Source organism: Streptomyces sp. PTY087I2 (genome assembly GCF_001687325.1).
Taxonomy (GTDB): Bacteria; Actinomycetota; Actinomycetes; order Streptomycetales; family Streptomycetaceae; genus Streptomyces.
Window position 1 is genome coordinate 279,295 of sequence record NZ_LZRD01000005.1, and the last position, 43,442, is coordinate 322,736.

At 72.1% G+C, this 43,442-nt stretch carries 34 protein-coding genes and 1 pseudogene (1 of these 35 running past the window's edge); 19 read left to right on the top strand and 16 right to left on the bottom strand.

Annotated elements, in window-relative coordinates; all coding sequences use genetic code 11:
- Positions 1-894, top strand: partial view of a helix-turn-helix domain-containing protein gene (locus A3Q37_RS07415; RefSeq protein WP_065479401.1) — the 3' portion only. The gene continues 312 nt to the left of window position 1, outside the view; only the last 894 of its 1,206 coding nucleotides appear in the window; its start codon lies beyond the left edge, outside the window; the stop codon is at positions 892-894.
- A gap of 63 nt (positions 895-957) precedes the next feature.
- Here A3Q37_RS07415 and A3Q37_RS07420 read toward each other — a convergent pair whose 3' ends face one another.
- The 3 genes from A3Q37_RS07420 to A3Q37_RS07430 are packed head-to-tail and all read right to left on the bottom strand — an operon-like array spanning position 958 to position 4,526.
- Positions 958-1,743, bottom strand: a complete 786-nt coding sequence (locus A3Q37_RS07420) for a 3-oxoacyl-ACP reductase (RefSeq protein ID WP_065479404.1) — start codon at positions 1,741-1,743, stop codon at positions 958-960.
- Positions 1,744-1,748: 5 nt separating this feature from the next.
- Positions 1,749-3,131 carry an aldehyde dehydrogenase gene (locus tag A3Q37_RS07425; RefSeq protein WP_065479409.1) on the bottom strand — a complete coding sequence of 461 codons (1,383 nt, stop codon included), beginning with the start codon at positions 3,129-3,131 and terminating at the stop codon, positions 1,749-1,751.
- Positions 3,132-3,161: 30 nt separating this feature from the next.
- Entirely contained in the window at positions 3,162-4,526 is a 1,365-nt protein-coding gene (locus A3Q37_RS07430) for a glutamine synthetase family protein (RefSeq protein WP_065479412.1), read from the bottom strand.
- Positions 4,527-4,698: 172 nt separating this feature from the next.
- Between A3Q37_RS07430 and A3Q37_RS07435 the strand changes: the two genes are divergently transcribed.
- The 3 genes from A3Q37_RS07435 (at position 4,699) to A3Q37_RS07445 (ending at position 7,865) form a co-directional block, all read left to right on the top strand.
- Entirely contained in the window at positions 4,699-5,397 is a 699-nt protein-coding gene (locus tag A3Q37_RS07435; protein ID WP_255311767.1) for a FadR/GntR family transcriptional regulator, read from the top strand.
- A 186-nt stretch (positions 5,398-5,583) separates the two neighbouring features.
- Positions 5,584-7,053, top strand: a complete 1,470-nt coding sequence (gene eat / locus A3Q37_RS07440; RefSeq protein ID WP_065479414.1) for an ethanolamine permease — start codon at positions 5,584-5,586, stop codon at positions 7,051-7,053.
- 62 nt (positions 7,054-7,115) lie between these two features.
- Positions 7,116-7,865 (top strand): gamma-glutamyl-gamma-aminobutyrate hydrolase family protein, encoded by a 750-nt coding sequence (locus A3Q37_RS07445; RefSeq protein WP_065479417.1) that lies wholly within the window; start codon positions 7,116-7,118, stop codon positions 7,863-7,865.
- Here the strand turns inward: A3Q37_RS07445 and A3Q37_RS07450 are convergent.
- The 3 genes from A3Q37_RS07450 to A3Q37_RS07460 all read right to left on the bottom strand — a co-directional run bounded on the left by A3Q37_RS07450 (position 7,783) and on the right by A3Q37_RS07460 (position 9,862).
- On the bottom strand, positions 7,783-8,532 hold the full coding sequence (locus tag A3Q37_RS07450) for a hypothetical protein (protein ID WP_065479422.1): 750 nt from the start codon (positions 8,530-8,532) through the stop codon (positions 7,783-7,785). The two genes, A3Q37_RS07445 and A3Q37_RS07450, sit on opposite strands and share 83 nt — an antisense overlap.
- Positions 8,533-8,672: 140 nt before the next feature.
- Entirely contained in the window at positions 8,673-9,254 is a 582-nt protein-coding gene (locus A3Q37_RS07455) for a TerD family protein (protein ID WP_065479425.1), read from the bottom strand.
- Positions 9,255-9,286: 32 nt separating this feature from the next.
- Positions 9,287-9,862, bottom strand: a complete 576-nt coding sequence (locus A3Q37_RS07460; RefSeq protein ID WP_065479426.1) for a TerD family protein — start codon at positions 9,860-9,862, stop codon at positions 9,287-9,289.
- 258 nt (positions 9,863-10,120) lie between these two features.
- On the opposite strand from A3Q37_RS07460, the gene A3Q37_RS07465 reads away from it, so the two are divergent.
- The 4 genes from A3Q37_RS07465 to A3Q37_RS07480 all read left to right on the top strand — a co-directional run bounded on the left by A3Q37_RS07465 (position 10,121) and on the right by A3Q37_RS07480 (position 14,194).
- On the top strand, positions 10,121-10,552 hold the full coding sequence (locus A3Q37_RS07465; RefSeq protein WP_065479431.1) for a BlaI/MecI/CopY family transcriptional regulator: 432 nt from the start codon (positions 10,121-10,123) through the stop codon (positions 10,550-10,552).
- 2 nt (positions 10,553-10,554) lie between these two features.
- On the top strand, positions 10,555-11,484 hold the full coding sequence (locus A3Q37_RS07470; protein WP_065479433.1) for a M56 family metallopeptidase: 930 nt from the start codon (positions 10,555-10,557) through the stop codon (positions 11,482-11,484).
- A gap of 332 nt (positions 11,485-11,816) precedes the next feature.
- On the top strand, positions 11,817-13,175 hold the full coding sequence (locus A3Q37_RS07475) for a hemolysin family protein (RefSeq protein WP_065479435.1): 1,359 nt from the start codon (positions 11,817-11,819) through the stop codon (positions 13,173-13,175).
- Complete coding sequence (locus tag A3Q37_RS07480; protein ID WP_065479438.1) at positions 13,172-14,194, top strand: hemolysin family protein; 1,023 nt, start codon at positions 13,172-13,174, stop codon at positions 14,192-14,194. The genes A3Q37_RS07475 and A3Q37_RS07480 overlap by 4 nt, the downstream gene beginning before the upstream one ends.
- 6 nt (positions 14,195-14,200) lie before the next feature.
- On the opposite strand, the gene A3Q37_RS07485 is transcribed toward A3Q37_RS07480, so the two are convergent.
- Positions 14,201-14,452 carry a twin-arginine translocase TatA/TatE family subunit gene (locus tag A3Q37_RS07485; protein ID WP_065479441.1) on the bottom strand — a complete coding sequence of 84 codons (252 nt, stop codon included), beginning with the start codon at positions 14,450-14,452 and terminating at the stop codon, positions 14,201-14,203.
- 91 nt (positions 14,453-14,543) lie between these two features.
- Positions 14,544-15,686, bottom strand: a complete 1,143-nt coding sequence (locus A3Q37_RS07490; RefSeq protein WP_065479444.1) for a winged helix DNA-binding domain-containing protein — start codon at positions 15,684-15,686, stop codon at positions 14,544-14,546.
- A 174-nt stretch (positions 15,687-15,860) separates the two neighbouring features.
- Between A3Q37_RS07490 and A3Q37_RS07495 the strand changes: the two genes are divergently transcribed.
- Entirely contained in the window at positions 15,861-17,870 is a 2,010-nt protein-coding gene (locus A3Q37_RS07495; RefSeq protein ID WP_065479449.1) for a hypothetical protein, read from the top strand.
- A 10-nt stretch (positions 17,871-17,880) separates the two neighbouring features.
- Here A3Q37_RS07495 and A3Q37_RS07500 read toward each other — a convergent pair whose 3' ends face one another.
- The gene (locus A3Q37_RS07500) at positions 17,881-19,608 is read right to left on the bottom strand and encodes a CDP-glycerol glycerophosphotransferase family protein (protein ID WP_255311761.1); all 1,728 of its coding nucleotides are present in this window, start codon (positions 19,606-19,608) and stop codon (positions 17,881-17,883) included.
- A gap of 108 nt (positions 19,609-19,716) precedes the next feature.
- Between A3Q37_RS07500 and A3Q37_RS07505 the strand changes: the two genes are divergently transcribed.
- Positions 19,717-20,214, top strand: coding sequence for a hypothetical protein (locus A3Q37_RS07505; protein ID WP_065479457.1), 498 nt, complete (start codon positions 19,717-19,719; stop codon positions 20,212-20,214).
- 50 nt (positions 20,215-20,264) lie between these two features.
- Here the strand turns inward: A3Q37_RS07505 and A3Q37_RS07510 are convergent, their stop codons facing one another.
- Positions 20,265-21,617, bottom strand: a complete 1,353-nt coding sequence (locus A3Q37_RS07510) for a geranylgeranyl reductase family protein (protein WP_176711370.1) — start codon at positions 21,615-21,617, stop codon at positions 20,265-20,267.
- 157 nt (positions 21,618-21,774) lie between these two features.
- On the opposite strand from A3Q37_RS07510, the gene A3Q37_RS36390 reads away from it, so the two are divergent.
- Both A3Q37_RS36390 and A3Q37_RS07520 read left to right on the top strand, forming a co-directional pair.
- The gene (locus tag A3Q37_RS36390; protein WP_065479466.1) at positions 21,775-23,463 is read left to right on the top strand and encodes a hypothetical protein; all 1,689 of its coding nucleotides are present in this window, start codon (positions 21,775-21,777) and stop codon (positions 23,461-23,463) included.
- Positions 23,464-24,040: 577 nt separating this feature from the next.
- Positions 24,041-26,767 (top strand): HEAT repeat domain-containing protein, encoded by a 2,727-nt coding sequence (locus A3Q37_RS07520; RefSeq protein WP_255311768.1) that lies wholly within the window; start codon positions 24,041-24,043, stop codon positions 26,765-26,767.
- 56 nt (positions 26,768-26,823) lie between these two features.
- On the opposite strand, the gene A3Q37_RS07525 is transcribed toward A3Q37_RS07520, so the two are convergent.
- The gene (locus tag A3Q37_RS07525; protein WP_065479469.1) at positions 26,824-27,393 is read right to left on the bottom strand and encodes a DNA polymerase ligase N-terminal domain-containing protein; all 570 of its coding nucleotides are present in this window, start codon (positions 27,391-27,393) and stop codon (positions 26,824-26,826) included.
- A gap of 276 nt (positions 27,394-27,669) precedes the next feature.
- On the opposite strand from A3Q37_RS07525, the gene A3Q37_RS07530 reads away from it, so the two are divergent.
- Both A3Q37_RS07530 and A3Q37_RS07535 read left to right on the top strand, forming a co-directional pair.
- A complete protein-coding gene (locus A3Q37_RS07530) occupies positions 27,670-28,578 on the top strand; it encodes a family 16 glycosylhydrolase (RefSeq protein ID WP_065479472.1) in 909 nt (302 codons plus the stop codon).
- A 119-nt stretch (positions 28,579-28,697) separates the two neighbouring features.
- Complete coding sequence (locus A3Q37_RS07535; protein WP_079137692.1) at positions 28,698-29,690, top strand: aldo/keto reductase; 993 nt, start codon at positions 28,698-28,700, stop codon at positions 29,688-29,690.
- Positions 29,691-29,749: 59 nt separating this feature from the next.
- Here A3Q37_RS07535 and A3Q37_RS07540 read toward each other — a convergent pair whose 3' ends face one another.
- The 3 genes from A3Q37_RS07540 to A3Q37_RS07550 all read right to left on the bottom strand — a co-directional run bounded on the left by A3Q37_RS07540 (position 29,750) and on the right by A3Q37_RS07550 (position 32,183).
- A complete protein-coding gene (locus A3Q37_RS07540; RefSeq protein WP_065479475.1) occupies positions 29,750-30,931 on the bottom strand; it encodes a serine/threonine-protein kinase in 1,182 nt (393 codons plus the stop codon).
- Between the two features lie 329 nt (positions 30,932-31,260).
- Positions 31,261-31,770, bottom strand: coding sequence for an Lrp/AsnC family transcriptional regulator (locus A3Q37_RS07545; protein WP_065479481.1), 510 nt, complete (start codon positions 31,768-31,770; stop codon positions 31,261-31,263).
- A 161-nt stretch (positions 31,771-31,931) separates the two neighbouring features.
- Positions 31,932-32,183 carry a hypothetical protein gene (locus A3Q37_RS07550; RefSeq protein ID WP_255311762.1) on the bottom strand — a complete coding sequence of 84 codons (252 nt, stop codon included), beginning with the start codon at positions 32,181-32,183 and terminating at the stop codon, positions 31,932-31,934.
- Between the two features lie 214 nt (positions 32,184-32,397).
- On the opposite strand from A3Q37_RS07550, the gene A3Q37_RS07555 reads away from it, so the two are divergent.
- Entirely contained in the window at positions 32,398-33,897 is a 1,500-nt protein-coding gene (locus A3Q37_RS07555; protein ID WP_065479487.1) for an FUSC family protein, read from the top strand.
- A gap of 244 nt (positions 33,898-34,141) precedes the next feature.
- Here A3Q37_RS07555 and A3Q37_RS07560 read toward each other — a convergent pair whose 3' ends face one another.
- Positions 34,142-35,131, bottom strand: a complete 990-nt coding sequence (locus A3Q37_RS07560) for a helix-turn-helix domain-containing protein (RefSeq protein ID WP_065479490.1) — start codon at positions 35,129-35,131, stop codon at positions 34,142-34,144.
- Between the two features lie 178 nt (positions 35,132-35,309).
- On the opposite strand from A3Q37_RS07560, the gene lanKC reads away from it, so the two are divergent.
- The 4 genes from lanKC (at position 35,310) to A3Q37_RS07580 (ending at position 43,154) form a co-directional block, all read left to right on the top strand.
- Complete coding sequence (lanKC, locus tag A3Q37_RS07565) at positions 35,310-38,003, top strand: class III lanthionine synthetase LanKC (RefSeq protein WP_079137694.1); 2,694 nt, start codon at positions 35,310-35,312, stop codon at positions 38,001-38,003.
- A gap of 315 nt (positions 38,004-38,318) precedes the next feature.
- Positions 38,319-40,085: an ABC transporter ATP-binding protein gene (locus tag A3Q37_RS07570; RefSeq protein WP_065479497.1), complete on the top strand. Its 1,767-nt coding sequence runs from the start codon at positions 38,319-38,321 to the stop codon at positions 40,083-40,085.
- Between the two features lie 11 nt (positions 40,086-40,096).
- Positions 40,097-42,088, top strand: coding sequence for an FAD/NAD(P)-binding domain-containing protein (locus tag A3Q37_RS07575; RefSeq protein WP_065479503.1), 1,992 nt, complete (start codon positions 40,097-40,099; stop codon positions 42,086-42,088).
- A 4-nt stretch (positions 42,089-42,092) separates the two neighbouring features.
- Positions 42,093-43,154 carry a lactonase family protein gene (locus A3Q37_RS07580; protein ID WP_065479506.1) on the top strand — a complete coding sequence of 354 codons (1,062 nt, stop codon included), beginning with the start codon at positions 42,093-42,095 and terminating at the stop codon, positions 43,152-43,154.
- A gap of 39 nt (positions 43,155-43,193) precedes the next feature.
- On the opposite strand, the pseudogene A3Q37_RS37695 reads toward A3Q37_RS07580, so the two are convergent.
- A pseudogene (locus A3Q37_RS37695) lies at positions 43,194-43,442 on the bottom strand (hypothetical protein); the annotation flags it as partial.

Sequence of the window (43,442 nt, forward strand, 5' to 3'; positions counted from 1 at the left end):
CGCTTCGGCGTCCGGCTCACCTGGCGCAGGCTCGCCGAGATCGGCCAGCAGGTCGACATCCCGGCGCCCGCCATGTACGAGCTGGCCGAATCGGGATTCGAGTATCTGGACGGACTCGTGGAACAGTCGGTACGGGGCTACGCCGAGGCGGCGGCCCGGCGCGCCAGCGAACGCCTCCGCCTCCAGCGCCAGCTGATCGAGATGCTCCTCATGGAGCACCGCGCCGAATCGACCCGGACGCTGGCCGAGCGGGCCGCCCGCATCGGCTGGGAGCTTCCCGGGACGATCGCGGTGGGCGTCCTCATCCGCCCCGCCCGGGAAGCGGTGGCCCCGGCGGTCGGCCAGGGCATCCTGCTGGAGATGGAGAGCGAGCAGCCGCGCATCGTCATCCCGGACCCGGACACGGCGGGCCGCGCGGAGACCCTGCGACGGGCCACGGCGGGCTGGTCCGGGGCGATCGGCCCGGCGGTCCCGCTGGCCGCCGCCGCGACCTCGCTGCGCTGGGCGGAGACCGCGGTCCAGCTGATCAAGAAGGATCTGCTCCCGCAGGGCGAGGTGCTGCACTGCACCGAGCGCGTGGAGGAGCTGGTCCTGCTGCCGGCCCAGGAGCTGATCGACGCCTCCGCCCGCCGCTGTCTCGCCCCGCTGGACGGACTCAGTCCGACCCAGTCGCGGCGGCTGGCCGAGACCCTGCTCGCCTGGATCGAGACCCCCGGCGGCGCCCCCGAGGTGGCCGCCCGCCTCGGCGTCCACCCCCAGACGGCCCGCTACCGGCTGCGGCAGATCCGCGAGCTGTGGGGCGACGCCATCGACGAACCGGACCAGCGCTTCGAGATGCTGCTCGTGCTCCGCGCCCAGCGGCTGCGGGGCGAGCTGGCCCCGGCCCAGGGCTGAGGCCGAAAGCCGACGCGGCCCGCACGTCCGAGGACGTGTGGGCCGCGTCGGCTTTCGGCCGTTCTAGACCGGGGTGACGTACGCCCCGGCGATCCCGCCGTCGACCAGGAAGTCCGTGGCGTTCACGAACGAGGAGTCGTCGCTCGCCAGGAACGCCACGGCCGCGGCGATCTCCGTCGGCTCGGCGAACCGCCCGAGCGGGATGTGGATCAGCCGCCGGGCGGCCCGCTCCGGGTCCTTGGCGAACAGCTCCTGGAGCAGCGGGGTGTTGACCGGCCCCGGGCAGAGCGCGTTGACGCGGATGCCGTCGCGCGCGAACTGCACCCCCAGCTCGCGCGACATCGCCAGCACCCCGCCCTTGGACGCGGTGTACGAGATCTGCGAGGTGGCCGCGCCCATCCGGGCCACGAACGAGGCCGTGTTGATGATGGAGCCCCTGCCCTGCGCGCGCATGTAGGGGATGGCCGCCTTGCAGCAGAGGTAGACCGAGGTCAGATTGACCTCCTGCACCCGCTTCCACGCCTCCAGACCGGTGTCCAGGATGGAGTCGTCGTCGGGCGGGGAGATCCCGGCGTTGTTGAACGCGATGTCGACCGAACCGTAGGTGTCGTGGGCGGCCTTGAAGAGGGCGTCCACCTCTTCGGCGTCGGTCACGTCGGTACGGACGAAGAGCCCGGCGGCCTCCTCGGCGGCGGCCTTGCCACGCTCCTCGTCCACATCGGCGCAGACGACATGGGCGCCCTCGGCGGCCAGCCGCCGCACGGTGGCCAGACCGATGCCGCTGCCGGCTCCGGTGACGACGGCGGTGCGGCCGACCAGGCGGCGGCAGACAGGGGAAGTGTCGGTCATGGTGCTCAGGCCTCCGTGCTGATGAAGACGTTCTTGGTTTCGGTGAAGGCGGCCAGGGCGTCCGGGCCGAGCTCGCGGCCCAGACCCGACTGCTTGAAGCCGCCGAAGGGGGTCGAATAGCGCACGCTGGAGTGCGAGTTGACGGAGAGGTTGCCCGCCCGCAGCCCCTGGCTCACACGCAGCGCACGGCCCACGTCCCGGGTCCAGACCGAGCCGGCGAGCCCGTAGTCCGTGGCGTTGGCCAGCCGCAGCGCGTCCGCCTCGTCCTCGAACGGCAGCACCACCGCCACCGGCCCGAAGACCTCCTCCACGGCCACCGGGGCGTCGGGCGCGACCCCGGCGAGGACGGTCGGCGGATACCAGAACCCGGGCCCCTCGGGCGCCTTGCCGAGCATCGCCCGTACGCCGTCGGCCTCCCGGCCGCCGTCCACGAGCCCCCGGACCCGGTCCCGCTGGACGGCCGAGATCAGCGGCCCCATCTGCGTCTTCTCGTCGGCCGGGTCGCCCACCACCACGGCGGACACGGCCGGTACGAGGGCTTCGAGGAACCGGTCGTACACGGACCGCTCGACCAGGATCCGGGTCCGGGCACAGCAGTCCTGACCGGCGTTGTCCAGGAAGGACATCGGGGCGGATGCCGCCGCGGCCTCCACATCGGCGTCGGCGAAGACGACGTTGGGGCTCTTGCCGCCCAGCTCCAGGGTGAGCCGCTTCACGCGCTCGGCGCAGCGGGTCATGATGGACTTGCCGGTCCGGGTGGAGCCGGTGAAGACGATCTTCGCGACGCCCGGGTGCTCGACCAGCGCGCTCCCGGCCACCGGGCCCTCGCCGGGCAGCACCTGGAAGAGCCCCTCGGGAAGGCCTGCCTCCAGGGCGAGTTCGGCCAGTCGCAGAGCGGTCAGCGGGGTCGTCTCGGCGGGCTTGAGGAGAACGGCGTTGCCCGCCGCGAGGGCCGGGGCGAGACCCCAGGCGGCGATCGGCATGGGGAAGTTCCACGGGGCGATGACCCCGACGACGCCCAGCGGCTCCAGCACCGTGAAGTCGATGCCGCCCGCCACGGGGATCTGCCGCCCCAGCAGCCGTTCGGCCCCGCCCGCGCTGTAGTCGAGCAGATCGCGGACGTTGCCCGCCTCCCACCGGGCGTTCCCGATGGTGTGACCGGCCTCCCGGACCTCCAACTGCGCGAGTTCCTCGATGTGTTCGTCGACGACGACGGCGAAGCGGCGCAGCAGCCGGGCCCGGTCGGCGGGCGCGGCGGCGGCCCAGGAGCGCTGGGCGGCGGTGGCGCGGACGACGGCGGCGTCCACATCGGCGGCGGAGGCGGCGGGGACGGTGGCGATGACCTCGGCGGTCGCCGGGTTGAGGACGTCCAGGGTGGGGTGTGACACGTACGGACCTCGATCGGGAAGCAGGGGTGGTCAGAGACGTTCGAAGGAGCGGCGCAGCTCCCAGTCGGTCACCGCGGAGTCGTACGCGGCCAGTTCGACCCGGGCCATGTTCAGGTAGTGCGCGACGACCTCCTCGCCGAACGCCTCCTTGGCGATCGGGCTGGCCTCCCACAGTTCGGCGGCCTCCCGCAGCGTCGTCGGCACCTGGTCGTAATCGGCGGTGTAGGCGTTGCCCGTACAGACCTCGGGCAGCGGCAGCCGGTGCTCGACCCCGTACAGTCCGGCGGCGACCAGTCCGGCGACGGCCAGATGCGGATTGACGTCGCCGCCGGGCAGCCGGTTCTCGAACCGCATCGAGCGCCCGTGGCCGACGACCCGCAGGGCGCAGGTGCGGTTGTCGACACCCCAGGCGACGGCGGTGGGGGCGAAGGAGCCGGGCTGGAAGCGTTTGTAGGAGTTGATGTTGGGGGCGTAGAGGAGGGAGAAGTCCCGCAGGGCGGCGAGCTGTCCGGCCAGGAAGTGGCGCATCACCTCGGACATGCCGTCCGGGCCTTCGCCCGCCATCACGTTCTCGCCGTCCGCGTCGGTCAGCGAGAGGTGGATGTGGCAGGAGTTGCCCTCGCGCTCGTCGTACTTGGCCATGAACGTCAGCGCGACGCCCTCCTGGGCCGCGATCTCCTTGGCGCCCGTCTTGTAGACGGCGTGCTGGTCGCAGGTGGTGAGCGCGTCGTCGTAACGGAAGACGATCTCGTGCTGGCCGGGATTGCACTCGCCCTTGGCGGACTCGACGGTCAGCCCCGCCCCCTGCATCTCGTTGCGGATGCGGCGCAGCAGCGGCTCGATGCGGCCGGTGCCGAGGATCGAGTAGTCGATGTTGTACTGGTTGGCCGGGGTCAGCCCGCGGTAGTCGCGGTCCCAGGCCTCCTCGTAACTGTCCCGGAAGACGATGAACTCCAGCTCCGTGCCCACCTGGGCCGTCCAGCCGCGCTCCGCCAGCCGGTCGAGCTGGCGGCGCAGGATCTGACGCGGCGCGGCGACCACCGGACTGCCGTCGTGCCAGGCGAGATCCGCGATGAGAAGCGCGGTCCCCTCGTGCCAGGGGACGGGGCGCAGGGTCGCGGGGTCGGGGACCATGCCGAAGTCGCCGTAGCCGTTCTCCCACGAGGACATCGCGTAACCGTCGACCGTCCGCATCTCGGTGTCCACGGCCAGGAGATAGTTGCAGCCCTCGGTGCCGTGCTCCAGCACCTCGTCGAGGAAGAACCCGGCCGCGAACCGCTTGCCCTGAAGCCGGCCCTGCATGTCGGGGAAGGCCAGCACCACGGTGTCTATCGACCCGTCCGCGACCCGGGAGCGGAGCTCGTCGACGCCGAGCGGGGGTGTGCGGTCTGCCACGGGATGCCTCCTTGGGGGAACCGGGAGGCATAAGGTATGACAGGAAACCATTGCTTGGGAAGGGGATCCGCCAGTGGCCACCAGCGGAAGAGCGGACGACACCCGTCCGGCGGCACGGGCAGGGGAGACGGAAGGGGCCGCGGGCGGCGCGGGCGAGCCCGCGCCCGGCCCGCTGGACTCCGTGCTGCGCCCGGTCCGCGCGGGCAACGGCTTCGAGGAGGCGCTCGAACAGGTCCTCCAGCTCCTGCGCCTCGGCCTCGTACCCCCGGGCGAACGCCTGCCCTCCGAGCGCGAGTTGTCCCAGCACCTGCGGATCAGCAGGGTGACGCTGCGCGAGGTCCTCAAGGTCCTCCAGGACCAGAACATGGTCGAGAGCCGCCGCGGCCGCTACGGAGGCACGTTCGTCCTGCCGCGCACCGCCGCCCCCGACGACAGCGACGAACTGCGCCGCCGCATCGCCGCCGTCGACGTCGAGGACACCCTGCGCTTCCGCGAGGTGCTGGAGGCCGGAGCCGCGGGCCTGTGCGCCGAAGGGCTCACGGCCGACGGCGAGGACCGGCTACGGGGAGCGCTCGACGCCACCCAGGGCGCCCGGCTGGAGGACTACCGCCGCCAGGACACCCTGCTCCACCTCACCCTCGCCGAACTCTCCGGCTCCCGCACGCTCGCCGCCCAGTACGCCGCCGTCCGGGCCACCCTCAACGAACTGCTCGACGGCATCCCGCTCCTGGTGCGCAACCTGGAGCACTCCCAGCAGCAGCACGCGGCCGTCGTCGAGGCGGTCCTCGACCGGGACCCGGAGGCGGCGCGCGACATGATGCGCGAACACTGCGGCGGCACGGCGGCCCTGCTGCGCGGCTTCCTCTCCTGAGCCCGGGGCCGACGGAGCCCGGGATCGACGGGGACCCCGGGCCGGCGGCGGCCGGCGAGGCGAATCCGTAACCACTCTTTAACGCACGCCCCTTGCCAGGCGCCGCCACGTTCCACAAAGGTGTGCCGACGAACCTTTGATCGAAGCAGTTCCAACGATGACGTCGAGACACATCAGGAGCGCCTCATGGCTCAGGGAACCGAAACATCCGCCGGACCATCCGGTGACGCGGGCCCGGCGAAGTCCGGCACGGACGCGTACCTCCACCGCCGGACCCTGCGCCGCGGCAGCGCCGGCTGGCTCCTGCTGACCGGGCTCGGCGTCGCCTACGTCGTCTCCGGCGACTTCTCCGGCTGGAACATCGGCCTGTCCAAGGGCGGCTTCGGCGGACTCGCCGTGGCCATGGTCCTGATGGGCGTCATGTACGCCTGTCTGGTCTTCGCCCTGGCCGAACTCTCCGCCATCCTCCCCACGGCGGGCGGCGGTTACGGCTTCGCCCGGCGGGCGCTCGGCACCTGGGGCGGCTTCCTGACGGGGACGGCCATCCTCATCGAGTACATCCTCGCCCCCGCCGCCATCTCCCTCTTCATCGGCGACTACGTCGAATCGCTCGGCCTGTTCGGCCTCACCTCCGGCTGGCCCGTCTACCTCGCCTGCTTCGCGATCTTCATCGGCATCCATCTCTGGGGCGTCGGCGAGGCGCTCCGCTTCAGCCTGGTCGTGACCGCCATCGCGGTGGCCGCCCTGCTGATCTTCGCCGTCGGCGCGTTCACCGAGTTCGACGCGGGCCGCCTCAACGACATCCCGGCCGACGCCTCCGCCTTCGGCTCCAACTCCTGGCTGCCGTACGGACTCCTCGGCATCTGGGCCGCCTTCCCCTTCGGTATGTGGTTCTTCCTCGGCGTGGAGGGCGTGCCGCTCGCCGCCGAGGAGGCCAAGGACCCGGTCCGCTCGATGCCCAAGGCCCTGGCCATCTCCCTCGCCGTACTGGTCTTCCTGGCCCTCATCACCTTCGTCTCCGCCACCGGCGCCCAAGGCGCGAACGCCATCAAGGAGGCCGGGAACCCGCTGGTGGTGGCCCTCCAGGGCGACGGCGAGCCGACCGTCCTGAGCCGCTTCGTGAACTACGCGGGCCTCGCCGGACTCGTCGCCTCCTTCTTCTCCCTGATCTTCGCCGGCTCCCGCCAGCTGTTCGCCCTCTCCCGGGCGGGCTATCTGCCCCGCTTCCTCTCCCTCACCAACCGCCGCAAGTCCCCCTATCTCGGCCTGCTGATCCCCGGCGTCATCGGCTTCACGCTCGCCGCCTGGAGCGGCAACGGCGGCCGGATGCTGAACGTCGCCGTCTTCGGCGCCACCATCAGCTACGCCCTCATGGCCCTCTCCCACCTGGTGCTGCGCCGCCGCGAACCGGAGCTGCCGCGCCCCTACCGCACCCCCGGCGGCGCGCTCACCTCGTCCGTCGCCCTCGCTCTGGCATGCTCGGCCCTGGTGGCGACCTTCCTGGTGGACCGCGACGCGGCGTTCATCGCGCTCGCCGTGTACGCGGTGGCGCTGGCCTACTTCGCCTTCTACAGCCGTCACCGGCTGGTCGCGGGAGCCCCGGAGGAGGAGTTCGCCGCACTGGCAGCGGCCGAGGCGGAACTCGCCCGCGACTGAGCACACCGGGCACCCCCCCGGCCGCCGACGCCATCCCCGACCGACCCGAAGGAGTACGTTCCATGCCCCGGCCCGTCATCGGCATCAGCACCTACCAGGACCCGGCCCGGTGGGGGGTGTGGGAGATGCCCGCGGTGCTGCTGCCCGCCGCCTATCCGCGCCTCGTCCGGGCGGCGGGCGGGCTCGCGGTGCTGCTGCCGCCCGATGACGCCGAGGACGCGGCCCGGGACACCGTCGCCGCCCTGGACGGGCTGGTCATCGCCGGGGGAGCGGACGTCGAGCCGGCCCGGTACGGTGCGGTCGCCGACCCCCGTACCGGCCCCCCGGCCCGCGAACGGGACGCCTGGGAGCTGGCGTTGATCCGGGCGGCGATCGACCAGCGGGTCCCGCTGCTCGGCATCTGCCGGGGCATGCAGCTGCTCAACGTCGCCCTCGGCGGCACGCTGATCCAGCATCTGGAGGACCACACCGGCGGCCTCGGCGTCTTCGGCAGCCACCCGGTGACCCCTGTGACCGGCACCGTGTACGCGGACGCCGTGCCGGAGACCGCCATGGTGCCCGCCTACCACCACCAGGCCGTCGACCGCCTCGGCACCGGCCTGGTGGCCTCCGCCCACGCCCCGGACGGGACGGTGGAGGCCCTGGAACTCCCGGACCACGCAAGCCTGGTGCTCGGGGTGCAGTGGCACCCGGAGATGGGCCAGGACACCCGGGTCATGTCCGTCCTGGTCAGGGCTGCCGGGGAGCGGGCCGCGCCGACCCCTCGAACCCCGGACCGGAGTAGTCGGGCCCCGCGAACGCCGGTGAGCTGAAGCGGGAGCCCTCGCCCGCGGCCGGGGCGGACGCCCCCGCCTCGGCGAGCTCCTGGAGCAGGAACGGCCGGATCCCCCGGTCCCGCAGCGCCACGAGCCACGCCTCACGGGCCTGGGCGAGCGCGGGAGAAGCGGTGGCGGCGGCGGACGGATCGGGTACGGCCACCGCGTCCGCCGCCGACTGCTTCGCCGCCGTACGGTAAAGGGCGACCACGCTGACCAGGGCCGTCACCCCCGCGACCACCAGACTGAACCAGCCGACGCCGACGAGGGTGTCCGCCAGGGCCGGCAGGGCGTCGGCGAGCCGCAGACCGTACCCGAGCAGCAGGAACGTCACCGCGGCCACGGCGGCGAGCACCGGCGTCAGCACCCCGAGCACCGCCAGCACCCCGGCCCCCGGCCGCTCCTGATCACCGGGACCGGAGAGCGGCGCCGGCCCGGCGCCCCGCCGCCCGCCCTGCGCCCGCAGGGCCGCGTACCTCCGGTACTCCGCGTCGGCGGCACCCGCCGTGCGCGCCACGGCGGCCAGCCCCCGAACGCGCAGCCGGTCGCCGGGGACTCCCGAACGCTCCAGCAGGCGCCGGATCTCCGGGGAGGCGATCACCTCGTCGAGCGCGCTCGCGTAGTCGGACCGGTCCTCGTCCCCGAGCCGGGAAGGTCTGCCCATGCTGTCCCTCGGTCGATACGTGCGTCGATGCATGCGTAGATACGTGCGTGGATACGTGTGGCGTGAGCGGTCGTGAAGGCGGCGCGGCGCGGGGGTGCGCACGTGCCGCGTGCGCACCCCCGCGCCGCTGCCGGGCGGGATCAGAGGTGCTGGGCTACCGCGGGCATGAGGTCCTGGAAGGTCCGCCCGTCCGCCGCCGCGCCGATCGCGGTCATCTGCCAGCCCGAGCCGGTCCGCTGGACCTTGGCCATGATCTGGGCGGTGTGCCGCCCGCCGCCGGTCAGCGTGTAGCGGGCCAGCTCCTGGCCGTTGCTCTCATCGACCAGCCGGCAGAACGCCGCCTCGACCTCCTCGAAGGTCTGGCCGGTGAACGAGTTCACCGTGAAGACGATCTGGTCCACATGGGCCGGTACGCGCCGCAGGTCGACGACGATCGACTCGTCGTCGCCGCCCTCGCCCGCCCCGCCGACCCGGTTGTCCCCGGTGTGCTGGACCGAGCCGTCGTCGCTGGTCAGATGCTGGAAGAAGACCACATCCTGCGGGTCCCGGCCCGCGAAGAGCACCGCCGACGCGTCCAGGTCGATCTCACGGGCGGTCAGCCGCGCCAGAAAACCCTTACGGGGAGCGGACTTCCAGCCGAGTCCCATCCGTACGACGTCGAGCTCGCCGCCGCCGGACTTGGTGAGGCTGACCTGCTGGCCCTTGGTGAGGTTGATCGTCATCGTTACGCCTTCCGTGGTCGTGTCCGAGCGGCTCAGAGAGTGACGCCGAAGTCGGCGACGATGCCGCTCAGGCCGGATGCGTAACCCTGCCCGACCGCACGGAACTTCCACTCGGCGCCGTGCCGGTACAGCTCGCCGAAGACCATCGCCGTCTCGGTGGAGGCGTCCTCGCTGAGGTCGTAGCGGGCGATCTCCGCGCCGCCCGCCTGGTTCACCACGCGGATGTACGCGTTGCGGACCTGGCCGAAGCTCTGGCCGCGGCTCTGGGCGTCGTGGATCGAGACGGGGAACACGATCTTCGCGACGGTCGCGGGTACCGAGGCGAGGTCGACCTTGACGATCTCGTCGTCGCCCTCGCCCTCACCGGTGAGGTTGTCGCCGGTGTGCTCGACCGAACCGTCGGGGCTCTTCAGGTTGTTGTAGAAGACGAAGTGCCCGTTGGACAGCACCTTGCCCGCCTCGTCGCACAGGAGCGCGCTCGCGTCCAGGTCGTAGTCGGTGCCCGTGGTGGTACGGACGTCCCAGCCGAGCCCGACGAGGACGGCGGTCAGCCCCGGGGCCTCCTTGCTCAGCGAGACGTTTCCACCCTTGGCGAGGCTCACACCCATGATCTTCTCCCTTGTGCGGCGGCAGTGAAGAAAATCTACAGCACTGTAGATTTACGGGACCAGGAGGCGGGCGCGAGCGGGCGGGGCGCGAGTGGTGCGCGCCGACCGGGCGCGAGCCGTCACGCGCCGGTCGGTGGCCGGTCCTTTCGCCCGCTGGATACGATTCCCCGATGCCCGGCGGGTCCAGTGCCAAGGCCGGGCGGCCGAACGGAGAGAGCCGGGCGGCGAGACGGAGACGACGGAGAGAGGGGCCGTGCCGTGGACGCCGAGAGAGCAGGTGGCGGACGGGAGACGCCCGCCCGCAGGCGCGGCCAGGGCGAGTTGGAGGCCCAGGTGCTGTCGGTGCTGGGCGAGGCGAGCGAGCCGGTGACCGCGGCCTGGGTGCTGGAGCGGCTCGGCGCGGGCCTCTCGTACAGCACCGTCATCACCATCCTGACCCGGCTGCACGCCAAGCAGGCCGTCACACGCACCGGGCGGGGGCGCCCCGTCCTGTGGGAGCCCGTGGCGAACGAGGCGGGGCTCGCCGCCCTGCGGATGCGCAGCCTCCTGGACAAGCAGAGCGACCGCGACGCGGTGCTCTCCAGCTTCGTCTCCGTCCTCTCCTCCCATGACGAGGACCTGCTGCGGTCGCTGCTGGCCGAGAGCGGACCCGACGACACCGGCGCGCCCTCGGACCGGCCGGAGCGCTGACGATGGGGGTCTTCGTCTATCTGCCCCTCGTGCTGCCCCTGACCGCGCTGCCGATCGCGCGCCTGGCCGAACAGCACCTGCACCCCCGCAGGGCCGCCAGGCTGCTGACCACGGTCGCCGTCATCCTGGCCTCGTGCAGCTTCCTCTGCCTCGGGCTGCTGGTGGTCGTCGGCACCGCCCAGCTGCCCGGCAACCCGCTGCCCGACGGCTGGTCCGACGACGAGGTCCGCGACGCCGTGCCGCACGACGCGTTCGCCGGCAAGGCGTCCATCCTGGCGCTCGTCGTCGTGACCGGGGCCTGCGGATTCACCGTCCACCGCCACTTCCGTTTCCGGGCCCGGGCCCACCGGGCGCTCGGGGGAGTGGGAGGGGACGACGACGTCGCCGTACTGCCCGACGACATCCCGTACGCCTACGCGCTTCCCGGCTCCCCGGGGCGGGTGATGGTCTCCACGGCCATGCTCGCCTCCCTCGAACCGGCCGAGCACCGGGCGCTGTTCGCCCACGAGCGGGCCCATCTGACGGGACGCCACCACCGGCTGCTGCTTGCGACCCGGCTGGCCGGCTGCGTCAACCCCCTGCTGTGGCCGCTGCTCGGGGCCCTGGTCTACAGCACGGAGCGCTGGGCGGACGAGGAGGCGGCCCGGGTCACCGGCGACCGCCGGCTGACCGCCCGCGCGGTCGGCAAGGCGGCGCTCGTCGCCCGCCCGGTGCCCGGCGGCGCGGCCTTCGCCACCGCGGGCCCGGTGCCGCGCCGGGTGGCGGCGCTCCTGTGCCCGGTGCCGCCGGACCGGAGCTGGCCCCCGGCCCTCACCCCGGCCGGGGCGGCCGCGCTCGTCGCCGCGGCCGGGACGACCGTCTCCGCGCTGTCCGCACTGAACGCGGCCGTGGCCCTGTTCCTCGTCCTGGAGGCGGCGACGACCCCGCTGTAGGAGTTGTCCGTTCAGTTCCTATACGTCCCCTTTGGCGTACGGTTCTCGTCACGGAAGTCACCCCCGAACCGCCCATCTACGCCGCTGTAGAGTTCATGGACCGCAGGCCCGACCGTGGGCAGAACCGGAAACGTGCCGGTGCGGCGGGGCGGGGCCCGCCCCCCCCCACAAAGGGTGGGACCACCCCACCACAGGAGCCACGCGTTGTACGCCAGTACGGGCCCTTCGGGGCCTGACCTTCGCCCTCCGGGGCCTGACTTCCCCCGCATCCGGTCCGCCGACGCGGCCACGGGCCGACTCGGCCGCCGCCGCTCCTCCGGGGCGGGAACCCGGTGATCGCCGCGCTCTTCGGCCTCCTGGCCGTCTTCGTCCTGACCGCGGGAACCGGCTACTTCGTGGCCCAGGAGTTCGCCTACGTCTCCGCCGACCGCCTCACCCTCTCGCGGGAGGCCGCGGCTGGTGACAAGCGGGCAGCCCGCGCCGTGAAGGTGCTGGAGCGCCTCTCGTTCATGCTCTCCGGTGCCCAGCTCGGCATCACCGTCACCGGGCTGATCGTCGGCTTCCTCGCCGAACCGTCCGTCTCCGCGCTCCTGCGGCCCGTCCTCAGCGGCACCGGCGTGCCCGACGGCGTGGTCTCCGGCATCTCCGTCGTGCTGTCCTTCGTGGTGGCGACCGTCATCCAGATGGTCCTGGGTGAACTCGCCCCCAAGAACCTGGCCCTCGCCGTCCCCGAGCGGATGGCGAAGTCCCTGGCCGCCTCCACCCTGATCTACCTCCGGGCCGTCGGCCCGGTCATCCACATCTTCGACAGCGCGGCCAACCGGCTGCTGCGCCGGATCGGCATCGAACCCGTCGAGGAGCTGCACCACGGCGCCACCCTGGAGGAGCTGGGCCACCTCATCGGAGAGTCCCACGAACAGGGCGAGCTGCCCGCCGCCACCGCCGAACTCATCGACCACGCCCTGGAGTTCTCCGAGCGGACCCTGGGCGAGGTGATGATCCCGCGCGCCGACGTCGCCTTCGTCCGCCGCGACGCCCCCGCCTCCGAGGCCGTCGAGCTGATCGCCCGGCACGGGCACTCCAACTACCCGGTGCTCGGGGACCACCCCGACGACCCCGCAGGGGTCCTGGGCGTACGGGAGCTGATGCGGCTGCCCGCCGCGGAGATCGGCCGCACCACCGTCGGCTCCCTGGCCCGCCGCCCCCTCCTGCTGCCGGAACTGCTCAAGCTCCCGGCGGCGGTCGCGCAGATGCGGGAGCGGGACGACGAGTTCGCCGTGGTCCTGGACGAGCACGGCGGTCTCGCCGGGATCGTCACGTACGAGGACATCGCCGAGGAGCTCGTCGGGGACATCGCCGACGAGTCCGACACCGTCGTCGAACTCGCGGTCGCCGACGGCCCCGGCTGGATCGTGGACGCGGGCCGTCGCCTCGACGAGATCGAGGAGGCCACCGGGGTCGAACTGCCCCAGGAGAGCGACGACTACGACACCCTGGCCGGACTGATCATCGACCGGCTCGGCCGCTTCCCGACGGTGGGGGACCGGCTGACCGTCCCCGGCGTCCGGATCACCGTCCGCTCACTGGACCGGCACGTCGCCGAGTACGTCCGCATCGAGCGCGAGGACCGCACCGCTGACGCCGATCGGCCCGCCGACGCCGATCGCACCGGACAGGAGCCGCAGGTATGAGCTTCCCCCTGGCCCTCTTCGTGACCGTGCTGCTGCTGATCGGCAGCGGCTTCTTCGTCGCCGCCGAATTCGCCCTCGTCGCCTCCAAACGACACCGCATGGAACAGGCCGCCGCCCGCGGACAGCGCGGGGCGAAGGCGGCGCTCGCCGGAATGCGCGAGCTGTCGCTGATGCTGGCGGGCGCCCAGCTCGGCATCACCATCTGCACCCTGGGCCTCGGCTCCGTCTCCAAGCCCGCCATCTCGCACGAGCTGGACCCGCTGCTGGAGAAGCTCGGACTGCCCGCGGCCCTCAGCTACGGCATCGCCTTCGCGCTCGCCATGATCGTCGTCGTCTTCCTGCACATGGTGGTCGGCGAAATGGCCCCGAAATCCTGGGCCATCGCCCACCCGGAGCGCTCGGCGATGCTCCTGAGCCCGGCCTTCCGGGCCCTGGTCAACGCCGTACGGCCGCTGATCCGGCTGATGAACTGGATCAGCAACGGCCTGGTGCGGCTCTGCCGGGTCACCCCGCGCGACGAGCTGACCTCGGTGCACAACCGGGACCAGCTCACCCACCTCATCGAGGAGTCGGAGCGGCTGGGGCTGATCAGCCAGGGCGACTCCGGCCTGATGACCCGGACCCTGACCGAACCGCAGGCCCCGGTCTCCACCGTGCGGATCCCGGCCGAACGTATCGCGACCGTCCCGGCCGACGCGGGACTCGACGAGGTCCTGGCCACCGCCGCCGACGCCGACCGCACCCGTCTGCTGGTACGGGACGGGGAGGAGGTCCTCGGATCGGTGCACGCCCGGGACGCCCTCGTGGCCCGCGCCGGAGGCCGGGCGATCCTCGCCCGGGACCTGGCCCGCCCGGTCCCCGAACTCGCCCCGGACGCCACCGCGGCGCACGCGGTGGAGCAGTTGCGCGAGCGGCGCGCCACGATCGCCGTCGTCCGGGACGGGGAAGGCCGGATCACCGGACTGGTCAGCCTGGACGACCTGCTCGCCAGACTGCTGCACCCGCCGACGGCCGCCTGACCGACGCTACAGGTCCCGACGCTCGGTCGTCTCCCCACGGATCACCCGGGGAGACGGCCGGGCGTCGTCGTTCGCGGCGCCCGGGCCGGCGCCCGGGGGAGCGGCCCGCTGGGCGTCCTGCTCCTTGAGGGCCCGCTTCTCGCTCTTGAGGATGCGCGCGGCCTTGCCGGCGGACCGCACCAGATCCGGCAGCCTCTTGATGCTCAGGACCACCACGATCACGAGAAGAACGAGGGTGAGTTCGCCGATCCCCAACATGGCTGCTGCTTTCTCCGGAGCGGTCTACGACGGAGGTAATCTACAGGTCTGTAGAGCATGCGTCCGTGGAATCGCGGATCGGCCACCGCCCTCAGCCACCGGCCAACAGCCGCACGGTGGCGTCCGGGAGACGGTTCCACCAGTGGCCGTAGCGCCGGTAGACCTCCGGTTCCCGGCCGGCCAGGAACCCGACCAACGACCGGGCCTCGGCGGCGAGCCCCTCCCAGACCTCCTCGGGCAGCGAATGGAACGCGGCCGCCTCGATGCCCCCGTCGACCGGCCGCCACACCCCCGCCACATACCCGTCGACCAACAGGGTCGGCAGCACGTCCCCGTTCGCGCGGATCACGACCCTGCGGTACGCGGGCGGGAGAACCCGGCCGCGATCCGCGTACGCCAGCAGAACGCTGTCCCACATCGCCATCAGCCGGGGCGGCGCAGGCGTCGTCGCGTCCGGCCGCGGAGCACCCGGCAGATCGAACAGCTCCTCGCCCTCCGGCCCCTTGAGCCGGTCCAGCTCCCCGGCGAGATCCGCGAGCGCCGCCCGCACCGAGGTCCGCCGGACCATCGCGAACTGCGCCACATCCGCGACCGAAGCGGGCCCGAACCCCGAGAGGTACCGCACGACCAGCCTCCGCAGCGCGGCGGCCGACGCTGCCGCATCCGTCCGCGGAGGGCCGGTCCGCGGCGCGATGTACGAGGGCCGGTGACCGAACGACCACGGCGACGCGGTGGGCGCGTGGAGCAGCGGCGTGAACTGCCGCAGCCCCCACCAGGCACCCGTCCCCGGCGGAGCACCCAGCCGCTCGCCCAGCCACGCCTCGCACTCGGCGGTGGTCCGGGGCCGCTCCGCGAACTCCAGCAGCCCGGGAACGAGTTTCTCGGCGTCCTCGGCGGTCAGCCCGGATGCGGTGAAGCGGGCCCCTAGCCGGGACGCCCGTATCACCGGCTGCATGGCCTCCCGGAACACCGCGTGGTCCTCCGCGTGCACGGCGTGGAGCGTGAGCCGCATCAGCGTCGCCTTGACGACCGCGTGATCCGCGAACGCGGCGTCGAGACCGGCCGGATCGAAGTCCGCGAGCCGGTTCCAGAGGGCGAGATAGGGCGACGCCGGCTGCTGCGCCTGGAGCGCCACCACGCGCCGCACCCCCTCGACGGCGCCCAGCGGCTCGCGCCGCAGCAGCAACTGCCGGGCGAGCGTGGAGCGGTTGAGGTCGCGAGCGGTGATCCTCATACCGTCATCGATCCGTTCCTCCGGTCCATCGGTCAGCTGACCTCGAAACCGTACTCTCATCGGAGTGTGCGCTGGTGAGCGATGCCGGACGCATACGCGGGATCCTGTTTGTTCCCACCGGAATCTGCGTAGCCTCCACCTGGACGATGCTGAACGCGAGGACGGGGGCCGGACATGACGACAACGGGACTTCCACCGGAGATTCCGCATTTCGTCGACCGCGAGGACGAGACGGCGCAGATCTTCGAGGGACTGGAGGAGTGGAACGCCCCCAACCGCGCGTTCCCCGTGGTGCTGTGGGGCCCCGCCGGACTGGGCAGAAGGGAGCTCGCCTACCGGATCGCCCGTACCTGGTGCGCCCGGACGGGAGGGCAGGTGCTGACCGCTGATCTCGACAGGTTCCGGCTGCGCGGCCAACTCGATGTCGGGGACGTACTCGGCCATCTGCTCACCTTGCTGGGGGCGGAGAAGATCGCCGCCCAGCACGACGACCGGATCATGCAGTACTGGCGGATGACGGGGAACGAGCCCCTGATCCTCGTCCTGGACAATGCGAAATGCGGCTCCGAAGTCGCTCCTCTGCTGCCGCCGTCGGGCAATGCCATGGTCATCCTGGTGAGCCGGGGGCCACTCCCTGATCTTGCCGACGGCACGGAGCTGGAGATCGCCCTCTCTGCCTTCCCGGAGTCCGTCTCGATGGAACTGCTGGGTCTCCTCGTACGGGACCGTCGGCTGGCAGCCGATCCGGCCGCCGCCAGGGAACTGGTCAGGCTCTGCTCCGGTCTCCCCGCCGCGCTGCGTGCGGCGGGCGCCTGGGTGCGCAGAAATCCCCTGCTCCCGCTGTCACGACTGATCTCCGAGCTGTCCACACAGTTCAAGGAGCAGGGAATCTCGGAAGTGGAATCCCTCTGGGACGAGACGTACGCGGAGTTACGACCGGCGTCCGCCCTCCTGTACCGCCTGCTTGCCGGGGTCCCGGACGTCTCCTTGACGAGGGAGGCCGCAGCGGCGCTTCTGGGGCTGGGAGACGAAGCCTGCGACGACGCCCTGCAGGAGTTGAACATGGCGGGATTCCTGGACATCCGGGACCTGATGCACAGGGAGAACGGCCGGATCCGCCTCCCCGAGTGGCTCGGCGACCACGCCCGGCGCCGGGCACGCCTGGACGCGGCCGACGGTGAACTGGACGCGGCCCAGCTCCGGTTCGTCCGCTGGGTGCTGTACCAGAGCCAGCTGGCGGACCGCTTCGCCGCAGGCCCGCGCCTCACCGTCGCGGACGACGTACTCGAACGCGAAGGAGCCCCGGACGCCCTCCTGGAGAACCCGGAGGAAACCACGGACCCGGCCGTCGCCGAGGCGCGAAAACTACGGGCCGCGCACTGGCTGTACGAGGAGCGGCACACACTCTTCGCCTGTGTGCGGCTCGCCCACGCGCGGGGCTGGGACGACGAGGCCTGGCAGCTCAGCGAACCCCTGTGGACGTTCTTCCTGGACAACCCGCACCAGACCGATATGACCGAGGTCTTCCGTACGGCCAACGAGTCTGCCGTCCGCGCCGGGACCAACATCTCCGCCATCGTGCGCACCTACTGCCAACTGGCCCGCTCGCTCTGGCAGACGGGGCGGACGGAGGAAGCCGGGGAGGCCCTCCGTCATGCCGCGGCCGGGGCGGGCGTGCTGGGCGACTCGACGAGGGACGCGAAGCTGCGCGCCTCTGTCGTGGAGTTCCGGGGAATGCTGAAGGGCGCACGAGGCGACTGGCCGTCGGCGGTCCGCGAATTCGAGGAATGCCTCGACCTGCACCTGGCGATTCCCAACCCGTACGGAGAGATGCTGCTGAGGTACCGGCTGGGTGAGGCCCACCTCAAGCTCGGTGATCCGGAGCCCGCCGTGCGACTGCTGCGCCCGGCCCACTCGATGGCCCGTACCCAGGGGCGGGCGCGCATGACCGGACGCACCGGGCTCGCCCTCGGGCAGGCGCTTCGTCTGATCGGCCGGATGGCAGAGGCCCGCAGGTTCGTCGAGGCGTCGCTGGACGCGGCCAGGGACAGAAAGTCGGACATCGGGGCTGCCGACGTCCTGGACGTCCTCGCCCAGGTCGCGGACGACGAGGGGAACACAGCGGAGGCCGAGGAGCACCGGAACGCCGCCCAAGAGCTCAGGCAACGGCACGGGCTGGCCTGAGGACGCCCGGTCAGAAGGCCTGGGCCTCCTCGGCGGTCGTGGCGGGTGACACCACGACCCGGAAGTCGCGGTGTCCCAGGACGCAGTGGAGAGCGGGAGGCGGCTGCTCCCGCTTCACCACCCAGGCGTGTACGGCGGAGAGCGCGGCCGCCGGATCGGCACGGACCATACGGCCGTCCTCGATCCGGGGCTCGGTCCGGACAGCGAGCAGCCGATCGTCGCCCCGGACCCGCAGAACGCTCGTCCCCGAGGGCAGCACGGCGGCCGCCGCCCGGCAGTCCGGGTACCGGTCGAGGACGTGGGCCGACCACCCGCTCGCCGTCCACGCGGTGTCCAGCGGACCCGGCCCGGTGGCCAGGGGGCGGCGGTAGAGCAACCCGGCGCTCTGTACGTTCCGCTCGCCTGCCGCGCCGTATTCGACGGCCAAGTGGTTCCCCGGCAGCCCTGTGGCCGCGGGAAAGCGGTCCACCCGCACCCGGTCGCCGCTCCGGTCGAGGAAGACGTCGAAGGCGACCGGTGTACAGGGCGTGGGGGACACGGCGGGCAGCGTCCGCGGTTCGACCGGCACGGTGGGCGCGGTGAGACCGAGCAGTCCGTAGAGCAGTTGCCGCATGCGGTCCAGAGCATGTCCCTGCTCGGCGAACGCGGCCCGGGCCGCGCTCGGTCCGGACCCCGGACGGTAGGCCGACAGCTCGCGGTGGATCTCCCGGGCCGGGCCCAATCGCGGAACCGCCTCCAGCAGCCGGGCCATCGGGCTGCCCGCGATCAGCTCGTCGCCCCCATCGCAGGCGGCGATCACCGGACGGTCGGCCACCGCCGAGTAATACAGAGCCGCCGAACCGTGGTCGGTGATCAGAGCGTCGGCGGCGATGAGGGTGGAGGCCCATTCCTCATGGGCCCCGACGAGCACCAGGCCCGCGTCGAGAGCGGGCGCCAGGTGCTCCCTCAGCCCGAACGTTCCTATCCGGGCCCGTTCGTTCGGGTGCACGATGAGAGCCAGTTGATGGGTGTCGTGAGGCAGTGTTGTGGCCAACTCCACCAGCAGATCCGGGCGTTGACGGAGCAGTGACTGAGGGCCCCAGGTGGAGGCGATCACCACCAGCTGCCGTGCGCCGGTTCCCAGCGTGGCGCGGTACCGGTCGCGGAGGGAGCGGGAGGCGAGAAGGCGTTCAAGGGTGGGATCTCCCACGACCCGGGCCCTATCGCCGTGATACCGACTCGCGGCACGCAGTCGGTCGACCTGATGAGGATGGGCGAGGGCGTGCACGGTCGTCCGACTGCCCTCGCCGGACAGAAGGTATTTCGGGTCCAGGCCTGATGCGGAGCCGGGCGAGCCCTCGCTACGGATCGTCTTGCTGAAACCCGCACCGTGCGGCAGGAGCACGCGGTGGCCGTGCAGCAGCCGCAGATCGCCCTTCGGGCTTGCCACCAGCACCAGGTCGAACACGCGGCTGCGGGCTTCGTCCCACGGAATGATCCGTGCTCCTGCGGTGTCGACGGCAGTCAGGGCATCCGCACCGAACTCCGACCCCGGCACCAGTGTGAAACAGGTGCTGATCCGGTCGTCACCGGCGAGCACCGGCAGCACGTCGAGGAGGCGGTACAGAGCCACCGCGGACCTCACGGCAACGAGAACTGTCCGCCCGTCGCCCGTCGCCCCGGTCGGTCCACTGTGGTGCGGGTCCGAGAAGGGGAAGTTCTCCCACATCAGACGCGGTTCGCGGGTTCGGGACGGCATACGGTGATCGTATCGCTCGGCATCGCCACGACCGAGCCCACGTGATCTCCGTCCCAGCCGACGAAGACGGGCGGCGCACGCCACCTGCCGGACGGGACAATCCCGTTCATGAGTGAATGGGCGATCGCACTGATCACGGCGGCGGCCGCCATCGCGGGCGGCGCCGTCACCGGCTGGTTCGGCCGCAGCGCCGGGATCAGGCAGGCGGAGGCCGCCCGGCTGGCCGGCGAGCGGCAGGCCGAAGCGATGCTGGACACGGTCCGGATGACCCTGCGGGAACAGGCCGGGGTGCGCGTGCTCGACCTGCGCCGACAGACCTATGTGCGTTTCCTGGACGCCGCCGAGCGCGCCGTCACGGCGGCACGTACCGGAGTCGGCGGTGACCCGGGCACGGTCACGTTGTCGTCGGCCCTGGCCGAAGTAGCCCTGGAAGGACCGTCGGAGGTCCACCGGGCGGCGTGCGCCGTCGCCGACGGTCTGCGCGGGCAGGTCCGTCCCGACGAACTGGAGGACGCCAAGGAGCAGTTCGTGGTGGAAGCCCGTCGCGCTCTGAGTGCCGACGACGGGCCGGAGCCGGACGACATCGCTCGGCCCGCCTCTTCCTGACCGGCTCCTGCGGGGTCGGAGCGAGCGTCACGGGCCCGCCCGCTCCGCGGTCAGCCCTTCCGGAGTCGGCCGAGGCCGCGCAACCCCGACTTCGGAGCCGGGACAAGGCGGAACGCCGTGTTGAGGACATGGTCCGCCACATCGCGCGAGGGCTTGTCCGTGAGGTCGGTGAGCAGCCGGGCCAGCAGGTCGAGGAGGAACGGCGAGCCCATGACGTACCGGTTGAGCACCGGCTGGAAGCCCGAGCGGCTGAAGACCAGGTCGGCGGCGGTGTTGCCCAGCCGGTAGTAGCGGCCCCAGCGGCGGTTCATCTCCACCGGGTAGCCACGCAGCACCTGTTCGCGGCGGGAGCCCTGGGGGTGCGCCAGCGCGAGGGCCGTGGTCTCGGCGGCCACCTCGCCCGCCTCCATCGCCTGGGCGATGCCCTCGCCGTTCCAGGGGCTCACCATCCCGCCGGAGTCGCCGACCAGCAACAGCCCCCGGGCGTACAGCGGATGGCGGTTGAAACCGAGAGGCAGGGCGGCGCTGCGTACCGGGCCCTCCGCGTTCTCCTCGCGCAGCCCCCACTCCTGAGGGGTACGGGCCAGCCACTGGTCCAGCGTGGCGCGCAGGTCCGCCTTGCCGTGCCGCCGGTGCGGCAGCGCCCCGAGTCCGACGTTGACCCGGCCGTCGCCCATCGGGAAGATCCAGCCATAGCCCGGCAGGTACGGGCCCCCGTCGGGGAAGCGGAGGTCGGCCCACAGCTCCAGGTACTCCTCCCGGGAGCGTTCGGGGCTGCGGTAGTAGCGCCGGGCGGCGGTCGCGATCTGCCGTCGCGGGTCCCGCTCCAGGCCCAGCGCCAGGGCGAGACGGGCGGACGCCCCGTCGGCGGCGATGACGACCGGCGCGCGGAAGTCGACCGGCTCCGGAACGTCCGGCGAGTCCGAGGACGCGGCGACCCCGGTGACCCGGCCCGCCCGGTCCGTCAGCGGCCGCTCCGCCTTCCAGCCGCTGTACAGCCGGGCCCCCGCCGCCACGGCGTGCCGGGCCAGGATGTCGTCGAAGTCGTGCCGGCTGCGGGAGAGGCCGAAGTCCGGGTAGCGGCCCAGCGCCGGCCACTCGATGTGCACCCGGTGCTTCCCGGCCACCCAGCGCATCCCGCGCGAACGCGTCCAGCCGGGGGCGGTGATGTCGACGCCCATCCGGATGAGCTGGTGCACCGCGCGCGGGGTGAGACCGTCGCCGCACACCTTCTCCCGGGGGAAACGGGCCTTCTCCAGCAGGATCACGTCCACCCCGGCCCGCGCCAGGTGGTACGCGGCCGAGGAACCGGCCGGGCCCGCCCCCACCACGATCACCTGGGCGTCCGTGTCCGTACGGGACGCCTCCCGCGCGTCCGGGTCCGTCGTCGTCGCCGGGTCCATCGGCTGTTCCCGCATGACCACCCTTTCCTCCAACGGCTGTTGCTCTGCCCCGGGGCGGCGGCCCCGGCCAACATCATCGATCACGACGGGCCGGGGCGGTACCCGGCGTCCCGATAACCGGGGGCGGCGGAGTGAACCGGCCGTCTACGCTCCGTCGGTGACCACCCCGCCGGACGAACCGCTCAGCGACGCCCTCGACCGCGCCGACGCCGCTCTCCTCGCCCGGCGCCTCGACGCCCGCACCTGCCCACCGGAACTGCTCGGCCGACTGGTCCGGCACCCCGTCCCGCGCCTTCGGCACCTGGGCCTGACGCTCCTCACCGAGCGCGCGGACACCCCGGACGCCGGGGCCCAGGGGCATCTCGCCCTGGTGGCACGCCTGTTGCCCGATACGGTGGGGTCGTCGCCCGAGGAGTCCCTCCTGCTCGCCGGACTCCACGCCCGGCTCGGTGCGCGAAAGCCGCACCCCCGGCTGCCGGACTGGCGGGCGGCCGAGCTGCCCGCCCGGGTACGGATCGCCTGGCTGCGGACCGAACTCCTCGGCGACCCGGCGGTCCTGCGCACGGAACCGGCGGGCGAGCTCCTCTACCGGGCCGTCCGCGAAAGCGCCGCGACCGACGCGCTCCGCCCCGACCGTCTCGTGGCCGAACTCGTCGACACCGGTGACCCGGTCCTCCAGGCCGAGGCGCTGCGGCTGGCCCGCGAGGGACTACACGCCGGACTGCTCGCACCGGCGTTCGTACGCGACCGGCTGCTGCGACTGCTCGACGCGCCGGACGCCGACGTTGTGACCGGTGCGCTGCACGAACTCGCCGAGCCCTGGGCGACGGTGACTCCGGTCGCCCCGTCGTTGCTGCCCCGGTCGGTGGATGAGCTTGCTGCTGCCGGTCTCGTGGCCGCAGCCCGGCACGGGCACCACGCGGTGCTGTGGAACACGGCCGAGGATCCGGCCGGGGCTCCTGTCCTGCGTCGGCAGGCCGTGGAACTTCTGGGCGAACGGGCGGAGCGCACCGACGTCGGACGCCTGGTGGCGCTGGCCGCCACGGACCCCCTCCTGCTCGCCGGGCCCGTGCTGGCCTGTCTGCGCGGACTGCACCGGCGCGGTCACTTCCCGGCGGACCGGGACGCCGGGACCGTCCTCGACCTGGCCCTGGCCGACCACACGCTCCCGGCCGAGGACGTCGCCACAGTCCTGTACACCTGCCGCCGCCCGCTGTTCGACGCCCTGACCAGCGCCCCGCCCACTTCCTCGGACTGGCCGCGCCGCCTGGAGCTGCTGGTCGCCCTGGAGCGGCAGGGGGTCACCGACATCCCCATCGGCGAGACCGTCGCCCGGCTGCTCCCGGCCGCCCGGGCCCCGCGCCCGTTCCTCGCCGCGATCCGGGCCCTGCGCCCCGCGAACGCCGAGGACGCGGTACTGGCCCTGCTGCCCACGGCCCCGTCGGCCGCACTGGACGCCTTGGAGGCCATCGGCGGAGAACGTACGCGATCGGCACTGGCCCGAGCGTTCGGTGCCGATGCCTCGGTGGACCCCCCGGGCCTGGCGCCGGACGGCCCACCCGAGGTGTCGGGCAGCCCATCCCGGGCACCGGACGGGCCAGTCATGGCACCGGGCGGTCGGCTGCCGGGACTTGGCAGCCCATCCCCGGTGGTGGCCGGCCGATTGCCGGGACTTGGCGGCCCTTCCCGGGCACCGGGCGGCCGACCCGCGGCATCGGGCAACCCATCTCCGGCACCCGACGACCGACCCCCGGCACCGGACCGCTCACCCCGCCCCCCCGGTCGCACCCGAGCTGGCCCCCGTACGCGATCGGGCGCTGGCACTCCTGTGGCACCTCACCCGTGAACCGGAGCAGCGGCGCGCCCTGCTCGACCGGCTCGACCCCCGGCACCTCCCGTACGCCATCGAGGCCGACCTCGGCGCCCCCGACGAACGGGAACTGGCCGTGCTGCGCGCCCGCGTGGACGCGGACGCCCCCGTGGCGGCGCTCCGCCGGATCGCCGAGTACGCCGGTACGGAGGCCCTGCCTCTCGTGTCCGACCTGCTCCTGCGCATCGTGCGCGATCTCGCCGCGCCCCGTGACCCCGACGCCGGGCCGCCCCGGCCCGGGGCGGAGACCTCGTACCCCGACCCCGTACCGGCCGGCGAACCGGAGCTGCCTGCCGAGGCGCTGGAAGCCGTGCGTGCTCTCGGGAGCCGGCTGTGGCGGAGGCGGCGGATCAGGCCCGTCTGCCTGCTCGACGCACCGGACGACACCGGCGCGGGCCACGCGTTCCTCACCGCGACCGTGCTCGGCCTGCTGGAGCGCCCCGGGCTCACCGGCGGCGAACAGGCGGTACTGCTCAAGGCGTTGCTCCAGGTCCCCGCGACCGCGTCCACCCGGGGCCGGGTGCACCGCCTGCTGCGCAGCCGCGACCCGCACGTGCGCAAGCACGTCATCGCGCTGCTGGCCCACGATGCCTCGGGCGCGGACGCGCGAGCCCTGTCCGCGACGCTCGTCCCGCTGACCTCGGACCCGGACATCCGGACCGTACGGGCGGCCCTGCTGGCGCTGGGCACGGCACGGGCCGACTGGGCGGGCGAGGCGGTCGCCGCCTGCCTCCACCACCCGAACATGAACATCCGGAAGACGGCGGCGGTCACCCTGCTCCACGCGGGGGCGCCCGCCGCCGTTCCGCATCTCCTGCGCGCGCTCGGCCGCGACGACAACCCGGGGCTGCGGACCGCGCTGACCCGGGCGCTGGGGGCGGTCGTGGGCGACGCCCGCACCGCGACCATTCTTGCCGCCGCCGAAGCGACCGGGGACGAGCGCGCACGCCGCCTTCTGCTGCGTGCCCTCGACGGCGAGGTCACCGCCCGCGCGGTGCTTGCCCTCGACGCGGGGGCCTCGCCGGTCGTCCCCGCCCTGCTGGCACTCGTCGCGGACGGCGGCGTACGGCTCGCCGCGGGCTCCGTGGCGGATCTGGCGGAACCGCTGGCCCGGCACGGTGTTGCGATGCCGCCGGACGCCCCGGGCGGGGCCACGGCCGGGGGTGACCCGGATGTGACGGCTCTGCTGCGGACCGGCTGGGACCCGGGGCTCGCCTTGCGCATCGCCCGTCGGTCCATGCCCCCGGACGCGGCGGATGTCCGCGAACTGCCTTCGGCACGAACTCTGTTGGGCCACTGGCTCGACCTGGCCGCCGGTACCGACGAGGCCGGAATCCGCAGTCGCCTGGTGCGGTGTGCCCTGCGCCTCTGCCCGGGGCCGTGGTCCGCCGACGAGACGGCGGTGCTCGCCCGTTACGCCGGTACGGTCGCCGACGCGTTCGGCACCGCCATGGGTGAAGGAGGGGCGGCTGGGTTCGGCGGGGAACTGATCGACGTCCTGCACGCCGTCGCGCCCCACGTGTCCGCCGGCCGGCGCTTCCCGGTCGTCGAGGCGCTCCGGGCCCTGCCGCCTGCGGGCCTTGGCGGCTCACCCCGGCCCGAGGCGGCCGCCTCCATACTCTCTCTGCTCCGGCGGTTCGGCGCGGTGCTCGTCCGCGCCGATCTCGACCGGGCGCTGGCCGCCGCTCACCGGGGCGCCGACCCCTGGCGTGCCGCGCCCGCCGTGCTCCGCGAGGCGTTCGGCGTACCGGGAGAGGGCGTGGCCCTCGACGAACCGGCCGAGTGGCATGCGGAGTTGGCCGATGCGGTACGGACCCCGGAAGCGCTGGCGGAGTTCCGGGGGCGTTACTCCACCTCCGCGGCGGCGGCCGGAGCCTCGCGTATCGCCGGCACGGAAGGTCCCGTCCGCCCGCCCACCAGCCCCCGCTCCCGGCACCTGCTCCACGCCCTCGTCGAGGCGTACCCCGGAGCCACCCCCCAGGTACGGGCGCGACTCGTCGACTGGATGACCCGGCTTCAGCCGCTCGACGCGCCCGAGTGGACCATCGCCGAGACCTGGGCGGCGAGCGCGGCCGCCGGTGCCCCGGCACGTCCGGCGCGGGCGGGCGATCTCGACCAGCCCCGGTCCGCCGCCCAGCGGTCCCGGCTGCTGGCCATGCTGGACGCCGAGAGCCCGGAGCGCCGGACCGCCGCCGCCCTCGCTCTGCGCGACTGGCCCGAGCCGGATGTGTCGCGTGCCGTCCTACGGGCGTACCTGCGCGGCCGGATCGACGTACTCCCGGACCGGGCACATCTGCGCGGCCGGGACGACATACTCCCAGCCCCCACCTCCCCGGACCCGGTGCACGGCGGGGAACTGACCGCCCCCGGAGTGCTGCCCGAGCGGGCGCTGCGCCTGGTGGCCCAGCTGCCCGAGGACGACCTGCCCCCGCTCGTCCCGCTGCTCGTCGAGTGGTGGGAACACGGTCCGCCCGCCGTCCACGCGGCGGCCCGCACCGCGCTGCGCCGCGTCCCCGCCGATGCCCTCGCGCACCTCCTGGCACCCCGTATCGAGGCGGGCGAACGCGGACTGCTCGACCTGCTGACCGGCCTGCGTCTGCTGCGTACCCCCACGCTGACCAGGGCCGAGAGCCTTCTGCGTACCGAAGGCCGCGCGGCCCTGGCCGACGGGCTCGTCCTCCTCGACGGCCCCCTGCGCACCCCCGGGACCGCACCCGAGGACACCGCCGCGCTCGCATCCCTGCGCACCCCGTCCCGGGTTCCGGCGGCCCCGGCGGAACCGCCGTCGCTGCCGGAGCTGCTCGACCTCGCCCGCACCGGCACGCCCGCGCGGGTCCGGGAGATCCTGACCCGCCTCGTCGAGGAGTACGCTCCCGGGCCCGACGCCCGTCCGGACCCGGAACTGCGCGCACTGGTCGAGGAGTTGCTGCGCCACCCACGTGCCGGGGTCCGGCTCCACGCACACCGGGCCTCGCGCGCCCTGTTCGACCGGGACACCCACGCCCGGCTCACCGTGCTCCTGCTGTCCGACCCGTTGCCGGACGTGGTGCGCAGGGCGGTCCGGACGCTGGGCCGTGCCGCCTGGGAACCCGCGCTGCCCGAGCTGGTCCGGCTCCTCGACCATGCGAAGCCGGTGGTCCGCAGGGCCGCCCGGGACGCGGTCGTCGGGTTCGGCGGGGCGGCGGTTCCGGCCCTGCGCCGGGCCGAGGCCCACGCCCGCCCCGACCGGCGGTCGCTCTACACCGACGTGCTCGCCGAGATCACGAACGGAAAGGATTGAGCCGAGAGCACGGACGGAAGGGCTTGAGAAGACAAGGGTTCCCGCCTACCCGCACGTCAGCCCTCGCCGCCCCCACCCCGCGCCGCCGCCGCGGCGACCTGGTGCAGCGTCCGTCCCGTACGGGCGGAGCGGGCGTGGTACGGGTCCGGTGAGCCCGGCCTGCCGCGTACGGCGAGGCGGTCGTTGGCCTTGATCAGGAGCCAGGCCTCATGGCCGCCGCTGTCGGGCTCGTCGCCCTTCTGGATGCGGGTGAGCGCGAACTCGCCGTGCAGCTTCGACCCGTACAGCCAGAACGTCGCGTGGCCCAGCTCCAGGGACTCGGCGAAGGGGACGGAGTCGCCCTGCCCGTCGTGTCCGAGTGGCCGGTACGTGCCCTGGTCCCAGACGATCACCGTGCCGCTGCCGGACTCGCCCCGGGGAATGACCCCCTCGAACTCGCGGTACTCCAGAGCGTGATCCTCCGTCGGCACGGCGAGCCGGCGGTCGCTGGGGTTCTCCGACGGCCCGCGGGGCACCGCCCAGGACTTCAGTACGCCGTCCACCTCCAGCCGGAAGTCGAAGTGCAGCCGTCGCGCGTCATGGATCTGCACGACGAAGTGGGGCCGCGGTGTGCCGTCGTTCTCCACGTCGTGCTCCCTTCGCCGCCCCGGTCCGTATCTCCACTCTGCCGCCGCCCGCGAGGAACCGCACGACGGGCTCGATGCCTTCAGGCGCATATGCCGATGAAGCATGCCGTTCCTTCTCCGGTCCGGACCAAGTTATTGACGGCTCCTGCGGCACTCCCTTAAATCAAGAGTTGAAATATGCGCCCGAGGTGATCGCCCCAACCGTTCACCTCTCGGCGTCGACCTGTCATGCGCATGCCCTTCGCATGTGCGTGTCCCCCCACGCGAAGTGATGTGATGACCGTGCACCCCACCACGCACTCCATGGCGCGCAGTGTCTCCCGGCGCCGCCGCGTCGCCCTCTACGCGGCCTCGCTGCTCTGCTGCTCCGCCATCCTCACCGCACTCCCCGGCGGAGCGTCCGCCGCACCCGCCGCCGACTCACCGGCCCCCGGACCGGGGACCATGGCCGTCGCCTTCGAGGACCAGTTCGACGGCCCGGCCGGCGCCGCCGTGGACGGCGGCAAGTGGCAGATCGAGACCGGCGACAACGTCAACAACCACGAGCGGCAGTACTACACCCCGGGCAACGACAACGCCGCGCTCGACGGCCAGGGCAACCTCGTGATCACCGCCCGGAAGGAGAACCCGGGCAACTACCAGTGCTGGTACGGGGCGTGCGAGTACACCTCGTCCCGGCTCAACACCTCCGGCAAGTTCGCCGCCGCCTACGGCCATGTCGAGGCCCGGATCAAGATCCCGCGCGGCCAGGGCATCTGGCCCGCGTTCTGGATGCTGGGCGACGACTTCGGCAACGTCGGCTGGCCGGACAGCGGCGAGATCGACATCATGGAGAACGTCGGCTTCGAGCCCGGCACGGTTCACGGCACCCTGCACGGCCCCGGCTACTCCGGTTCGGGCGGCATCGGCGCCGCGTACACCCTTCCCGACGGGCAGGCGTTCGCCGACGACTTCCACACCTTCTCCGTCGACTGGGCCCCCGACTCCATCACCTGGTCGGTCGACGGCAACGTCTTCCAGCGACGCACCCCCGCCGACCTGGGCGGCAACCAGTGGGTGTTCAACAAGCCCTTCTTCCTCATCCTGAACCTCGCGGTCGGCGGCTACTGGCCCGGCGACCCCGACGGCTCCACCCAGTTCCCGCAGCAGATGGTCATCGACTACGTCCGGGTGACGACCTCGTGACGACCGGCGGCTGACCGGGAGCCCTCAAGCGTGGACGGCGGCAGAGGTGCTCCTGCCGCCGTCCACCCCGTCCGCCCCGGCCACCCGCCCACGCCTTCCGACAGGAGAAGCGGAATAGCATGATCCCCATGGAACAGCGCACACTCGGCAGGACCGGCCGTGACGTCTCGGTCGTCGGACAGGGCACCTGGCAACTCGGCGGCGACTGGGGCGAGGTCGCGGAGGACGACGCGTTCGACGTCCTCGACGCGGCCGTCGCATCCGGCGTCACCTTCTTCGACACCGCGGACGTGTACGGGGACGGCCGCAGCGAACAGCTCATCGGCCGCTATCTCAAGAACCGCCCCGACGCGGACGTCTTCGTCGCCACCAAGATGGGCCGCCGCGCCGACCAGGTGCCGGAGAATTACGTCCTGGACAACTTCCGTGCCTGGAACGACCGTTCCCGGGCCAACCTCGGCACCGACACGCTCGACCTCGTACAGCTGCACTGCCCGCCCAGTGCCGTCTACTCCTCGGACGCCGTCTACGACGCCCTGGACACCCTGGTCGCCGAGCAGCGGATCGCCGCCTACGCGGTGAGCGTCGAGACCTGCGCCGAGGCGCTGACCGCCATCGCGCGCCCCGGCGTCGCGAGCGTGCAGATCATCCTCAACCCGTTCCGCCTCAAGCCGCTCGACGAGGTCCTTCCGGCGGCCGCCGCCGCGGGCGTCGGCATCATCGCCCGGGTCCCGCTCGCCTCCGGGCTGCTCTCCGGCACGTACACCAAGGACACCGTCTTCGGCCCCGAGGACCACCGGACGTACAACCGGCACGGTGAGGCGTTCGACCAGGGCGAGACGTTCTCCGGCATCGATTACGCCACCGGCGTCGCCGCGGCCGCCGAGTTCGCCGAGCTGGCCCCGGAGGGCGCCACCCCCGCGCAGGCCGCGCTGCGCTGGATCATCCAGCAGCCGGGCGTCACCAGCGTGATCCCCGGGGCACGTTCGGTGGAGCAGACCCGCGCCAACGCGGCGGCCGCCGCACTGCCGCCGCTGCCGCAGAGCACGCTGGACGCCGTGCGCGAGCTGTACGACCGGTCGATCCGCGCGGAGGTCCACGACCGCTGGTGACGGCGGACGGGGGATGAGCGGGGGAGGGGCGGGGCGGACGGGAGAGCGGCGAGCGGGACTCAGTCGTCCTGCTCGTCCTCCCCGTCCCTGCCCCCGTCCTCGCCCCTGCCTCCGTCCTGCTGCTGAGCAGCGCCGTCGCCGGTGTCCTGGGACGGGGCCGAGGACGGGCTCTGGTCCGGCGTACCGGCGGAGCTGGAGTCCGGGGAGAACAGGATCATCCCCAGATACACGGCGGCCAGGAACGTCGCCGTGCCCGCGATGGCGCTGGCCACCCTGGGGCGCCGCCGGATCGCCTCGCGAGTGCTGCGCCGGCGGGCGGGGGCCGAACGGGCCGGCGCCTGGCGTCTGCGCCCCGTGGGACCGGGGAGCCGGTACGTCGTCGGGCCGACCGGTGCGGGCGGGGCCGCGGGGGAGGGCTTCGGGGCCATGGGCGCGGTCGCCCGGTGCGACGTGGGCGTCTGCACGGGGAGGGGCTCCGCCCGGCCGCGCCAGGCGTCGGTGCGGAACCAGTCGGAGACCTGCTGCGCGGTGGGCCGTTCCTCCGGCTGTTTGGCCAGCAGCCCCAGCAGATACGAGTCGAAGGCGGCGGAGATCTCCACACCGCGCTGCCGCAGCGGGACCGGCGGGGTGTCGACATGCTGGTACAGCGTCGCGGTCGCGGTGTCGGACCGGAACGGGGGCTGCCCGAGGAGCAGTTGATAGACGACGCAGCCCAGGGAGTACATGTCGGACGCGGAGTCGGCGGTACGTCCCAGCGCGCGCTCGGGGGCCAGGTAGAGGCTGGTGCCGACGATGTGACCGGCCGTTGTCAGCGCGGTGGACGGGTCGTCGACGAACTGGGCGATCCCGAAGTCGCCGATCTTCACCGAACCGTCCGCGTCCAGCATCAGGTTGCCCGGCTTGATGTCGCGGTGGACGATGCCCTGGCGGTGCGCGGCGGCAAGACCGGCGGCCGCCTGTCCGGCTATCCGGGCGACCAGTTCGGGATGGACGCGCTCCTGGGCGGCCAGGAGGTCTCCGAGGCTCTGCCCCTCGACCAGCTCCATCACCAGGAAGAACCGGTCCTCCCAGGCGCCGAAGTCGAACACCGCCACCAGATGCGGGTGGCTCAGCCGGGCGGCGGTCTGGGCCTCCAGCCGGAAGCGGGCGGTCGACGAGGCGTCCGCCTGGTCCCCCAGCAGGAGCTTCACGGCCACGGCCCGGCCCAGGACCTCGTCCGTGGCGCGCCACACCTCGCCCATGCCGCCACGACCGATGGGGGATACCAATCGGTACCGACCAGCTACCAGCACCTGTACACCTATCTCGAATTGTGGCCCGCTCCGGCTGTCGGCACCCCGGGGCACCCGGTCTCCGGCGGAGTTCAGGGCGGTGCGGCGAACGACATGATCAGGATATCGGTCCGGCGGAGCCCGGATACCCCGACGGCCCCTTCACCGGGCCCGGCTGACGGCCCGCCACACCACCCGGCCCGCCGCGCGCCCGTACGCCGCTCGGACGGGGGCGTGATCCGTCCGCCGAGCCGCTGCTCCGGCGGTGCCGTACTCCGGCCGCCGGAACACCTCGCGGGTCAGCCCTGAACGGTCCCGGCCCCCGGCCGGTCCCGGTCGCCCGCCGCGCGTCCCACGGACTCCACCAGCGGCAGCACCCGGTGCGCGACCCGCTCGCGCAGCGCCACATCGGTCCGGGTCCTGACGACCCCCGGCAGCTGGATCAGCCGCTGGATCACGTCCTCCAGATGCCCGTTGTCCCGGGCGACGACGCGGGTCAGCAGATCGCCGCCGCCCGTCGTCGAGAACGCCTCGATGATCTCCGGTACGGCCGCCAGCGCGTCGCCCACCTCGACCAGATGTCCCTGGGTGACCTCCAGGTGGACGAAGGCGAGCACGGGGTGGCCGAGCGCGGCGGGGGAGAGGGTCGGCCCGGTGCCGGTGATCACGCCGTCGCGCTCCAGCCGGTCGAGCCGGGCCTGTAGGGTGCCGCGGGCCACGCCGAGGATGCGTGCGTACTCCCGGACGCTGGTGCGCGGCTGCTCGATCAGCAGGCGCAGGATCCGGGTGTCGAGAGCGTCCACCGCCATGATCCGCCGATCTCCTTCCGAGCCGCCCTTGTCCGGCCCCGACTCTACCCAGAGTGAGGGGACCGCCCCGGACCGCCCGGACCCGACCCGCCCCGGGCCGCCTCAGACTGCCGAGGCGGCGACAGGCGCACCACTTATCACTCGCAGTCACCCGTTATCCGTCACCCGTAGGCCGACGACAGCACGGCCATCAGCACGGCCGTCAGGGCGAACTGGGCGACGGCGGCTCCCCAGAACCGCCCCCAGCACACGGCCAGCCCGATCGCCGCCAGCACGCCCCCGCTCCACAGCAGCTCCGTCAGCGGGAGGACGGCGTCCTCGCCGTTGTGCGCCGCGGCCCAGCCCTCCATGCCGACGGCCAGCCAGGCGTAGCCGCCCACCAGGATGTCGAGCGGAAGGAGCCCCAGGAACACCAGGAGGTTCGCCCCGCCTGCATGAGCAACGGTGGTCCGTTGGCACGCCGGTGGCCGAAGCAAAGCGGAATGCACTGGGCCATTGGTACAGAGAATTCCGCCCGATTTGATCCAAGCGCCCGACGGGTGCTGCAATGGTGACGTCGATGGCGCTGCGGACTTCCGCGGCGCCTTTTTCATGCGAGTTCTGCGGCGACGCGGAAGGGGTGGAAGCGTGCTGAAGAGGGTGTTCGTGGCGCCGGACCCGGGGCGGGTCCGGCTGCGCTTCGCCTCCCGTGCCGTGGTCGGCATCGGCCTCGCCGTCGCGCTGTGCGGGCTCGTCGGGCATTCGCTGGTCGCGGCCATCACCGGCGGCCTCGCGGCTCTGCTCGCCCTCTTCACCGTGACCGACCCGACGGTGCGCGGGCAGGCGGTCACCACCGCCCTGCTCCCCGTCGCCGGTCTGCCCGTCCTCGCCGTCGCGGCGGTCCTGCACGACCAGCCGGTCGCCCGGGATCTGACCTTCCTCGCCGTGATGGGGGCGGGTGTGTACGCCCGGCGCTGGGGGCCGCGCGGCCACGCGCTGGGCGTCTTCGCGTTCATGATGTTCTTCGCCGCCCAGTTCCTGCACACCGTGCCCGGCCAGCTGCCCGAGCTGTACGCCGCCGTGGCGCTGTCCCTGTGCGCCTCCTCGACCGTGCGCTTCGGCCTCTGGTGCTACGAGCGACGGCTCCCCGCCCCCGCCCAGCCCGCTCCGCCGGAGGTCCGGGGCCGGCTGCGCGTCACCACCCGGCAGGCCGTCCAGGCCACCCTGGGCGGGGCCTTCGCGCTCGGCATCGGACAGGTCCTGTCCGACGAGCGGTGGTACTGGGCGGTCGGCGCCACCTGGTGGGTCTTCGTCAACACCACCTCCCGCGGCGAAACGCTCGTCCGCGGATTCCGCCGGGTCCTGGGGACCGTCGTCGGCATCGTCTCCGGTTTCGCCGTGGCCATCCCGCTCGACGGCGCGGCCGTCCCGACCGCCGTCGTCGTCGCGGTCGGCGTCTTCGGCATCTTCTACACGGCGGCGGTTTCGTATAGCTGGATGATGCTGTTCGTGACCATGATGGCCGGCATGCTCTACGGAGCGCTGGGCGTCCTGGACGCCGCTCTGCTCTGGCTGCGCGTCGCGGAGACCGCCGTCGGCGCGCTCGGCGCGGTGCTCGCCGTGCTGCTGGTCCTCCCCGTCACCACCCACGCCATCACCGACGCATGGATCCAGAAGGCGCTGCGCTGTGTGCACGCCTGCACGGCCGAGGCGGCCGACCGGCTCGCCGGCTCGACGCTCGCCGACCCCGCCCCCCGCGTCGCGGAGCTGGAGGTGCTGCTCGGCCGGGTCCGGCTCTCCCTCGCGCCGCTGGTGCACCCCCTGAGCCCGCTGCCCGCCCGCAAGGCGCGCGCCCGCCAGGTGATCGCGCTGCTGGACGACTGCGTACGGGAGGTACGGGGGCTGGCCTCCATCGCCGCCGACCCGGACGCCTCGCACGACGCGCGGCTGTCGGCCGCGTGCTCCCGGGTGGAGATGGCCGTCGAGGCCCTGACGGCGCCCGAGGGCGCCCGCGGCTTCCACCTGCCCGAGCTGCCCGGCGCCGCCGCGGACCCGGCCCTGGCCCACCTGCACGGTCTGGAGCGAGCGCTCGCCGCACTCGTCAGCCCGCTGAGCCACGCTCCCTCCGCGGCATCGACGAACGCCTGAATCACGGCAGAGGTCCCCTCCCCTCGGAGGTGCCCACGGCGCCGGTCGCCCTCACGGGTGATGACCGACATGGTGACCCGTTCCACCGAGCGGATGCCGCAGGCCGAGTGCGGCAGGACGGATGACCGACCAGGCCCCCGGGCAACGTGATCGAGATGCCGGACATCTCGATCAACAGCCCGGGGGCCTCGCTCGTTGCGCTTCACAGCCCCTTACTCGCGGCGGGTGCCTGAGCCACGGTCCCTCACGGGCCGCAGCGCATCCCTGTCCGCGCGAGCCGGTAGTCCGACGGCGCGACCCCGTACGCCTTGCGGAAGGCGCGGCTGAAGTCGGCCGCGTGACGAAAACCCCACCGGGCGGCGATAGCGCTGATGGGGTAGGTGGCCAGGTGGGGAGCGATGAGGTCGCAGCGTGCGCGCTCCAGTCGTTGCTGACGTATCGAGGCGGCCACCGTCATGCCGCGCTGCTGGAAGAGGCGTTGCAGGTGACGGCGCGAGATGTGGTGTTCGGCGGCGACCTGTGCGGGAGTCAACTCGGCTTCCCCCAGGTGCTGCTGAATGAAGTCCTGGACACGGACGAACAGGCTGTCGTGGGCCCCCTCCGACGTGGCGTCCTCGCTCGTGTGCGAGCCGAGCATCCCGGCGAGAAGTTCCAGCAGAACGCCGGAGAGCCGGTGTCCCTGCGCGGCGGAGAAGGTGACGGGGTGGCGTAAGAGGTCGACGAGTAAGCGCGACAGGGTCAGGCCGAACACGTTGTGCTGCCGCAAGGGCGTGACCATCAGCGAGTCCATCAGGTCGGCCGGCAACGGGACGAGTTCCTTGGGGATCTGGAGCCGCAGGGCCACCAGGGACGAGGGCGCCACATCGAGATGCTGGTGAGCGGGAGGGGCGTCGCCGTGGAGTACGGAGGGACAGGAGGTGTCGGTCAGGAACATGTCGCCCGGTGTGAAGACCCTGATGCGGGGCGAGTTCCCCAACTTCATCTCGCCCTGTAGGGGGAGTACGAGGTGGTACTGGTCCGGGGCGACCGTGGCCCCGTGGCCCGGCGAGCCCATGGCCGCCGTCGGCGGCTGGGCTGATCGGAAGAGTCTGAGGGGGCCGAGGTCGAGTCTGTCGGCCAGTGTGTGGAGGTGCTCGGGAGAGTCGATGGCCAGGTGGGGCGGCCAGGGCATCGAGTTGATCTCGTCGTCCCACCGCTCGAACCGCTCGGCGAGACTCAATCGCTCGGCTTGCATGTGTTACACACCTTCCCCCGAATTGGTGGCGTAGACCAGATGACTGTACATGGCGCTTACCGTCAAGAAGAAGTCCCGCTTCGCTAAGGACTACGTCGCGACACTTTGGCAGACTCACTGACATCGCCGATGGAGGCAGTCCGGAATCTGCTGCTACGGAACGGGGGAGGATGATCCAATGGATCTCCGTTATCCGGCTTACTGTGTAGCCAACCCTAGATTTTATGAGACCCCGGAAAGAGTGGCTCTGGATGAGGGCTGGACAGACTACGGAAGTCATATTGAAGAGCCGTCCGGATGGCGTCGATCGGTCGAAGAGCAGTGGACTCGCATCCAACCTCCGACCGAAACCCCGAAACTTCCCGTGCAGGGCTGGAAGATACATGTTGCCAGCACTCCGGAAAATGCCATCGAAACCTTGAAGAAGGTAGCAGAATACTGCTTCGAGCACAGGCTCCACTTCAAGTTCCTTCCGCACTCCCTGGTCATGCAGGCGAGAAGTGCGAAGTACGCACCCCGCGAGGCCAGCGGAAAGTTCATCACCATCTATACCCGGAGCCCCGAGGAGCTGCACAGAACGCTGGAAGACCTCGACCAGGAGATCGGCGGCTGGCCGGGACCGTACATTCTCAGCGACCTGCGCTGGAACGAGGGGCCGCTGTACATCCGGTACGGAGCCTTCGTGCTCCGGTTCGCCCACGTGGACGACGGTACTCAAGTCGCTGCGATCGAACGGCCCGACGGGGTGTTGGTGGCCGATCACCGCGAGCCGCGCTTCGTGCTCCCCGAATGGGTCGAGGTTCCGGACTTCCTCGCGGAATCGGTCCATCCGCGAATGTCCGGCGAGCAGCCCTCGGAATTTCCGTACGATGTGCTCGGAGTCCTTCATTTCTCCAACGGTGGCGGTGTCTACCGAGCCCGTAGGCTCCGGGACGGGACAGAATTAGTCCTCAAGGAGGGCAGGCCCTACGCGGGGCTGGACCGCACCGGCGAGGATGCGACCGTGCGGGTGCGGAGAGAGTACGCGGTCCTGTCCGAACTACAGGGACTTCCCGGCATCCCGCAGGTCTTCGATTGCCACACGCTGGGCGGGCATGAATTCATGGCCATGGAACACGTCTACGGCCAGTCCTTGCAGAGTTGGGTCGCGCAGAACTATCTCTTCCTTTCGGGATCCGGTGACGGGAACGAGACTCGGGAATACCGGGATTCGGTGGACGTCATCATGGATCAGCTGGAGCAGGCGGTACGGAATGTCCACGAGAGGGGGTATGTGTTCAACGACCTGCACCCGGGTAACGTCATGATTGACGAGGATCTGAACATCTCGTTGATCGATTTCGAAGCCATGCGGCGGGAAAGTGACGCCGGGCCGCGACCACTCGGCGTTCCCGGATTCGTCGCACCGGACTCCTTACGTGGATTCGATGCCGATCGTTACTCGCTCAACGCCATCCGCCTGTGCCTGTACTTTCCGCTGATCTCGCTTCTCGCGCTGTGCCCGGCCAAGGCGGCCACGTTCATCGACACGGCCCGGGACCGTCTGGAGCTGGACGAGGACGTGGTGGCGGAGCTGCGCCGCTCCCTGGCGGCTCCCGGCCCGGCGCAGTCAGGACTGCGACCCGCCGAGCCGGACCTGGCCTTCACCACGGCGGCCGGTCCCTGGCTCCTCCAGGAGAGAGCGCTCCAGGCGTCGATCCGCCGGACGGCCACACCGGACCGGGGAGACCGGCTCTTCCCGGGAGACATCAATCAGTTCTTCCACGGCGGCGGTGGAGTCGCTTTCGGCGCCGCCGGGGTGATCGACGCCCTGCACACCGCGGGGGGCACCGAACTCGCCCCCTACGTCGACTGGCTGGAGCACAACACCCTCACCAGCCGTGTCCCCCGGCTGGGGCTGTACGACGGAGCTGCCGGAATCTGCCGGGTCCTGCACCGGATGGGCCGCGAGGACACCGCGTTCGCGATCTACGACAGGGTTGTGGAGGAGAGCGCGGGGCTGTTCGGGACGAAGTTGTTCGACGGCCTGTCCGGAATCGGATTGGCAAGCCTGGACTTCTATCGCCGCTTGGCGGAGCCCCGTCTCCTCGACCACGCCGTCCGTGCCGCGGCCGTCGTCGAGGGGGCCGTCGACTCCGGCAGGTTCGCCGTGGGTGCGGGCTCCCTCTCCGCCGACTCGCTGCTCAGGGACCGCAACGGAAACGCCGTCGAGAACTTCTGGGGCGGACTGCTGTACGGCTGGTCGGGACTGGCTCTCTTCATGATCCGGATGTACGAGATGACCGGCGAGGAACGCTGGCTGCGAGCGGCCGTCACCGCCCTGCACCGGGACCTGGACGAATGCGAGTCCATGCCCGACGGCACCCTCCAGGTCAAGAACGGTGCCCGGGTGCTGCCCTACCTCGCGACGGGCAGCGCGGGTGTGGCGATGGTGGGCGACCTGATCCTCCGGCATGTGAGCGACGAGCGGATCGAACGTGCCCTGCCGGAGCTGAGCCTCGCCTGTGTCACCGAGTTCAGCATCGGAGCGGGACTGCTCAACGGGAGAGCCGGGCTGGTCGGCGCCTTGCACCAGGTGAAGCACCGCCTCGACCGGCCCGATGTGGACAAGCGCATCGACGAGGGCGTGGCATCCCTCAACCTTCACGCGCTGTCCGACGAGTTCGGCCTCGTCTTCCCCGGTGACCAGAATCTCCGCGCCTCCACAGACCTGGGTACGGGATCAGCCGGAGTGCTCCAGCTCATCAACGTACTCGCGGGGAGGACCAGCGAACTGCTGCCGTTCCTCGGCCCCGAACCCTGGGCGCCTCCCCACCATGACCTCTCGGCAACCGCGGCCGGCGCCGGATCCACCACATCCGAGCACCGCTGACCGCACCTCGCGGCCCGTGCCGCAAGCAGCCGAGACCACCGCAGTCCGATCAGGGAAGGAGGTGAACACCATGGCGAACTTCGTACTGGGGCTCCAGGGAATGGAGTCCGAGGCGAACAACCAGGACGTCCTCGCGAGCAGCTGGACGTCGGTCTGCTGCAAGTGCAGCTGGATCAGCACGAGCTGCTGACCGAACTCGGCCGCGTCGGGGGCGGCGTCACTCGATGCAAGCCCTCGGCGTGGCCGGCCGGGCCATCGGTGGAACGTACGAGAGAGCAGGTGGAGTGCCATGCCCTTCCCTCCGGAAGGACGACGATGAAGCAGGCCGGCCGGGTGCGGACCCGCGACCTCGTGCGCTACATGCGCGGGCACGCGCTCGCCATGTCCCTCGCGGCGGTACTCTCCCTCGTCGCCGCCGGCGGGACGCTCCTCCAGCCCGTGCTGGTGCGGTCGGTCATCGACGCCATCTCGGCGTCGCGGTCGACCGTGGCATCCACGGTCGCGCTCGTCTCGCTGCTGGTGGGAGCGGCCGTGATCAACGGGTTCCGGGACTACATGCTGCGGCGCGTCGGCGAAGGCGTTGTGCTGCGGATACGACAGCGGCTCGCGGGGCATGTGCTGAGACTCCCCGTCGCCGAGTACGACAGCCGCCGCACCGGGGATCTGCTCTCCCGCATCGGATCGGACAGCTCGATGCTGCGGTCCGTCGTCACCTCGGGGCTGTTCGAGATCTTCACCGGGGCGCTGATGATCATGGGCGCGGCAGTCGCCGCGTTCCTGGTCGACCCCCTGCTGTTCGCGGTCACAGCCGGGGGCCTGGTCGCCGGCCTCGCGGGAGCGGCGGTGATCGCGCACCGTACCCGCCCGGCCTCCGAACAGGCCCAGATGCTGCTCGGAGAGATGACGTCCGGACTGGAGCGCGCGATCCGGGGCGTACGGACGATCCGGGCCGCGCGGGGAGAGCAACGGGAGACCGAGACGATCGTGGACAGTGCCCGCCGTGCTCATGGGATGGGGCTGCGGCTCGCCCGACTACAGGCGTTCACGGTGCCCGTGGCGCACATCGCGACGCAGGGAGTGTTCCTGCTGGTACTGGGAGTGGGAGGTGCCCGGGTCGCCGCCGGTGGGCTCTCGGTCGGCGACCTCGTGGCGTTCGTGCTGTTCCTGTTCTTTCTGATCATGCCGATGGGTCAGCTCATCGGGGCCTACTCCCAGTTGCAGACCGGCCTCGGTGCGCTTCAGAGGATCGAGGACGTGCTGCGTGTGCCGACCGAGACGGACGGGGACGTCGTACGCGTCCAGTCGTCGCGAGAAGGCCGGCGGGCTGCCCCGGTCCTCGGCAGGGGATCCGTCCCCGTGCTTGCCTTCGACCGTGTGACGTTCGGCTACCAAAGGGGTGAGACGGTCGTGGAGGACATCAGCTTCACCGTCTCCCCGGGCACCCGCACGGCCCTGGTCGGTCCGTCGGGCGCCGGCAAGTCGACTCTGCTGGCATTGGCCGAGCGCTTCTACGACGTACGGTCCGGCGCGATACGGCTGGGCGGGGCCGACATCCGCCAGGTGTCACGGGACGAACTGCGCAGCCGGCTCGGCTATGTGGAGCAGGAGGCGCCGATCCTGGCCGGAACGCTCCGGGAGAACCTGTCACTGTCCGCACCGGGCCTGTCCGACGAGGAGATGGCCGACGTCCTGGCCCGCGTCAACCTTGACGAGGTCGTGAAGCGTTCTCCACTCGGACTGGACGCTCAGGTGGGCGAAGGCGGCGTCCTGTTGTCCGGCGGTGAACGCCAGCGCCTGGCCATAGCCCGCACGCTTCTCGCCGCGCCTCCGATCCTGCTGCTGGACGAGCCGACCAGCAATCTCGACGCCAGGAACGAGCAGGCGTTCCGCGCGGCGATCGACGCCATCCCCACCGAACACACGCTGCTGATCGTCGCCCACCGGCTGGCCACCGTGGTCGACGCCGATCAGATCGTCGTCGTCGACCACGGAAGGGTGGTCGGCACGGGCACCCACGACGAGCTCATCGAGTCCAGCACGCTCTACCGCGACCTGGCCTCCCATCAACTGCTGGTGGCCTGAAGGGAGGACCGATGAACGAGGACCGTCGTGCCGACGGCGCCGACGAAAGCGCCCCGGCCCCGCACCGGGCGGAGCGTCCGAGCATCGCGATCGTAGGCTGCGGACCACGCGGGACATCCGTACTCGAACGCATCGCCGCGAACACACATCTCCTCGCCCCTGACGAGCGCCTGGACATCCACGTCATCGACCCGTATCCGGTGGGTGCCGGACGGGTATGGCGCCAGGACCAGTCACCGTTGCTCTGGTCGAACACCCGGGCCGACGAGTGCACGCTCTTCACCGACGACACGGTCACCTGCCAGGGCCCCGCCGTCGAAGGCCCCACGCTGGAACAGTGGGCGCGGGATCTCGCCGCGGGAGACCTCCCCTTTCCGCCGGGTTACGAGCCCGCCCCGGGGACGCGGGAGGAAGCCGCGCGCGTCCACGCCGGCTGGTTCGCCTCACGGAGGCTCACGGGTGACTACCTCTCCTGGTTCTTCCGGCGGACCGTCGCCGCTGCCGCGCCCAGCGCCCGGGTCCGGACGCACCGGGCGTCCGTGTTGTCCCTGGGCGATCTGCCCGACGGCCGCCAGCGCGTCCGACTCGACGACGGCGGGACCCTCGACGTGGACCTGGTGATCCTGGCGCAGGGCCACTTCCAGGTGAAACCGCACGGTCCGGAACCCCGGCTCGCCCAGCACGCGGCAGCCCACCGCCTCAGCTACCAGCCGACCGCGCAGACCTCCGACGTCTCACTGGACGCGTTCCCTGCGGGAGAACCCGTACTGATGCGCGGATTCGGGCTGACCTTCATCGACATCATGGTGCTCCTCACCGAGGGACGCGGCGGGCGCTTCCGCCGTGAGCCGTCGGGCGAGCTGCGCTATGTGCCGTCGGGCCGGGAACCCAGGCTGTACGTGGGTTCCCGCCGAGGCGTGCCGTACCGCTCGAAGTTCGGATACGTCCTGTCGGGGCTCCCACCCCGGGTACCTCGCTACTTCTCCCCGGCCGACTTCGCCGACCACTCCCTCGATTTCGCCGCCGACCTGTGGCCCGCCCTCGCCCGGGAGCTGACCGTGGCCGGCTACCGGGAGCTGGCGCACTCCCATCCCCACCGCCTTGGAGTCGACGCCGGGGAGTTCCTGGACCGGTTGGACGCCGCGCAGTGGCAGAGCCCCGAGTTCAAGGACCTGATCGAGCAGGCCGTGCCCGACAGCCGTGACCGCATCGACGTCGACGGGCTGGACAGACCGCTGGCGAACCGCCGCTTCTCCGACGCTGCCGCCCTGCGTGCGTGGATGCTGCACTACCTTGCCGACGACCTGGAGAGAGGGCGGAACCCGCGGTACAGCGCCCATCTGGCCGTCTACCACGCCATCTTCTCGATCTCGCAGGCGCTGTGGGCCGTGGTCCAGCGGGGAGAGGTCGAGCCCGGCAACGGAAGCCACAGCATGACGGCCTTCTTCGACTTCTGCCGGTTCCGTACCAGCGGCCCGCCGGGACCACGTCTCGAACAGCTCCTGGCTCTCGCCCGCGCGGGCGTCGTCGACTTCGTCGGCGCGAACATGAAGGTCACGTGCAGAGGCGGCATGTTCGAAGCGCGCACCAGCAGCCTGGACCGGGTCGTACGGGCCCGGGCCCTGATCGAGGCCCGTCTGCCGGGGCGAGCCCTCACTCGCGTGGCCGATCCCCTGCTCCTCCACCTCGTCGGTGAGCGTGAGATCAGGGAACAGGTGCAGACCGATCCCACCACCGGCCGACGGCAGCCCACGGGCCTCATCGACACGCTCGGAGCCCGCCCTCTGGGACCCGACGGCTCTCCGCACCCCAGACGCTTCGTCACCAGCCCGGGCGACTTCCCCCGGCCGCGTACCAACGACCCTTTCCTGCACCAGAGCGACGCGGTGGCCAGGGAGACGCTCCGCGCACTCGGCGAGGCGCGAAGCCGCATTGGTCTGGACCGCAGTGGCCTGCCTGCTACCGTCGCCCGTGAAGATCGCGGCGACGGTGAAGAGGGGTAGCGCGATGATCGGCAACAGCGCCGGGCGGGCATTCTTGGGGTCGTTCACCTCGACGGGCGGGCTCGGCATCACCGCCGCCTCCGTGGACCGGGAGACCGGAGCGCTGACCCTGCTCGGGTCCACGGACGCCGTGCCCGACCCCTCCTTCCTCGCGGTCGGCCCCCGGGAGGGCGGCACGGTCCTGTACGCGGTCGGGGAGAGCGCCCCCGGCGTCGCCGCCGCCTTCGCCGCCGACGGGGACGTACCGACGCTCCTGGGCTCCGCGCAGGCCGTCGACGGCGATGCGCCCACCCACCTCGCGCTCGCCGCGAACCACCTGGTCACCGCCAACTACACCTCCGGCAGCGTCACCGCCCTGCCGGTCCTCGCCGACGGGTCGCTCGGGGCGGCGGCCTCGGTGCTCCGGCACGAGGGCAGCGGCCCCGACACCGGTCGCCAGGAAGCCCCGCACGCCCACCAGGTCCTCGCCGACCCCTCCGGGAACTGGCTGGTCAGCGTGGACCTCGGCACCGACTCCGTACGCGTCTGCGCCCTGGACCCGGCCACCGGCGCGCTGCGGCTGCACGGCGAGACGGCGCTGCGCCCGGGCACCGGACCGCGTCATCTGGCCTTCCACCCCTCGGGCGCTCTCGCCTACGTCCTGGGCGAGCTGGAGCCGACCCTCACCGTGTGCCGCTGGGACGCGGCGACGGGCCGCCTCGATGCGCTCGGGGAGGTCCCGGTGCTGCCCGAGCACGAGACGGCCGACGCGGCGGTGCGCACCTACCCGTCCGAGGTGGTCGTCGCCCGCGACGGGCGCTTCCTGTGGACCGCCAACCGGGGGCACGACAGCATCTCCGTGTTCACCCTCGACGAGAGCGGCGAGAAGGCGGCCCTGGCGGCCACCGTCGGCTGTGGCGGCCGCTGGCCCCGCGACCTCACCCTCGACCCGGGCGGCCAGTGGCTGTACGCGGCCAATGAGCACTCCGGGAACGTCAGCTGGTTCGCCGTGGACGCCGAGACGGGCATCCCGCGGCACGCGGGCTCCGTCGAGGTCCCCGCGGCCTCCTGCGTCGTTTTCGTCTGACCCCCGGCGCCGCCTCGCCCGGCCACGACAGCCGGAACACAGCGCGGCGGCCATCACCGGTACGGCGAGCCGGGCGGCCAGCAGCATGCCGGTGATCCCGGCGGCCTGCACGGCCTCCTCGCCGCCCACGGTGGCCAGCACGATGCCGTCGGCGGCCGTGGCGACGGTGAACAGCCTGGCCCGGTCGGCGCGCGCGAGACCGGCCTCCGACAGCCGTACGTGCAGGGCCTCGGCGAGCAGCGGGTGCGGGCCGAGCACATCGGTCAGCTCGGCCTGCGTACCGCTGTC

Excerpts from the sequence above, each read along its gene's own strand:
- A3Q37_RS07560 (WP_065479490.1), bottom strand. The coding sequence starts at position 35,131 with ATGCAAGCCGAGCGATTGAGTCTCGCCGAGCGGTTCGAGCGGTGGGAC.
- A3Q37_RS07530 (WP_065479472.1), top strand. The coding sequence starts at position 27,670 with ATGACCGTGCACCCCACCACGCACTCCATGGCGCGCAGTGTCTCCCGG.
- A3Q37_RS07580 (WP_065479506.1), top strand. The coding sequence starts at position 42,093 with ATGATCGGCAACAGCGCCGGGCGGGCATTCTTGGGGTCGTTCACCTCG.
- eat (WP_065479414.1), top strand. The coding sequence starts at position 5,584 with ATGGCTCAGGGAACCGAAACATCCGCCGGACCATCCGGTGACGCGGGC.
- A3Q37_RS07570 (WP_065479497.1), top strand. The coding sequence starts at position 38,319 with ATGAAGCAGGCCGGCCGGGTGCGGACCCGCGACCTCGTGCGCTACATG.
- A3Q37_RS07455 (WP_065479425.1), bottom strand. The coding sequence starts at position 9,254 with ATGACGATCAACCTCACCAAGGGCCAGCAGGTCAGCCTCACCAAGTCC.
- A3Q37_RS07460 (WP_065479426.1), bottom strand. The coding sequence starts at position 9,862 with ATGGGTGTGAGCCTCGCCAAGGGTGGAAACGTCTCGCTGAGCAAGGAG.
- A3Q37_RS07490 (WP_065479444.1), bottom strand. The coding sequence starts at position 15,686 with ATGAGGATCACCGCTCGCGACCTCAACCGCTCCACGCTCGCCCGGCAG.
- lanKC (WP_079137694.1), top strand. The coding sequence starts at position 35,310 with ATGGATCTCCGTTATCCGGCTTACTGTGTAGCCAACCCTAGATTTTAT.
- A3Q37_RS07445 (WP_065479417.1), top strand. The coding sequence starts at position 7,116 with ATGCCCCGGCCCGTCATCGGCATCAGCACCTACCAGGACCCGGCCCGG.
- A3Q37_RS07545 (WP_065479481.1), bottom strand. The coding sequence starts at position 31,770 with ATGGCGGTGGACGCTCTCGACACCCGGATCCTGCGCCTGCTGATCGAG.
- A3Q37_RS07540 (WP_065479475.1), bottom strand. The coding sequence starts at position 30,931 with ATGGGCGAGGTGTGGCGCGCCACGGACGAGGTCCTGGGCCGGGCCGTG.
- A3Q37_RS07535 (WP_079137692.1), top strand. The coding sequence starts at position 28,698 with ATGATCCCCATGGAACAGCGCACACTCGGCAGGACCGGCCGTGACGTC.
- A3Q37_RS07495 (WP_065479449.1), top strand. The coding sequence starts at position 15,861 with ATGACGACAACGGGACTTCCACCGGAGATTCCGCATTTCGTCGACCGC.
- A3Q37_RS07420 (WP_065479404.1), bottom strand. The coding sequence starts at position 1,743 with ATGACCGACACTTCCCCTGTCTGCCGCCGCCTGGTCGGCCGCACCGCC.
- A3Q37_RS07470 (WP_065479433.1), top strand. The coding sequence starts at position 10,555 with ATGGGGGTCTTCGTCTATCTGCCCCTCGTGCTGCCCCTGACCGCGCTG.
- A3Q37_RS07505 (WP_065479457.1), top strand. The coding sequence starts at position 19,717 with ATGAGTGAATGGGCGATCGCACTGATCACGGCGGCGGCCGCCATCGCG.
- A3Q37_RS07500 (WP_255311761.1), bottom strand. The coding sequence starts at position 19,608 with ATGCCGTCCCGAACCCGCGAACCGCGTCTGATGTGGGAGAACTTCCCC.
- A3Q37_RS07450 (WP_065479422.1), bottom strand. The coding sequence starts at position 8,532 with ATGGGCAGACCTTCCCGGCTCGGGGACGAGGACCGGTCCGACTACGCG.
- A3Q37_RS07575 (WP_065479503.1), top strand. The coding sequence starts at position 40,097 with ATGAACGAGGACCGTCGTGCCGACGGCGCCGACGAAAGCGCCCCGGCC.
- A3Q37_RS07510 (WP_176711370.1), bottom strand. The coding sequence starts at position 21,617 with ATGGACCCGGCGACGACGACGGACCCGGACGCGCGGGAGGCGTCCCGT.
- A3Q37_RS07480 (WP_065479438.1), top strand. The coding sequence starts at position 13,172 with ATGAGCTTCCCCCTGGCCCTCTTCGTGACCGTGCTGCTGCTGATCGGC.
- A3Q37_RS07485 (WP_065479441.1), bottom strand. The coding sequence starts at position 14,452 with ATGTTGGGGATCGGCGAACTCACCCTCGTTCTTCTCGTGATCGTGGTG.